The sequence below is a fragment of the Streptomyces tubbatahanensis genome (assembly GCF_022699385.1).
GTDB classification, from domain to species: domain Bacteria; phylum Actinomycetota; class Actinomycetes; order Streptomycetales; family Streptomycetaceae; genus Streptomyces; species Streptomyces diacarni.
The window spans coordinates 4,043,333-4,100,146 of sequence record NZ_CP093846.1; the positions used below are offsets into that span (position 1 = coordinate 4,043,333).

Genomic DNA, 56,814 nt, shown 5'->3' on the forward strand with positions numbered 1-56,814 from the left:
CTGATCGCGCAGGACCCCTGCGACACCTGCAAGGGCTCGGGGCGCGCCACCAGCTCGCGGACGATGCAGGTCCGCATCCCCGCGGGCGTCAGCGACGGGCAGCGCATCCGGCTGCGCGGCAAGGGCGCACCGGGCGAGCGGGGCGGTCCTGGCGGCGATCTGTACGTCGTCGTGCACGTGGACAAGCACCCGGTGTTCGGGCGCAAGGGAGACAACCTGACGGTCACCGTGCCGGTGACCTTCGCGGAGGCCGCGCTCGGCGGCGAGGTGAAGGTGCCCACGCTCGGCGGTCCGCCCGTCACCCTCAAGGTCCCGGCGGGCACCCCGTCGGGGCGCACGATGCGGGCGCGCGGCAAGGGCGCGGTCCGCAAGGACGGCACCCGGGGCGATCTGCTGGTGACGGTGGAGGTCACGGTGCCGACGGAGCTGGACGACAAGGCGCGGGACGCGCTGGAGACCTTCCAGGACGCCCTCGCGGACGAGGATCCGCGGGCGGCGTTGTTCAAGGCGGCGAAGGGAGACTGAGGTGGACGGCCGGGACGCACGCAGACGGACATTCGCCGCGGGCGGAGCGCGCGCCTCGCGTGCCGCGGCGTACGAGCTGACTGACGAAACCCCGGTCTACGTCATCTCGGTCGCCGCGCAGCTCTCCGGCCTGCACCCGCAGACCCTGCGGCAGTACGACCGTCTTGGCCTGGTCTCGCCCGACCGCACGGCCGGGCGGGGCCGCCGCTACTCGGCCCGCGACATCGAGCTGCTGCGCGAGGTGCAGCGGCTCAGTCAGGACGAGGGCATCAACCTCGCCGGGATCAAACGCATCATCGAGCTGGAGAACCAGGTCACGGCGCTCCAGTCGCGGGTCGCCGAGCTGTCGGCGGCGGTCGAGGGCGCGGCGGCCGCGATGCGGCAGCGGGAGGCGCAGGTGCACGCCTCCTACCGGCGCGACCTCGTGCCGTACGAGGACGTGCGGCAGTCCAGCGCGCTGGTGGTCTGGCGCCCCACGCCCCGCCAGTAGCCCGCCCCCGGGGTGCGGGGGCGGGCGGGGGGATTACTTGGCGAAGCCGTAGCTCAGCAGCTTCTTGGCGTCCTTGGTCCGGTTGGCGGACGAGGTGGAGGCCAGGACGGTACCGATCACGGTCTTGCCGTCGCGCTTCGCGGCGAAGACGAGGCAGTACTTGGCCTCGGGGCCCGAGCCGGTCTTGACGCCGAGCGCTCCGGAGTAGCCGCCCAGCAGCGGATTGGTGTTCGTCCAGTTCATGTAGCGGTAGCCGCCGGAGCGGGTGACCGTCTTCTGCTTGGTGGAGCGGGTCTTCACGATCGAGCGGAAGGTGGTGTTCTTCATGGCGTCCCTGGCGAGCTTCGTCAGGTCGCGCGGGGTCGAGTAGTTGCTGCCCTTGCCGATGCCGTCGAACGAGTCGAAGTGCGTGTTCTTCAGGCCCAGGCTCTTGGCCGAGGCGTTCATCTTGCCGATGAAGGACTTCACCCGGGCGGCGCGCGTGGAGCCGCTGCCGAAGGTGTCGGCCAGCGCGTAGGCGGCGTCGCAGCCGGACGGCAGCATCAGCCCGTACAGCAGCTGGCGGACGGTGACCTTGTCGCCGACGATCAACCGCGCCGAGGAGGCGGTGTTGCGGACGATGTAGTCGCTGTAGGCCTTCTGGATGGTGACCTTGCGGTTCAGGTTCAGGTTCTTCTGGGCCAGCACCACGCGGGCCGTCATGATCTTGGTGGTGGATCCGGTGGACCGCCGGGTGTCGGCGGCCTTGGTGTAGAGGCTCTTGCCCGTGCCGCTGTTCATCACGTAACCGCCCTTGGCGGTGACGGACGGTTTCTTCGCCGCGGCGGCCAGGGCCTGCGCCTGTGCCGGCGCGGCGGCGGTCGCCTGTGTGGGCGTCGTGGCCTGGGCGGGGGCGGTGAGGAGGCCGGTGGTCAGCACGGCCCCTGAGGTGAGGGCGACCGTGGCGACACGACGGGTGCCGGCGATGCCGAGTTTCACTGTCAGCTCCATGTGCCGCCACAGGGCGGCTGGTTGGGCGGGATCCGCGGCCGGGAACGGCCGGGAACTAAGTCGGATAGTAGTCCGTTTGGCGGCTTGAGTGGAATAGACTCAACTTGTTGCATGCTGTAGATAGCAAGCGCCGGAGGCAGGGCGCCCGAGGCGGCACCGGAGGAGGAGCGCACGACAGTGGACGCGGAGCTGACGAACAAGAGCCGGGAAGCGATCAGCGCGGCCAACGACCGCGCGGTGGCCGGCGGCCACCCCGACATCACCCCTGCCCACCTGCTTCTCGCCCTGCTCACGGGCGAGGAGAACGAGAACATCCAGGACCTCATCGCCGCCGTCGAGGCGGACCAGGCGGCACTGCGTTCGGCCGCCGAGAGCCGGCTCGCGGCACTGCCCACCGTCCAGGGCTCGACGGTCAGCAGGCCGCAGGCCGACCGCGACCTGCTCGCCGTCATCTCCGACGCCGCCCAGCGCGCCAAGGAGCTGGGCGACAGCTACGTCTCCACCGAGCACCTGCTGATCGGCCTGGCCGCCAAGGGCGGAGCGACGGCCGGCCTGCTGGCTGAGCAGGGCGCCAGTGACAAGAAGCTGCTGGCCGCCTTCCAGGAGCAGCGCGGCAGCCGCCGGGTCACCAATCCCGACCCCGAGGGCACCTACAAGGCGCTGGAGAAGTTCGGCACCGACCTGACCGCCGCGGCCCGCGAGGGCAAGCTGGATCCGGTCATCGGCCGGGACCACGAGATCCGCCGCGTGGTGCAGGTGCTCTCGCGCCGCACCAAGAACAACCCCGTCCTGATCGGCGAGCCCGGCGTCGGCAAGACCGCCGTCGTCGAGGGCCTGGCCCAGCGTGTGATCAAGGGCGATGTGCCCGAGTCGCTGCGGAACAAGCGCCTCGTGGCGCTCGACCTGGGCGCCATGGTGGCCGGCGCGAAGTACCGCGGCGAGTTCGAGGAGCGCCTCAAGACCGTCCTCGCGGAGATCAAGGAGAGCGACGGGCAGATCATCACCTTCATCGACGAGCTGCACACCGTCGTCGGCGCGGGCGCGGGCGGCGACTCGGCGATGGACGCGGGCAACATGCTCAAGCCGATGCTGGCCCGCGGCGAGCTGCGCATGGTGGGCGCCACCACGCTGGACGAGTACCGCGAGCGGATCGAGAAGGACCCGGCGCTGGAGCGGCGCTTCCAGCAGGTGCTGGTCGCCGAGCCGACGGTGGAGGACTCCATCGCCATCCTGCGCGGCCTCAAGGGGCGCTACGAGGCGCACCACAAGGTGCAGATCTCCGACAGCGCGCTGGTCGCCGCCGCCTCCCTCTCGGACCGCTACATCACCTCGCGCTTCCTGCCCGACAAGGCCATCGACCTGGTCGACGAGGCGGCCTCCCGGCTCCGCATGGAGATCGACTCCTCGCCCGTCGAGATCGACGAGCTCCAGCGCTCCGTCGACCGGCTCAAGATGGAGGAGCTGGCCCTGGACAAGGAGACCGACCCCGCCTCCGTCGAGCGCCTGGAGCGGCTGCGCCGCGAGCTGGCCGACAAGGAGGAGGAGCTGCGCGGTCTCACGGCGCGCTGGGAGAAGGAGAAGCAGGGCCTCAACCGGGTCGGCGAGCTGAAGGAGAAGCTGGACGAGCTGCGCGGCCAGGCCGAGCGCGCCCAGCGCGACGGCGACTTCGACGCGGCCTCCAAGCTGCTGTACGGCGAGATCCCCGCGACCGAGCGGGAGCTGGCGGCCGCCACCGAGGAAGAGGAGGAGGCCAAGAAGGCCGAGCAGGAAGCCGCGGCCGGGCCGGGCGACAAGCGGGACAAGATGGTCAAGGAAGAGGTCGGCTCGGACGACATCGCCGACGTCGTCGCCTCCTGGACCGGCATCCCCGCGGGACGCCTGCTGGAGGGCGAGACGCAGAAGCTGCTGCGCATGGAGGAGGAGCTGGGCAAGCGGCTGATCGGCCAGACCGAGGCGGTGCGCGCCGTCTCCGACGCCGTGCGCCGCACCCGCGCCGGCATCGCCGACCCCAACCGCCCCGCGGGCTCCTTCCTCTTCCTCGGCCCCACGGGCGTCGGCAAGACGGAGCTGGCCAAGGCGCTCGCCGACTTCCTCTTCGACGACGAGCGGGCCATGGTCCGCATCGACATGAGCGAGTACGGCGAGAAGCACTCGGTGGCCCGCCTCGTCGGCGCGCCCCCCGGCTACGTCGGCTACGAGGAGGGCGGCCAGCTCACCGAGGCGGTACGGCGGCGCCCGTACAGCGTCGTGCTGCTGGACGAGGTCGAGAAGGCGCACCACGACGTCTTCGACGTGCTGCTCCAGGTGCTCGACGACGGGCGGCTCACCGACGGCCAGGGCCGCACGGTCGACTTCCGCAACACGATCCTCATCCTCACCTCCAACCTGGGCAGCCAGCACCTGATCGACCCCCTGGAGAAGGAGGAGGAGAAGCGGGAACAGGTGCTCGCCGCCGTGCGGGCCGCCTTCCGCCCCGAGTTCCTCAACCGCCTTGACGACCTCGTCGTCTTCTCCGCCCTCGCCGGGGACGAGCTGCGGCGCATCGCCCAGCTCCAGGTCGACGCGTTGCAGGCCCGGCTGGCCGAGCGCCGCCTGACGCTGGACGTCACCCCCGCGGCGCTCGACTGGCTGGCGCGGGAGGGCAACGATCCGGCGTACGGGGCCCGGCCCCTGCGCCGCCTCGTCCAGACCGCCATCGGCGACCAGCTCGCGAGGGAGATCCTCGCGGGGGACGTCCGCGACGGTGACGTGGTCCGGGTGGACCACGTCGAGGGGTGGGACGGCCTGGTGGTGGGCTCCGCCGGTTAGTCCCCTGCCCCTTCCCTTCCCGAAACTCCTCAAACGCCGGAGGGGCTGGAATCAGCCCCTCCGGCGTTTGAGGAGCGGGGTCCCAGGGGCGGAGCCCCTGGAAGAAATGGTGAAGGGGTGGGACCGGGGCCAAACAGGGGCTCAACCTTCCAGGGTTGTCATCGCAGGGGGCCCGTGCGGGAGGATGGCCGAAGCCGTATGAAGGGAAACACCCACGTGAGCATCGACCCGTCCTCGATTCCGAACTTCGGGGGCCAGCCCGAGGAGCCGGAGGGATCCGGTCCCACCGGTCCGATCCTCCCCGACCAGGACCTCGTCAAGCAGCTCCTGGACCAGATGGAGCTGAAGTACGTCGTCGACGACGAGGGAGACCTCGCGGCGCCGTGGGAGGAGTTCCGCACCTATTTCATGTTCCGCGGTGAGGCGGAGCAGCAGGTGTTCTCGGTCCGTACGTTCTACGACCGGCAGCACTCCATCGAGGACAAGCCCAAGCTCCTCGAGGCGATCGACGACTGGAACCGGCGCACGCTGTGGCCGAAGGTCTACAGCCACACCCACGACGACGGCAGTGTCCGCCTGATCGGCGAGGCACAGATGCTGATCGGCACGGGTGTCTCGCTGGAGCACTTCGTCTCCAGCACCGTCAGCTGGGTGCGGGCCTCCATCGAGTTCGACAAGTGGCTGGTGGAGCAGTTCGGCCTGGAGAAGGAGATCGACTCCTCCGAGGGCGACGGCGAGGGCGAGGGCTCCTAGCTCGAGCGCCGTCCCACCACGGCCGCGGTACGAGGGCCGGGGCGCACGCCCGCACGGCGCGCGCCCCGGCCCTCGTGCGGCTGTGGGTGCCCTCGCCGGCCGGCGCCACCCCTGACACCTGTCAGGTACCGGGTGCCCGCCGTTGTGGGGAGACTCGTCGTCATCAGCGCGGCGACCACCGCGCACACGGGGGAAGACGGCCGGGTCACGGGGGACCGGCCGACGGGGGAGGGCGGCCGGCCGACGGGGGACGGCCGCCCCTCCCCGTCCTCGCCTGCCGCCCCGTCCCGCTCAGTTCCCGGAGCCTCCGGAGCGCCCAGAGAGCCCTTGGAGCCGCCTGACCGCTTCCGTCAGGACGTCCTCCCTCTTGCAGAAGGCGAAGCGCACGTAGGGCGCGCCGGCGGGTTCGTGGTCGTAGAAGACCTGGGTGGGCACCGCGACCACGCCCACCCGCTCGGGGAGGGACAGGCAGAAGTCGATGCCGTCGGTGGCGCCGAGGGGGCGGATGTCGGTGGTGATGAAGTAGGTGCCCGCCGGGGCGAAGACGCCGAATCCGGCTTCGCGCAGCCCGGCGGCGAGCAGGTCGCGGCGGGCGCGCAGGCCGTCCCGCAGGCCGGTGTAGTAGTCGTCAGGGAGGGCCAGGGCCTCGGCGACGGCGTACTGGAAGGGCCCGGCGGACACGTACGTCAGGTACTGCTTGGCCGAGCGCACGGCGGTCACCAGAGCGGGGGTGCCGGTGACCCAGCCCACCTTCCACCCCGTCAGTGCGAACGTCTTCCCGCTCGAGGAGATCGTCACCGTGCGCTCGCGCATGCCGGGGAAGCCCGCGAGCGGGTGGTGGGCGCCGTCGAAGACGAGGTGTTCGTAGACCTCGTCGGTGACGGCGAGCAGGTCGCGTTCGACGCACAGCTCGGCGACGGCGGCCAGCTCGTCGCGGGTCAGGACGGTGCCGGTGGGGTTGTGCGGGGTGTTGAGGAGGATGAGGCGGGTGCGTTCGGTGACCGCGTCGCGCAGCTCGTCCAGGTCGAGGCGGTACGTTCCCGAGGCGGCGTCGGGGCGCAGGGTGACCGGCACCCGGGTACCGCCCGCCATGGCGATGGAGGCGGCGTAGGAGTCGTAGTACGGCTCCAGCGCGATCACCTCGTCACCGGGTTCGACGAGGGCGAGCAGCGAGGCCGCGATGGCCTCCGTCGCCCCCGCGGTGACCAGCACCTCGGTGTCGGGGTCGTGGCGCAGCCCGTAGAAGCGGTGCTGGTGTGCGGCCACGGCCCGGCGCAGCTCGGGGATGCCGGGCCCCGGCGGGTACTGGTTGCCCCGCCCGTCCCGTACGGCGCGCACGGCGGCCTCCCGGACGGCTTCGGGGCCGTCGGTGTCGGGGAAGCCCTGGCCGAGGTTGATCGCGCCGGTCCGTACGGCGAGCGCGGACATCTCGGCGAAGATGGTCGTGCCGAACTCGGCGAGGCGGCGGTTGAGCAGCGGACGCCCGCCCGGGGCGCCAGCGTGGCCAGCAGTCATGGCCGTCATCCTCCGGCAAGCTCTGGTCTTCCTCAACTCCGCTTTGCCCGCGTTCCCCTTCGGGCAGGAGATGCCGTGCGTCCCAGAGGCGCACAAAGCGTGTGAGGTAAGGGGGATACGCGCATGGACATCGGCGACGAACTCTTCACCGTCGTCTTTCTCGTTCTGCTGCTCGTCGTGGGCCTCGGCGTGCTCGCCCGGTTCAACCGTGCCGCCGAGCGGCGCTGGCGCCGACGGACGGCGGCCCGCTCGTGGTGGGCCGGCGACCGGAGTGCGCACGATCCGCGGCGGGCGGCGGGTTCGAGCAGCTCCTGCGGTGCCGCGGCCGTGGGCGACGGCACGACGGACGGCGACGGCCCCTCGTGCGGCGGAAGTTCGTCGTGTGGCGGTGGCTCGTCGTGCGGCGGTGGGTCCTCCTGCGGTGGCGGAGGGGGTGGCTGCGGTGGCGGAGGGGGCGGCGGCTGACCGCCGACCGGGCAGGGGTTGATCCGTCGGCGGGGCAGGGGCCGAACCGCCGGCCGGGGCAAGAAGGGAACACCTGTCCTGTTCCATACCTATGGGATGGAAATCTGGAGAACATGGGTAAAAGCGCTGAGGACGCAGCGCATTCCGTGATTCGGTGAATCGTGAACTGTCGTCCCCGAACGCTTCCGGGCTGCCGTGCCCGGGGGTTTCGGGTGATCGAGGGGTGGGCCGGCCCACCCTCCCTGCGTGTTTGCGGAGCCGACGCATGCTCACCACTCTGAAGACCGCCTACACCGACACCCGCGCACACGAACTCGCCTGGGCGCTCGGCCGCGAGCCCCTGCCCGCGCTCGCCTGCATGGACGTCGAACTGAGCGGAGTCCACGTGCAGTTGAGGCTGCTCGGAGCCTCTCACCAGGTGCTGCTCGACGAGGAGTACGGCAGCTTTTCCGAGACGGTCGCCTGCCTGCCCGGCAGCACCGCCCCCCTCCCGCTGGGTGTCTCCAAGCACTTCGGTTCCTGGGAGTACGAGTTCGCGGCGCGGGTCGAACGGCTCTCGCCCGGCTCGTTCGCGGGGCGCGCGCAGGAGTTGCTCGCGCTGGTCGCCGAACACCCGCACGGGCTGGCGGGCACCTTCCCCGGCGATCCGTGCGCGTTCACCGCGCTGCTCGTCCAGCACCACGAGGGACAGATCCGCTGGCGGACCTGGCACGCCTATCCGCAGGAGGGGTCGCTGGTGGCCACCCGCACCCGTGTGGCCACCAGCGAGCTCGCCGGAAGAAGAGTGGGCTGTTCGGGATTGAACGCCGTACAAGCACCCATGTGAGTGACGGATGGTGTTCGACGTGTGACGTAACGTGCCCCCATGATCGACCGTTCCCCGCCCGGCGCCCGGACCACCGCGAGCAGTGCGCGGCTGCCCGTCGCCGCCGGGCTCGGACGCGGGTTCGTCCTCGCCTCGGTCTTCGTCTGCGCGGCCTGCGGACTCGTCTACGAACTCGAACTGGTCGCCGTGGCCTCCTCGCTCGTCGGGGACTCGGTCACCCAGGCCTCCGTCGTGCTGTCCGTCATGGTCTTCGCGATGGGGGTCGGCTCGCTGCTCGCCAAGCGGCTGCCCTGCCACGCCGCCGCCGGCTTCGGCTACGTGGAGGCGCTGCTCGCACTCGCCGGCGGCGGCTCGGCGATGGCGCTGTACGCCTGCTTCTCCTGGCTGGGCGAGGCCCGCATCGCGCTCGTCGCCATCTCCTTCGCCATCGGGGTGCTGATCGGCGCCGAGATGCCGCTGCTGATGACGCTCATCCAGCGCATCCGCCAACAGGATGCGGGCGGCGCGCTCGCCGACCTGTTCGCCGCCGACTACGTAGGGGCGCTCGTCGGCGGACTCACCTTCCCCTTCCTGCTGCTGCCGCTCTTCGGACAGTTGACCGGCGCGCTGCTCACCGGCGTCGTCAACGTGCTGGCCGGCGGCCTGGTCGTCCAGTGGCTCTTCCGCCACGACCTGCCCACCAGGGTGCGGTGGCGGCTGCTGGGCGCCAACGGCTGCGTCCTGGTGCTGCTGTTGTGCGGCACGGCGTTCGTCGCCCCCTTCGAACGCGCCGCGCGCCAGGCCGTCTACGGCGGTGACGTACGGGTCGCCGTCCGCTCCGGCGAACAGGAACTCGTGCTGACCGGCGGCGCCACTCGGGCCGCCTGGCCCGACGCGGGCGAACTGCGGCTCTTCCGGGACGGCCGGCTGGCCGTCCGCGGGCCACGCGCCCACGCACGCCATGAGGCGCTCGTGGGGCCCGCCATGGAGAGCGGGCCGCACGGGCGGGTGCTGGTCCTCGGCGGCGGCGACGGGCTCAGCGCGCGGGAGGTGCTGCACCGCCCTGGCGTGGGGCGGGTCACCGTCGTCGAGCCCGACTCCGCGCTCGTCCGGCTGGCCCGGCGCGATCCCGGGCTGCTGGCTCTCAACGACGGGGCGCTGGACGACCCACGGGTCCGCGTGGTGACCGCCGACGCCTTCGAGTGGCTGCGTGACCGCGCCGCCTCCGGCAGGCTCCGCTACGACGTGATCGTCGCCGCGCTGCCCGCCCCCTCCGACGCCGCCACCAGCAAGCTGTACTCGCAGGAGTTCTACGGGCTGGCCGCCCGCGCGCTGTCCGCCGAGGGCCGGCTCGCCGTCCGGGCCGGCTCGCCCGACGCGGACCCGCACGCGTTCTGGACCGTCGACGCCACGCTGCGCGCCGCGGGCCTGACGACGTGCCCGTACGCGCGCGAGGCCGAGGACCGCGGCTACCTGCTGGCCCGGCGGGCCGGGGGCGTGTCCGGGCCCGTGTCCGAAGCGTCCCCCCGGCGGTGCGGTCCGCCGGGGGGACGCCTCGCCGCCGGGGCGCGGCTCGCCGAGCGCGCCGACGGCGAAGAACTGCCGCCCTCCACGCTGATGCACCCCCGCTACCCGGGCTGACGCACCCGCGCCACCCGGGGTGAGCCGCGTGGCCAGGCGGTCCGAGGGGCGCGCCCGTGAGGCAGGAGAACCCCCGCGGAGGAGCGAACAGGGGAAAGATCCGGCGCAGTCATATGTGCGGCGGACCGAGGGGTAATAGGCTCCGCCCCATGGAGCACGAGGTGTACGTTCCGTTTTCCGTCGGCTCTGTACGGGCCGCACTCGCCGACAGCGCGCGCGTCGCCCGCTGCGTCCCCGGGTTGCAGCCGGAACGTCCGCAGGACGCCGGGTCGTCCCCGGACGGGGACGCCGGGTCGTCCGCGGGCGAGGGTGCCACCCAGCGGTTGGCGGGCCGGCTGAAGGTGCGGATCGGCGGCTCGACCATCACCTACCGCGGCTCCGCCTCGCTCACCCCGCACGCCCCCACCGGCACCGCCGCGGCGCTCGACGGGCTGGAGCGGCTGGAGGTGGAGGGCAGCGGCAGCGAGGCGCGGGGCGAGGGCACCGTCGAACTCGCGCTGAGCGTCGAACCCCGCGCGGCCGACGACGGCGAGGGCACGGCGCTGGTGTGCGTCGGCACCGTCACCGGCACCGGGCGGCTGGCCGGGATCGAGGAGAAGACCGCCTCGTCGGCGGGCGTCAGGATGCTGGATCGTTTCGCCGCGGCGCTCGGTGACAGCATCCGCGACGAGCCGCCACCGGGCAGCCACGAGGCCGAGTCCGCGGGCGGTGCGCCCGCCGGCGGCGCGGTGCCGGGTGGGGGCGCGGAGGAGGACGTGCGTCCCGTCGCGGGCGGTATCGGGGCGCCCGACGACAACGAGCGCGCCATTCCCGGCATCCCGGAACCGGAGGCCGAGCCCGGCCGCGCGTCCGGTCGTACCGAGTCCGGTCGTACCGAGTCCGGTCGTGCCGAGTCCGGCCGTACCGAGTCCGACAGCGCCTCCGGCCGCGCCGAGCGCGAGGACGAGGCGGAGGCGACGCCGTTGTTCGAGACCGAGATTCCGCCGTCCTCCCTCGGGCGCGACGACGAGGACGAGGCCGCGCTGGCCCCGGGCGACGGCGCACCCTCCGATGCGGGCGCGCTCGGCGCCGAAGCGGCGCACGCCCGGCGCACGATGATCGGGCGCAGTGCGGAGGAGGTCGACCACGCCCCACCGCGCGGGCGGTACGCGCCCGTACCCTCTCCGGAGCCGAACTCCGCCACCGAGACCCTCCGCTGGGCGGCGCCCGCGGCCGCCGTCGCGGTCGCCGGCGCCGTGGTCATCGGCCGGGTCTTGCGGCGGCGCCGTTGAAACCGCCGTTATGGTCGCTGTTATGACTGATCTGCCCACCCCCGCAGAAGCCACGACCGTCGTGCTCAGCGCCCATGGGACCGAGGTGACGATCGAACCCCAGCACGGGTGCCGGCTCGCCTCCCTCCGGGTGGGCGGCACGGAACTCCTGCGCCAAGGGCCGAAATACGGCTCCTTCGTCATGGCGCCCTGGTGCGGACGTACCGCGCAGGGGCGTTTCCGCAACGGCGGGGAGATGTTCCAACTCCCGTTGAACAATGGCCCGCACGCCATCCACGGCACCGTGCGGGACGCCGCGTGGCAGCAGGCGCCGGGCGCCACCGGGACGAAGGCCGCCTTCACCTACGACCTCACCGACCCCTGGCCCTGGGAGGGCCGCGCCACCCAGGTCGTCGAGCTCAGTGACGACGGCGCCGCGCTCACGCTGAAACTCGCCGTCGAGACCTTCGACGTCTCCTTTCCCGCCCAGGCGGGATGGCACCCGTGGTTCCTGCGCAATCTCGGCCAGGGCGGCGAGGACGTGCGGCTCGACTTCTCGCCCGAGTGGCAGGAGGAGCGCGGCGAGGACCACATCCCCACCGGCAAGCGCGTCGAGCCGCGCCCCGGGCCGTGGGACGACTGCTTCGGGATGCCCGGCGGGGTCGATGTCCGGCTCACCTGGCCCGGTGAGCTGGAGCTGGGGATTTCCTCCCGGGCCGAGTACGTCGTTGTCTTCGACGAGCCCGATGACTACGTGTGCGTCGAGCCGCAGAGTGGGCCGCCCAATGGGTTGAACTCGCATCCTCGGCAGGTGACGCCGATCGATCCGTTGGAGCTCACCACTACGTGGTCCTTTACCCGGTTGTGATCCCCGCTCTGTCTCTGAGTGGGGCTGCGCCCCTGGCCCCCCATGGTCTTCCCCTTCTTTCGTGAGGGTGCCCTCGGCCGTGGTGGGGGCTCTGCCCCCATACCCCCGGGCCTCGCCGGCCGGGCGTTGGGGCGGCTCCGCCCCCCAACTGCCCCCCGCTACGGGGGCTCCGCCCCCCTAGGAGCCCCCGTGGGTAGGGAGGGCCTCTCTCTTGAGTGAGAGACGGCTCGGCGCTGGGGGCCCTCGGCGGGGCTGTCGTCGTGGTCGTTTCCGGTGAACATAGGCTGGGGTCTCATGGATGAGACGCGGGACGTGCTGCTGCGGCAGATCAAGGACAAGGCCGTGGTGCACGGCAGGGTGACGCTCTCCTCGGGCGCGGAGGCCGACTTCTACGTCGACCTGCGCCGCATCACCCTGGACGGCGAGTCCGCACCGCTGGCGGGTCAGGTGATGCTGGACGTGACGGCGGAGCTGGACTTCGACGCCGTGGGCGGTCTGACGCTGGGTGCCGACCCGGTCGCGTCGGCGATGATGCACGCGGCGGCGGCCCGCGGGCGGCGGCTGGACGCGTTCGTCGTCCGCAAGGCGGGCAAGCAGCACGGGCTTCAGCGCCGGATCGAGGGCCCGGACGTGGCGGGCCGGCGGGTGCTGATCGTCGAGGACACGTCGACGACGGGGAACTCGCCGCTGACCGCGGTCGAGGCGGCGCGCCAGGCGGGCGCGGAGGTGGTCGCGGTGGCGACCATCGTGGAGCGGGGCGCTGCCGCGGCCATGGAGCGCGCGGGGGTCCCGTACGTATACGCGTTCGATTTGCAGGATCTGGAGCTCGGCTGACGTCTCCGGATGTTTCACGTGGAACACCCGCCCGTCACCCTCTTGGCGCAACGGCTTAGTGAACTCGTGAACACCCGCGTCGGGAGCACCCGGGCCCGTCTGGGAGGATGGGCCCGACGATGAAGTCGCCGTTGACGTTCCGTTGATCCGCAGCCGGATACCACGCACACCCCGAGGAGCGGTCTGATGCCCATCGCAACCCCCGACGTCTACACCGAGATGCTCGATCGGGCGAAGGAAGGCACGTTCGCCTACCCCGCCATCAACGTCACCTCGACGCAGACGCTGCACGCCGCGCTGCGCGGCTTCGCCGAGGCGGAGAGCGACGGCATCGTGCAGATCTCGACGGGCGGGGCCGAGTTCCTGGGCGGCCAGTACAGCAAGGACATGGTCAGCGGCGCGGTGGCGCTCGCCGAGTTCGCCCACATCGTCGCGAAGAAGTACCCGGTCAACGTCGCCCTGCACACCGACCACTGCCCCAAGGACAAGCTCGACGGCTACGTCCGTCCGCTGATCGCGGTCTCCAGGGAGCGCGTCGAGCGCGGGGAGAACCCGCTGTTCCAGTCGCACATGTGGGACGGCTCGGCCGAGACGCTCAAGGACAACCTGGAGATCGGCCGGGAGCTGCTGGCCGAGGCCGCCGCCGCGAAGATCATCCTTGAGGTCGAGATCACCCCGACCGGTGGCGAGGAGGACGGCGTCACCCACGAGATCAACGACGAGCTGTACACCACGGTCGAGGACGCGGTGCGCACGGCCGAGGCGCTGGGTCTGGGCGAGAAGGGCCGCTACCTGCTGGCCGCCTCGTTCGGCAACGTGCACGGCGTCTACAAGCCGGGCAACGTGGTGCTCCGCCCCGAGCTGCTCAAGGACCTCCAGACGGGCGTCGCCGAGAAGTTCCAGAAGCCGGCGGGCAGCCAGCCGTTCGACTTCGTCTTCCACGGCGGCTCCGGCTCCACGGAGGAGGAGATCGCCACCGCGCTGGGGAACGGCGTCGTGAAGATGAACCTCGACACCGACACCCAGTACGCCTTCACCCGCCCCGTCGCCGCGCACATGTTCGCCAACTACGACGGCGTGCTGAAGGTGGACGGCGAGGTCGGCAACAAGAAGGTCTACGACCCGCGCAGCTGGGGCAAGGCCGCCGAGAAGGGGATGGCCGAGCGCGTGCAGACCGCCTGCGCCAACCTGCGCTCCACCGGCACCCGCCTGAAGTGACCCGACCCTGAGCGACCGCGTGCCGTGGTGCCGTGGTGTCGCAAGAGGGGCTCTCGGCCCGGGCCCGTCCCCCGCGAGGGGGCGGGCCCGGGCTTTTCGCTATGCATCCGTAACCCGCTGACCATTGTGTTCGCCCCTGTGCCGCCCCGCAGACTGGGCCGGTGGACAGCACATCATTGCGGAAGAGCAAGGCCGCCGCCTGGGAGTTCCTCCAGGGGCTCGGCAAGACGTTCATGCTGCCGGTCGCCCTGTTGGCGTTCTGCGGCATCATCCTCGGCGTCGGCTCGTCGCTCTCCAGCGACGCCGTCACCGACAACCTGACCTTCCTCAAGGGTGAGGGCTTCCATCTGGTCTTCACCTGGCTGGCCAACACGGGGCAGACGGCCTTCACGTTCCTGCCCGTGCTGTTCGCGATGGCCATTCCGCTCGGCCTGGCCCGCGAGGACAAGGGGGTCGCCGCGTTCTCCGGGTTCGTCGGGTACGTGGCGATGAACCTGGCGGTCAACTTCTTCCTCACCGCCAAGGGCGTCGACCTGGAGGACAAGGAGGCGATCGCGCACTACGGCATCGCCGACGTCCTGGGCATCCAGTCGATCGACACCGGGCTGCTGGGGGCCGTCGTGGTCGGCGTCGTCGTCGCGGTGCTGCACCGCCGTTTCCGGACCCAGCGGATGCCGGATGCGCTGGCGTTCTTCGGCGGGCTGCGCTTCGTGCCGATCGTCTCGACGCTGGTGCTGAGCGTGGCCGGGCTGCTCGTCCCGCTGGTGTGGCCGACGTTCAACGGGTGGATCAGGGACCTGGGCGAGGCCATCGGGCACACCGGGGTGTTCGGGCCGTTCTTCTTCGGCGCCGGCGAGGTGCTGCTGCGCCCGGTGGGGCTGCACCACATCCTGGTGGCGATGTTCCGCTTCACCGACGTGGGCGGCGCGGGCACGGTCTGCGGCGAGCACGTCAGCGGTGCGCTCAACCTCTTCTACGCGCAGCTGAACTGCGACGCCGCCGCGAACGGGGACGTGACCTCGGCGACCCACTTCCTCTCGCAGGGCAAGATGGCCGCCTACCTGGGCGGGCTGCCCGGTGCCGCGCTCGCCATGTACCACTGTGCGCGGCGCGCCATGCGCCCCGAGATCAAGGCGCTGCTGATCTCGGGTGTGGTGGCCTGCGTGGTCGGCGGGATCACCGAGCCGCTGGAGTTCCTGTTCCTGTTCATCGCGCCGTGGCTGTACCTCCTGCACGCCGTGCTGGTGGGGCTGGGCTTCCTGACGGCGGCCGTGCTGGGCGTCTTCATCGGCAACACCGACGGCAACGTCATCGACTGGTTCGTCTTCGGGGTGCTCCAGGGCACGACCACCCGGTGGTATCTGGTGCCGGTGATCGCGGCGGTGTGGTTCGCGGTGTACTACTTCCTCTTCCGCTGGGCGATCCGGCGGTTCGACCTCAAGACGCCGGGGCGGGAGGCCCCGGACGAGGGAGAGGGCGAGGAGGAGGGAGAGGCCGAGGGAGCGGACGAGGCCGCGGGTGTCCCGGAGAGGGCTGAGGGGGCGGAGCCGGTGGCGCCGAAGCTGGTCGCGGGCCGGTACGATCCCGCGGCGCTGCTGGACGCGATCGGCGGCCCCGGCAACATACGCACCCTCGACAACTGCATCACCCGGCTGCGGATGACCGTCGAGGACGCCGCACGGCTCGACGAGGCGCGGCTGAAGAAGCTCGGTGCCGTCGGCGTCGTCACCCTCGATCCGCACACCGTGCAGGTCGTCATCGGTCCGCAGGTCCAGTCGGTCAAGGACGCCATCGAGGGGCTGCTTCCCGGCGGGAGGAGCGCGTGAGCGGGGCCTACGACTTCGACCGGGTGGTCGAGCGGCACGGCACCTGGTGCACCCAGTGGGACTACGTGCAGGACCGCTTCGGGGTGCCGGGGCTGCTGCCGTTCACCATCTCCGACATGGACTTCGAGACGGCCCCCGAGGTGCTGGAGGCGCTGCGGCGGCGGCTCGACCACGGGGTGCTGGGCTACTCGCGCTGGCGCCAGTCGGACTTCCTGTCCGCCGTCACCGACTGGTACGCGCGGCGGTACGAGACCGACGTCGACCCGGACTGGGTGGTCTACGGGCCGTCGGTGGTCTACCAGGTCTCGCAGCTGCTGCGGCTGTGGTCCGGGCCCGGGGACGGCGTCGTCGTGCACACTCCCTACTACGACGCCTTCCCCAAGGTGCTGGCCGCGCACCAGCGGCGGTTGCGCGGCTGCCCCGTCGGGGACGCGGCGGAGCTGGAGCGGCTGCTGGCGCTGCCCGACACCCGGGTGCTGCTGCTGTGCTCCCCGCACAACCCCACGGGCCGGGTGTGGACGGAAGCGGAGCTGGCGCACATGGCGCAGCTGTGCGCCCGCTACGACGTGGCGGTGATCAGCGACGAGATCCACGCGGACCTCGCCCACCCGCCGCACCGCCACAGGCCCTGGGTCCGCCACGGCACGGGGCGCTGGGCGGTGCTGAACTCCGCCTCGAAGTCGTTCAACATCCCGGCGCTCACCGGCAGCTACGGCATCGTGCGGGACGAGGCGTCGCGGGAGGCGTACCTGCGGGCGCTCAAGGAGGCGGACGGGCTCTCCTCACCTGCCGTGCTCTCCCTCGTGGGGCACATCGCCGCCTACCGCGAGGGCGAGCGGTGGCTGGACCAGCTGCGGGACTACGTGCACGGCAACCTGCGCATGGTCGCCGAGCGGCTGGCGGCCGCCTTCCCCGGCCTGGACTGGGAGCCGCCCGAGGCCGGCTACCTGGCCTGGATCGACCTGCGCGGCCTGAGCACCGCGCCCTTCGACGACGAGGCGCTGCAACGGGAGCTGATCGAGACCGAGAAGGTGGCGATCATGCCGGGCACGGCGTACGGGGCGCCCGGTTTCGTGCGGCTGAACGTCGGCTGCCCCCGCTCCAAGGCCGAGGCGGGCGTCGACGCGTTGGTCGCGGCGCTGCGCCGGGTGTGCTGAGGGACGGCCGGGCCCGGGGGGCGGGGGAGCCCGCCCGGGAAGGGCCCCGGGTGGGGGACACTGGGGCTCATGGCCATTCACGAGAACCTGCTCGGGGGTCCGCCCCCGACCCATCTGCCCGACGATCCCGAGCCCCGCGAGCTGCTCGCCGCCGGGACGGCGCCCGCCGAGGTCGCCGCGCAGTACCCGACGTCGTCGCTGGCGTGGGCGCAGCTCGCCGACGACGCGTTCGAGGCGGGCAACGTCGTCGAGTCGTACGCGTACGCGCGCACCGGCTACCACCGGGGTCTGGACGCGCTGCGCCGCAACGGCTGGAAGGGGCACGGGCCCGTGCCGTTCGAGCACGAGCCGAACCGGGGCTTCCTGCGGGCGCTGCACGCCCTCGCGCGGGCCGCGCAGACGATCGGTGAGCAGGAGGAGTACGAGCGGTGCAGCTCCTTCCTGAAGGAGAGCTCCCCCACGGCGGCCTCCACCCTGGGCTGAGGGCGGCCGGTGCGGCGCGGCCCGTGGTGGGGCGCGCCTTGAGCTGGGCCGGTGTGCGGACGGCGGCGGTGACCTTGCCGCCGCCGTCGCCTCGCGCGCATGATGCGTGGTGGGCCGCGTGAGGCCCGAGGGGACCGGGGCTCCGACGTCTATCCGGAAGGGGCGGACCGCTACCCGGAAGCACAGCGAGTGGAGACAGCGATGTCACACGACCCCGATGCCCCGGCCCTTGAGTTCGGTGGCACCACGCCCTACGAGGACTACGTACAGGCGGACGTCCTCACCCACCTCCAGCACCCGCTCTCCGACGATCCGGGCGAGATGGCGTTCCTGGTCACCACGCAGGTGATGGAGCTGTGGTTCACCCTCCTGGTGCACGAGTGGCAGACGGCGGCCCGCAAGCTGCGGGAGGACGACCTGGAGGCCGCCGCGGCCGCCCTGACGCGCTCGACCTACGAGATGGCCTCGCTCAACGCCTCCTGGGAGCCGCTGGCACACCTGACCCCCGCCCAGTTCAACTCCTACCGCTCCGCGCTGGGGGACGGGTCGGGGTTCCAGTCCGCGATGTACCGGCGGGTGGAGTTCCTGCTGGGGGAGAAGTCCGCCTCCATGCTGGTGCCGCACCGCGGGTCGCCGCGGGTGCACGCCGAACTGGAGAAGGCCCTGCACGAACCGAGCCTCTACGACGAGGCGCTGCGGTTCCTCGCCCGCCGCGGCGAGGACGTCCCCGAAGCGGTGCTCCAGCGCGACCTCGCGCGCCGGTACGAGGCCGATCCGGGCGTCGAGGCCGTGTGGGTGCGCGTCTACCGGGAGGGCGCGGGGTCGCCCGCGCACCGGCTCGGCGAGGCCCTGACCGAGGTCGCCGAGCTGGTGTGGCGCTGGCGCAACGACCACCTCGTCGCCACGCGGCGGGCCATGGGGGCCAAGACGGGGACGGGCGGCTCGGCCGGTGTGGCCTGGCTGGAGAAGCGGGCCGCCAAACAGGTCTTCCCCGAGCTGTGGACGGCGCGCAGCCATGTCTGACCCCGCCGCCGGCGAAGCGCGGGACGCGACGCAGAACGAGGCGCGGAACGGGGTGGCCGCCTCCCTCGACGCCGCCGATCCCCTCGCGCCGCTGCGTGAGCTGTTCGTGCTCGACGACGGCACCGTCTACCTCGACGGCAACTCGCTCGGCGCCCTCCCGGCCCGGGTGCCGGGGCGGCTGGCCGAGGTGGTCTCCCGGGAGTGGGGGCAGCTGGGCATCAGGTCGTGGACGGAGTCGGGCTGGTGGGAGATGCCGCAGCGGGTGGGCGAGCTGATCGCCCCGCTGGTCGGCGCGGGACCCGGCCAGGTCGTCGTCGGCGACTCGACGAGCGTGAACGTGCTCAAGGCCGTGGTCGGTGCCGTACGGATCGCGCGGGAGCGGGATTCCGGACGGAAACCGGGGCGGGACGAACTCCTGGTCGACGAGGCGACGTTCCCGACGGACGGCTACATCGCCGCGTCCGCGGCGCGGCTGACGGGATGCGCGGTGCGTCCCGTCGCCGCCGCACAGGTGCCCGAGGCCGTGGGGACGCGGACCGCCGCCGTGCTGCTCAACCACGTCGACTACCGCACCGGCACCCTCAACGACCTGCCCGCGCTGACGGCGGCCGTCCGTAAGGCGGGCGCCGTCAGCGTGTGGGACCTGTGCCACAGCGCGGGCGCGCTGCCGGTGGGGCTGGACGCGCACGGGGTGGACCTCGCGGTGGGGTGCACCTACAAGTTCCTCAACGGAGGGCCGGGCGCCCCCGCGTTCTTGTACGTGCGCTCCGCGCTCCAGGAGCGGTTCGACACGCCGCTGCCAGGGTGGGCCTCGCACGCCGACCCGTTCGCCATGGACCCGGCGTACGCGCCGGCCGCGGGTGCGGCGCGCGGCCGGGTCGGCACGCCGGACATCCTGTCGATGGCCGCGCTGGAGGAGGCGCTGGCGGTCTGGGACGGGGTGCGGATCGAGGACGTGCGGGCCAAGTCGCTGGCGCTCACGGACTTCTTCCTGCGCTGCGTGGCGGCGTACACGGGCGCGGGCGACGAGGTCGCGGTGCGGTCGCTGACGCCCGCGGAGCACGCGCGGCGCGGCAGCCAGGTCGCGCTGCTGTGCGACCCGGCGGAGCGGGCCGAGGGGGTGATGGCCGAGCTGATCGGGCGCGGCGTCGTCGGTGACTTCCGGCGCCCCGGTGTCCTGCGCTTCGGGTTCACCCCGCTCTACACTGCGTTCCAGGACGTCGAGCGGGCCGCGCGCGTCCTGGGCGAGGTGATCGGGGGACCACGATGAGCCAGGACGAGCACGGCGAGCACGGCGAGCACGGCGAGCACGACGAAAACAAGGCGCTGCTGGCACTTGCGCCCGCGCCCCCCGAGCGCCAGGTGCGCTACGGGGAACACCCCTCCCAGGTCATCGACCTCTACGGGCAGGGCGCCTCGGGTCCTCGCGTCGTCCTGCTGCACGGCGGGTTCTGGCGCGAGGAGTGGGACCGCACCCACCTGTCGCCGTTCGCCGCCGCGCTGGCGGGACAGGGGATGTCGGTGGCCCTGGTGGAGTACCGCAGGGTCGGCGGGGGCGGCGGCTGGCCCGCCACGGCCGAGGACGTCGACGCGGCGCTCGATCACCTGGGGGCCCCGCCCAGTGTCCTGTTCGGGCACTCCGCGGGCGGCCAGTTGGCGCTGTGGGCCGCGGCGAGGCGGCAGCGGGCCGCGGGCCGGGTCGTCGTGGTCGCCCCGGTGGCCGACCTCGCGCGCGCCCACGAGCTGCGTCTCGACGACGGCGCGGTGGCGTCCTTCCTCGGCGGCCGGAACGCGGCGGACAGCGCGACCGTCAGCGCGCTGGACGACGCCGATCCGATGCGGCTGCTGCCGCGCGTCCCGGTGGAGGTGCTGCACGGCACCGCCGACGCGGAGGTGCCGATCGAGCTGTCGCGGCGGTATGCGAACAACTGGGGCGGGCGCCTGCACCTGATGCCCGGCGTCGGGCACTACGCGCCCGTCACTCCGCGCACCCCGGCGTTCGACGTGGTGGTGCGGTCGCTGCGCTAGCGCCGCCCGGTCGCCTCGCGGCCGCGCACGCCTTCGGCCCCGCCACAGGCGGGGCCGAAGGCGTGCGCGGCGGTCGGGTCGCGGCCCGAACGGTGCTCGGCGTCAGTCCAGCTCGAGCTCGCCGATCTTGGCGCCGGTGTTGAAGTTGTCGACCTCGTTGTCCGAGATGTTCGTGTACTTGAACTGCTTGACGACGTTGGTGTCGTTGTCGCTCTTGTTCTCGTACTTGCTCAGGACGTGGTCGCTGAAGTCGTAGGCGGCCGAGGTCCAGTTGTGGTGGTCGCCGGCGAAGGCGGTGCCCGCCGAGCCGAGGACGGCGGCGGTCGCCAGGACGGCGGCGGCGGTCGCGGTGCGGATGCGCATGAGTGCTCCTTGCGGTCGGGGCGCGCGGTCTCGCGCGGGATGTGCGCTGTGCGCGAGACCTCTTCCACACCCCGCAGCGGAACGATCATCATTAATCCGCACGTGCCGGTGGTGTACGCCGCACGGGCGCTTCCCGACGAGCCGGGCCGTAGGCTTCGGCGGGGGGCCATGTGAACCCCGCGGACCCTCCCGGCGTCCCTCCCGGCATGGACGATGAGCGGACCGGGACGGTCGGGGCGGGCGTCACCCTGGGGCTGTTCGCGGCGTGGGCGCTGCACGACGCGGAGGAGACGGCCATGATGCCGCGCTGGATCCGCACGCACGTTCCCGAGCTGCGGAAGGCGGCGCCGCGCGTGCCGGAGGCGGTGTGGACGCGGCTGGAGGCGACGGACGGGCGGCGGTTCGCGGCGGCCGTCGGCGTGATGGCCGTCCTCGTGGGAGCGGCCGCCGCGGAAGGGCACCGCACGGGCGGACGGAGCGCCGCCTACCAGACGGCGCTGGGCGCCTTCGGCGCACACGGCGTCGTGCACCTCGCGCAGGCCGCCGCCACCCGCAGCCTCACCCCGGGGGCGCTGACCTCACCGCTGGTGGTCATCCCCTTCACCGCCTGGGCCCGCGGAAGGCTGCGCGAGCAGGGGATCCTCCGGCCGACGAGGCCGCGCGACATCGCCGCCGGCGCCCTCGGGGCCGTCGCGGCGCTGGCGGTCTCCCACGGGGTCGCCCGGCTGCTCGTGCGGCGGCGCTGACGGCAGCGGGGACCCCCGGGAGCCGGCGCGCAGCCGGTCCCCCAGCGCGCAGCCGCCGACCGCCACGGCGAGGAACGCCGCCGCGCCCGCCAGCAGCGCCGTCTCGTAGTACCCGCCGCTCGCCACCCGCGCCGCCGCGTACCCGGCGGCCGCACCGCCCAGTACGGCACAGCACAGCACCGAGAGCAGAGGGCCCGCACCCGTGTCGCCCTCGGCCAGGGTGTCGCGCAGCGCGAGGCCGGCCGCCACCGAACCGAGGACCAGCCCCGCGGCGGCGGCCAGCGCCGGGGTGCCGAAGGTGACGCCGTAGCGGACGGCGAGCGCCGGAGCGAAGAAGAGGACGAGGAACCGGCGCAGGGCGTGGCCGAGGAAGACGACGGCAGGCCCGGGGCGCGCGCCTGCACCCGGCCCGGGGTCCGTGCTCGCCCCCGGCCTGTGGGCGGTGGGTGCCGCCCACCGCCGGTCGCCCAGGCGGCACGCGGCGAGCACCGCCGCGCAGGCGGCGGCGAGCGGCAGCCGGTCGTCCAGCCGGCCGAGGTTGTAGAGCAGCAGCGTGTCGTAGGCGAGCAGGACGAGCCCGCCGAAGGCGGCGAGAGAGCCGAGGAACAGCAACAGGCGCACCGCCGGCAGCGGGGTCGGCGGTGCCGCACCGGCGGGCCCCCAGCGGCGGGCCAGGGCCGCCAGCGCGGGCGGGGTCACCAGCGCGGAGGCGCAGCGCACGGCCAGGTCGTCGAAGGTGTAGGGGTTGCGCAGGTCCCATTCGACGGCGCAGAAGACGGCGGTGTAGGCGAGCGCGGCCACCACCAGCAGGGGCGAGCGCAGCACCCGGCGGCACAGCGGCGGGTCGAGCCAGCGCAGCACCACGGCGAACGCCAGCAGCACCAGCGGCAGTTCCAAGGCCGCCTGGACGCGCAGCACGCAGACGGCGAGGGCGTGCGGCCAGGGCCAGTGGGTGACGAGCCATCCCAACGGGCCGCCACCGTCCGGCAGGTCGAACCAGCCAGGGGGGAGATAGCGGGCCACGAAGGCGGGGTCGCCGCCCCGGACGCGCTCCACGTACACCACGACGGCCACCTGGTTGACCAGCACGAGACCGGTCACCACCCCCAGCCATGCGAGCGGCCCGGGCAGTCGGCGCCCCGCTGCCCCGGGGCCGCCCGGCGGCCCGAGCCGCCGGTCCCGGACCGCGAGGGTGAGCGCCAGTACGACGGATATCAGGACGGCGCCGTCCACGGTTGCCTGCATGGCGGCTCAGCGTACGTAGTTCTTCAAGACCTCGGTGTCCAGACGGATGCCGACGGGCTCGGGGAGGGCGACCTGTTCACCGAACGCGGCGGTGTGCAGATCGCGGTAGCGTCCGGCGTTCGGGTCGGGGTTCGTGTGCACGACGACCTCGCCCGCGCCCCGGTCGACCAGGAGGTAGACCGGGATGCCGACAGCGGCGTAGGCGGCCGGTTTCTCCTGCCGGTCGCGCTGGTTGGTGTCCGAGTCGTACGACGTGACCTCGACGGTCATCAGTACGCCGTCGGGGTCGGCCCATTCGCCCTGCCCGGCGAAGTGGGCGATGGGCGCGAGCGAGCCGTCCGGACGCACTCTTCCCTTGCGGTAGCCACCGGCCTTCAACCCTTGCGTGGGGTGCAGGTCGAGATCCGGGCGCGCCTGCATGCACTGCCTGAGCAGCCACATGGTGATCGTCTCGTGATCTCCGTCTGCCACGACCTTCTCCCCGATCCGTCCGCCGATGAACTCCAACGTGACGGTCTCGGGAGTGGTGGACGCGATCCGTTCGAAGTCCTCCACCGACATGTGAGACGTGCGCTCGGCCATAACCGTCATGCTGCCCCTCCTTCCAGGCGAAAGCCAGTGTCAGCCGTGAGGCGGCGGGGCGGCGGGGGTTTCCGGCGGATACACCCACACGGGTGAGGCCGGTCGCCCTGGTATGCGCGTAGCCGCACGGTCGGACTGACCGTGCGGCTACGGGCGGGCCGGGCCCGGGGAGGGCGGGGGCTCAGAGGAAGGAGTTGACCTGGATCGTCTCGTCGCGGCCCGGGCCGACGCCGATGGCGGAGATCGGGGCGCCCGACATCTCCTCCAGGGTCTTCACATACGCTTGCGCGTTCTTCGGCAGGTCGGCGAAGGTCTTGGCCTTGGTGATGTCCTCGCTCCAGCCGGGCAGGTACTCGTAGACCGGCTGGGCGTGGTGGAAGTCGCTCTGGTTGTAGGGCAGTTCCGTGGTGCGCTCGCCGTCGACGTCGTAGGCGACGCAGACGGGGATCTGCTCCCAGCCGGTGAGCACGTCGAGCTTGGTGAGGAAGAAGTCGGTGAGCCCGTTGACGCGGGTGGCGTAGCGGGCGATGACCGCGTCGAACCAGCCGCAGCGCCGGTTGCGGCCCGTGGTGACGCCGAACTCGCCGCCGATGGTGCGCAGCGCCTCGCCGTCGTCGTCGAACAGCTCGGTGGGGAAGGGGCCCGCGCCGACGCGGGTCGTGTACGCCTTGAGGATGCCGATGACCCGGTTGATCTTCGTCGGTCCGACGCCGGAACCGGTGCAGGCGCCGCCCGCCGTCGGGTTGGAGGAGGTGACGAACGGGTACGTGCCGTGGTCGACGTCCAGCAGGGTGCCCTGGCCGCCCTCGAAGAGAACGACCTTGCCCTCGTCGATCGCGTCGTTGAGGACCAGCGTGGTGTCGGCGACGAAGCCCTTGAGGTGCTCGGCGTAGCCCAGCAGCTCCTCGACGACCTGCTCGGCCGAGATCGCGCGGCGGTTGTAGAGCTTGGCCAGCACCTGGTTCTTGAAGTCGAGCGCCGCCTCGACCTTCTGCAGCAGGATCGACTCGTCGAACAGGTCCTGGACCCGGATGCCGACGCGGTTGATCTTGTCGGCGTAGCTCGGGCCGATGCCGCGCCCCGTGGTGCCGATGCGCCGCTTGCCCAGGAACCGCTCGGTCGTCTTGTCGAGCGTCTCGTGGTACGGCGTGATCAGGTGGGCGTTGCCGCTGACCAGCAGCTTGGAGGTGTCGACGCCGCGCTCGTTCAGTCCGCTCAGCTCGGAGAGCAGGACCGAGGGGTCGACGACGACGCCGTTGCCGATGACCGGGGTGCAGCCGGGAGAGAGGATCCCGGACGGGAGCAGGTGCAGCGCGTACTTCTGGTCGCCGACGACGACCGTGTGGCCGGCGTTGTTGCCGCCCTGGTAGCGCACCACGTAGTCCACGGAGCCGCCGAGCAGGTCGGTGGCCTTTCCCTTGCCCTCGTCACCCCACTGAGCACCGAGCAGCACAAGTGCGGGCACAGGCGTACACCCCTTTCGGGTGGGGCATGTCCCACGTGCGTGGCGCGTATCGCCATCGCGAGAGCCGCAGGTCGGTACCCCGGATAGAGGAAGCCCCTGGCGCAACAGCGACAGGGGCTCTTGCACCGAGAGATTACCGAACAATTCTCCCGGGTGACGAACAGGGGAGTGCACCGACTCGGACGGACGTACGAACGCGTACCACCTCAGCACACGCCGGCAGCTTCCGGGAACCGGGGTCGACCCCCCGGTCCCGGGCCCGGTCCTCCGGAGTCCCGGCCCCCCGGGGCCGGGCAGCACCGGTTCGGTTCAGGAACGCACGGACTCACCCGTACGCACGGAATCACGAGGAAGGATCGTGGTGTCGGCTCCAGATCCCGCGAGGCCTCCGGCGCACCCCTGCGCCCCGTCGCCGTCCCCCGCGCAACCCGCCCCAAGACCGCCCGGACGGCCCTCGGCACGCCCGCCCGCCCCCTCGGCGGAGCGTCGCCGGGCGAGAGGCCCGGCAACCAGCCCGGAGGCGGGGGACACGGGGACGAGCCCGACCGCAGGAGGCCCGACGCCGCGAGACCCGCAAGCCGACGGGCGCGCCGCCCCGCAGGCGGACTCGGCGGCGGCCGCTCCGCTGCTCGTGGTCGTCGACCCCGTCGCCCGCACCACGGACGGCGAGTCCGTACGGATCGCCCGCGACGTGCTGCGGGCCGGGAGCCCCGGCATGAAACTGAGCCTGCCCGAGGGGCCCGACGCGGTGGCGCGGGCCCTGGCCCGGCGCGGCGGGCGCAGACCCGTCCTCGTCGGCAACGACCGCGCCCTGCTGCGCGCCGTACGGCTTCTGCACCGCGAACGGGCGCTGGAGCGGACGGCGCTGTCGGTGGTGCCGGTCGGCAACGGCCCCTCGATCGCCCTGGCCCGGAGCCTGGGGCTGCCGCTCGACGCGGTCTCGGCCGCGCGGACGGTGCTGCGCGGGACCCCGCGGGCGCTGGACCTCCTGGTGGACGACGAGGGCGAGGTCGTTCTCGGAGGGCTGCGCCTCGAACGGGGCGCCGCACCCGCCGCGCCTGCCCCGCCCGCCGCCGCGGCCTCCCCGAGCGGGACGGCGCCGCTCCCGCCGCCCTGGCGGCGGCTGTGCCACTCCCTGGCGCGCACGGTCCTGGCCGGGGGTGCCCGCGCCGGTGGCGGGCCGCACCAGGCGGCGGACGAGCCGGGGGCCGCGCCCCTCCCCCACCGGCTGCGCGTGGTGGCCGACGAGACGTTGCTGACCGGCCCCGACCGGCCGGTGACGGAGCTGGCGGTGCGTACGGAGCAGGGCACCGGGTGGGCGGAGGTCGTCGTCCAGCCCGCCCACGCGGGGGTGCCCGCGCGGGCGCGGGCGCGCACCGTCACGGTGGCGGCGCCCGGCGGCGAGGGCTTCCGCTACCGCCCCGACACCCAGCCGCCGAGCGCGCCCGTCCCCGCCCGCACCTGGACGCTCAGCCCCGGCGCCTGGCACCTGGTCCTGCCGGCGGACTGACGGACTGCCGGACTGACGCGGACTGCCGGCGGACTGACGCGGACTGACGCGGACTGCCGGCGGACTGACGCGGACTGACGCGGACTGACGGGGGACCGCCGGCTTGAGCGGTCGCCGTCCGCCGCGGCGCGGGGAGCGTCAGTCCCGCTGCCGCTCGTGCCAGCGCTTGAGCATCTCCTCCAGCTCCCGCTGCATGAACCGGAGGAACTCGGCGCTCTCCGCCAGGCGGCGGCCGCCGGGGGAGTCGCCGCCGAGGGCGTCGGCGCCGGTGGTCAGGGTGGTCTGCCAGCGGTTGAGGAGGTTGTCGCGGCTGAGCAGGCTCGTGTACCAGACGTCCTGGTGCAGCAGGTAGCGCTCGCGCCGCGAGCCGGGGTCGCGCTGCCGGCTGACCATTCCGACCTGGGAGAGGTAGCGCACGGCGCCGGAGATGGCGGCCGGGCTGGCCTGGAGCCGCCGGCCCAGTTCGGCGGAGGTGAGGGCGCCCTCCTCGGAGGCGAGGAGGCAGGCGAAGGCGCGGGAGGCCATGCGCTGCATGCCCGCCTCGGTGAGGTCGGCGGCGAACCGTTCGACGAACGGGGAGGCCCGCTCCTCGTACTCCCGCAGCCGGGAGCCGGTCTCCTCGCCGCCGGCCTGCCGGGTGCCGGCCTTGCCGGCTTCCCGCGTGCCGTTCTCCCCGGTGCGGGCGCCGGTCTCTTCCCTCGCGTCGTCAGCCACGTCGGTCAGCTTCTCCCACCCTGCGTGCCCAGCTGCTTGTCCGCCCTGATCAGCGGTTTCTCCCGAAGACCCTAACGCTTCCTTAACTTCACAAATTTGTGAAGTGAGCGTAGTTTCCGAAACATGACCGCCGCTACCACCGTGACCGCGCCCGCCACCACGGCGCTTACCGTGTCCGGGCTCGTCAAGACCTTCGGCGCGACCCGCGCCCTCGACGGGCTCGACCTCCAGGTCGCCACCGGTGAGGTGCACGGCTTCCTCGGCCCGAACGGCGCGGGGAAGTCGACCACCCTGCGCATCCTGTTGGGCCTCCTGCGCGCCGACACCGGAACCGCCCGCCTGCTGGGCGCCGACCCCTGGGACGACGCCGTCGCCCTGCACCGGCGCCTCGCCTACGTCCCCGGCGACGTCGAACTGTGGCCGAACCTCACCGGCGGTGAGGCCATCGACCTGCTGGCGCGGCTGCGCGGCGGCATCGACGCGGCCAGGCGCGCCGAGTTGGTGGAGCGCTTCGACCTCGACCCGACCAAGAAGGGCCGCACCTACTCCAAGGGCAACCGCCAGAAGGTCGCCCTCGTCGCCGCGCTCGCTTCCGACGCGGAGCTGCTGTTGCTGGACGAGCCGACGGCGGGCCTCGATCCGCTGATGGAGGTCGTCTTCCAGGACCTCGTCCTCCGGGCCAGGAACGAGGGGCGCACCGTCCTGCTCTCCAGCCACATCCTGTCCCAGGTGGAGAGGGTGTGCGACCGGGTGAGCATCGTCAGGCTCGGCAGGGTCGTCCAGTCCGGGACGCTCGGCGAGATGCGGCATCTGACCCGTACGACCATCGAGGCCGAGATCGATCTGGCCCGGCACCCGGAAGGGGGCGCCCACCCGGCGTCCGGGCTGGCCCGCCTGCCCGGCGTCCACGAGCTGCGGACGGAGGGCGCCCACGTGCGCTTCTCCGTGGACGGCGCCCACCTGGAAGCGGCGGTGCGCCGGCTCGGCGACCTCGGCGTCCGCGGCCTCGTCAGCCATCCGCCGACGCTGGAGGAGCTGATGCTGCGCCACTACGGCGACGAACTGGCCGCCACAGGACACGGCACCACCACGGACGGGATCGCGGCCCCGGACACCTCCCGCACGGACGCTTCCGGGGACCTGGGCCGCACGGACGCCGGTACGGAGGGCGGCTCGCGATGAGTGCCGTGACCGACGCCGCCCCGCGCGACGGGGGGCTCCGCCGCCAGGGGACGGGCCGGGCGCCCGGCGGCAACGCGCTGGCGGGCACCGGCGTCCTCGTCCGCTTCGCGCTGCGCCGCGACCGGCTCCGCCTCCCCGCCTGGGTCCTGGCCGTCCTCCTCGTGACCCTGTCGGGCATCGGCAAGGCGGCCGATCTGGCGCCGGACCCCGCGGCCTTGGGGCACCAGGTGCCCCCGGAGGCCGCCGGCATGAGCGAGACGCTGCGCGGGCCCGCCATGCTCGCCATGACGGGGCCCGAGCACTATCTGACCCACTTCACCCCGGCCTCGGTGCTCAGCATGCTGATGATCGGCTACGGGGCGCTCCTCGTCGGGCTGATGAGCGTGCTCACCGTCGTGCGCCACACCCGCGCCGACGAGGAGAGGGGCATCGCCGAACTGCTGCGCTCCGGCGTCGTGGGACGGCACGCCACCCTCAGCGCGGCCCTCGCCGCCGCGGCCGTGGCCGACGTGGCGCTGGGCGCGCTGTTCGCCCTCGTGCTGCCCGCCGTCGGACCGGCCGGCGTCACCGGCGGCGGTGCGCTGCTGTACGGGGCCGCGCACGCGGCCGTGGGGCTGGTCTTCGCCGGGGTCGCCGCCGTCACCGTGCAGCTGTCCGCACACGCCAGGGCGGCGGGCGGCATGGCGCTCGCCGCCCTGGGTGCCGCGTACGCGCTGCGCGCGGCGGGGGACGTGGGCGCGGGACCCGCCTCGTGGCTGTCGCCGATCGGCTGGGCCCAGCGCACCTACCCGTTCGTCGACGACCGCTGGTGGCCGCTGCTGCCCGCCCTCGCGCTGGCCCTCGCCACGGCCGCCGCCGGATACGCGCTCTCCACCCGGCGCGACGTCGGGGCCGGCGTGCTGGCCGCCCGGCCGGGCCCGCCGACCGCCTCCGCCGCGCTCACCCGGCCCCTCGGCTTCGCCCTGCGGCTGCACCGCGGGCTGCTGGCCGGGTTCTGCGCCGCGCTGCTGCTGCTCGGCGCCATGTACGGCTCCCTGTTCGGCAGCGTCGACGACATGCTCAAGGACCTGGACGACGTCAGGGAGGCCATCGCCAGGGGGCTGGGGGAGGGCGGTTCCTTCGTCGAGTCCTTCGCGTCCACGATCATGCTGGTGGTCGCCGTCGCCGCCTCCCTGCACGTGGTGATGGCCGCGCTGCGGCCCCGCGCGGAGGAGACGGCGGGCCGTGCCGAGCCGCTGCTGGCCACCGGGCTGTCCCGTACCCGCTGGCTCGGCTCGCATCTGGCCCTCGCGCTCGGCGGCGGCACCGTGGTGCTGCTGGCCGGCTCTCTCGGACTCGGCCTGGCGGGGAGCGCCTCCGCGGGCGACAGCGGCCTGGTCTGGCGGCTGCTGGGCGCCGGGCTCGCCTACGCGCCCGCGCTGTGGGTCACCGGCGGTGTCGCCGCCCTCCTGTTCGGCTGGGCCCCGCGGGCGGCGGCGCTGGCCGGGGCCGTACCCGCCTACGGCTTCGTCGTCGGCTACCTCGGCAAGCTCCTCGACCTGCCCGGCTGGCTGAACGACCTCTCCCCCTTCGGGCACGTCCCCCAACTGCCGTCAGCCGACCTGCGCTGGACACCCGTCGTGCTGCTGACCCTGGTGGCCGCGGTCCTGGTCGCGGCGGGCCTGGCGGGCTTTCGCCGCCGCGACCTCGACACGAAGTAGCCCACCGCACCGCACCGCCGGGACCGGGCGTACCGCCCGCCCGGCGGCGCCGGGCGGGCGGGCCGGTCAGCCCTGCCGTACGTAACGCATGATCACGCCTTGGGGGAACTCGCGGAGCAGGGAGCCGCCCTCGACGCGCAGGGTGGAGGAGTCGCCGACCTCGCAGGCGCCGCGCGACGCGGAGCGGTCCACGTCGGGGGGTCCGATGCGGGTCGGCCCCCGCTCGTCGCCCACGGCGAAGAGGTCCACTCGCGCCTCGCAGTGCTCCGCGCCCTCGGAGACCATGCTCAGGCCGCGGTCCTCGGAGTCGTCGGCGCTGATGGTCAGCGTCTGGGTGCCGCCGTCGGACAGCGGCCTGCCCCACTTGCCGATCAGGTCCTCGGGGACCCGCTCGGGGGTGGCGACCTTGTGCAGCGTCGCGGTACGGCCCGCGGCCCGCCACCGCAGCGTGCCGTCCGAGGCGGCCTTCAGCGTGTGGACGCCGATCGCCGAACAGCGCCCCTCGGGAACGCTCTTGACCACCTTGGTGTCCAGCCGGATGCCCGCCTCGTCACCGCCGTCGGCGCCGCCCTGCGCGGAGGCCGCCTTGGCGAGTTTGCCGTCGCTCTTGCACTCGTAGTCGGTGCCCAGGCTGGTGCTGTTGGCGACGACCTCGCCCTCCTTGCCCCTGGTGATGTGGAAGCGGCGGTGCTGGCCGTTGGGCTTCCCGTCCCGTTCGACGGCGCCGACCCAGGTGCCCAGGTAGGCGTCGGGAACCTCGAAGGCCGCCCGGTCGCCGCCGCCCCGGCCGCCGCTGTCGGACGATCCGAGCCCGGCGCTCGCGGCGGCGATCCCCGCCCCCGCCAGGACGAGTGCCGCGGCGGCGCCGACCAGCACGCGGCGCCCGCGCCGCACGCGACGGGGCGGCGCGCCCCCGCCCGTGCGACCCGCCTGCGGCAGTACGGACGTCTCCGGCTCAGCGGCCTGCGGCCCGCTGCGGCGGGCCGCGCCACCGCGCCTGTGCCGGCGACCTGCTCCGTGCCGGCGACCTGCTCCGTGCCGGTGACCGGCTCCGGGCCGGTGACCGGGTCCGTGCCCGTGGGGACCGCACCCCGGCCCTCCGGGCCCGACGGCGGCTCCGGCGCCGCTGCCGGGTCCGGCGCGCCGCCGCCGTGCACGCCCGAGCCGGTCGGCGGCGTGTCCGTGTCCAGCAACCGCACGGCCTCCCGGCCCAGTTCGGCCAGCAGCCCGGCGGGCAGCCACGGCGGCGCCGAGGCGCCGACCGCCACCGGCTGCACCCGGGAGACGATCTCCTCGGGGGCCGGCCGGGCGGCAGGGTCCTTGGCGAGGCAGTCGGCGATCAGCTCCCTGAGCCGCGCGCCGTCACCCGCCGGACCCTCACCCGGGCCGCCGCCCTGGCCCAGGCCCGCCAGGTCGGGCTCCTCGGAGGCGATACGGAACATCACCGCGTGCACCCCGCCCGCACCGCCGCTCGCGCCGAAGGGCGGGCGTCCCGTCGCCGCGTAGGCCAGGACGGCGCCCAGGCAGAACACGTCGCTGGCCGGGCTGAGCCGGCCGCCGGTGATCTGCTCGGGCGACATGAAGCTGGGGGAGCCGACGACCATGCCCGTGCTGGTCAGGGTCGACTCGGGCACCTCGTCCAGGGCGCGCGCGATCCCGAAGTCGATCACCCGGGGGCCGTCGATCGTCAGCAGGACGTTCGAGGGTTTCAGGTCGCGGTGGACGATGCCCACACCGTGGATGTCGAGCAGCGCGGAGGCCAGCCCGTAGGCCAGGACGCGGACGGACCCGTGCGGCAGCGGCCCGTGCCCCTGCCGGGCCGGTTCCGGCGAGCCCTCCTGCGCTCCGGCGGAGACCACCTGGTCGAGGCCGGGCCCGGCGATGTAGCCGGTCGCCACCCAGGGGGTGTCCGCCTCGGTGTCGGCGTCCAGCACGGGCGCCGTCCACCGGGCGCCGACCCGCCGCGCGGCCTCGACCTCCAGGCGGAACCTGGCGCGGAAGGAGGGGTCGGCCGCCAGTTCGGACTTCACCAGCTTGACGGCCACGGTGCGGCCTCCGGACGAGCGCCCCAGGTACACCCGGCCCATGCCGCCCGCACCCAGTCTTCTCAACAGCCGGTAGCCGCCGATGCCGACCGGGTCCTGTGGCAACAGGTCCGCCATACGCCGCCCGCCCCCTGTAACTGATAGGTCGTCGTGACCGATGGGTCGCCGTGACCAACGGCCGTCCGTCTGTGGCTGGTCGTCTCCGACTTCACTCTCGCCCACGAAGGTCACGGCCGGGCTGCCGATGGGCTTCGCTTTGATGTGGCGGGCCACGCGCGGGCTCGCGTCGAGCCCTGCGGGGCTCACCGTCTCACAGGGAGGGCTTCCATCGCCTCCGAGAGCCGCCGCAGCGCCTCGGCGACGCGGGCGAACTCGGCCTCGCCGCCGAGTGCCTCGCACAGGCCTTCGGCCAGCTCCCGGTGTCCGTGCGCGGTGCGGGCGACGGCGGCGCGGCCCTCCGCCGTGGGGGTGAGGAGCTTGGCGCGGCGGTGGGCCGGGTTGGGTTCGTAGGCGGCGAGCCGGCGCTCGACCAGGAGGTCGGCGACGCGTTGGACGCTCTGCCGGGTGAGGCCCATGGCCCGGGCTATGGAGGAGACGGGGAGCGGTTCACGCAGGACGGCGCCGAGGACCTGCCACCACGCCGCGGTCAGCCCCGCCGGGCGGGCGATCACTTCGGAGACGGCGAGGAACTGGCCGTTGAGCCGGAAGACGGCCGGCGCGGTGTCGCTCAGCAACTCCACCGCGGTCCTGCCCGGCGGCTCCGCCTCACGGGGGGTCGCGCTCACGCCTTCGGCCTCGCCGCCGTCGCCCGCGCCTTCGCCGTCGCCCGCACCCCGGCCGCCGCTCACGCCTGCGCCGCCGCTCACGCCTGCGCCGCCGCTCACGCCTGCGCCGCCGCGAAGACGGCGTACGCCTCGGGGTCCGAGTGCTGGTACAGCCGGAAGAAGGCGTCCACGACGGGCGCGTCGAAGGTGCCCAGGCGGGTGAGGATCTCCCGGGCGAAGGCGACGGGTTCGGTCGGTCCCGCGGTGATCAGGTCGCCGTCGGTGACGGCGTCGGCGTCGCGGTAGTGGGCCGCGCCCCGGTAGCCGTTGGCCGCCTGGAGGAACTCGGGTGCCGCGCTGGTGTGCGCCCGTTCGTCGAGCAGTCCCTCGTCGGCGAGTCCGAGGACCGCTCCGCAGATCGCGGCGACGGGCACGCCCTCGTGCAGGAACTCCCGTGCCGTGTAGGCGAAGTCGGCCAGCTCGCCGCCGCTCCAGCCGTCGGCCCCGGGCAGGATCAGCAGCCTGCTGTCGGCCGGGCGGAGGGTGTCGAGGGTCATGTCGGGCTGCACGCGCAGCCCGCCCCTGGTCACCACGGGAGCGCTGCTGAGGGCGACGGTGCGCACCTCGCCCGGGAGGTGGGCGACGGCGTGGCCGTACTCCCAGTCGGCGAGGGTGTCGTACACGGCGAGGTGGACGGTCATGGCGGCCTCCGCGGGCGCTCCGTAGGGATGACAGCATGCTGTCGTCATGTCAGCATGCTGTCAAGAATCCGCTGTGGTGGGCGGACCCCTGATCCTTAACGTCGCGAGGAAGCCGTTTTAACCCACCCGTCCGTACGTTCACCGGCATGGATTCGCTCAGCCAGTTCCTCGGCCACCTCGCGCTCGATCTCGCGGCGGTGGCCGTGCTGACGTTCGCGGTGTACTTCCCCAGGCACCGGCGGCGCGACCTGCTCCCCGCCTACCTCGCGCTCAACGTCGCCCTCTTCGCCGTCGTCGCGGCGCTCGCCCGGGTCGGCGGCGACGGCGGCATGGCGCTGGGCTTCGGGCTCTTCGGCGTGCTGTCGATGATCCGGCTGCGCTCGGAGTCCATCCGGCACGAGGAGGTGGCCTACTACTTCACCACGCTCGTCATCGGCCTCGTCGCGGGCCTGCCCCACCTGCCGTTCGGCCTCGCCGTCGTCCTGTGCCTGCTGCCGGTTGCCGTCCTGTACGCCGTCGACCACCCGCGGCTGTTCGCCCGTACGCGGCGCACCGTCGTCACGCTCGACGCGGCCGTCACCGACCCCGACGGCGTCCGCGCCCACGTCCGCGCACGGCTGGGCGAACCGCTGGCGTGGAAGGTCAGCGAGGTCGACTACGTGCGCGACCTGACCGTCCTGGACGTGCGGTACCGCGAGGTTGCCGTCCCGGCGGGACGGGAACGGGAACGAACGACGGCCCCCGCTCGTCACCGCGACAGCGCCTCCGGTGAGGCCGGCCCGCGTGGCCACCACGCGAGCGTCGCACCGCCCGGAGCCGTCGGCGACAGCGACACCCCTGCGACGTTCCCGCACCCGCCTGCCACTGCCGCTCACCCGAGGGAGACCGCCTGATGTCCGCGCTCACCACCCCCGCAGGACCCCACGCGCCCCACGCCGCCGCCCCGGCCTGCTCGGGCCGCGCCCGCGTCGCCCCGTCCGTCCGCGCGCTCGCCCGCGCCGCGCTGGCCGCGCACCCCATAGGCCTCGACGCCGTCAACGAGCGCGCCCGGCTGCTGGACAGGTACGACCGCTGCTACCTGGTGCGGGCCGCCACCTTCCAGGACATCGCGGCGCACCTGACCGACCCGCACCGCGACGAGCCCTTCCGCGCCCTGTCCATCGGCGGCCGGCGCTGGTTCCGCTACCACTCGGTCTACTACGACACGCCCGGTCTGCGGGCCTACCACGACCACCGGCGGGGCCACCGCAGGCGCTGCAAGATCCGCGAGCGGCTGTACCAGGACACCGGCGAGCGGCAGTTCGAGATCAAGGTCAAGGGCGGGCGCGGCCAGACGCTCAAGTACCGCCGCCGCCTCGCCGAGCGCGCCCCCGCGCTGGAGGACGCCTCCCGCGCCTTCCTCGCCCGTACGCTCCAGGACGCCTACGGCTCCGACTTCGAGATCCCGGGGGACCTGACGCCCAGCCTGGTCACCGACTACACCCGCGCCACCTTCGTGGCCGAGGGGCAGCGCATCACCGCCGACGCGGCCATGGTCTGCCGCGACGCCGACGGCAACGAGGTGCACGGCGCCCGCGACCTCCTCCTCGTCGAGACCAAGTCGCACGGCCACCTCACGGAGGCCGACCTCCTCCTGCACGAGCATGGCCTGCGCGCCGCGGACTTCACCAAGTACGCCTCCCTGGCGGCCCTCGACCCGGCCCTCCCGGCGAATCGGTGGCTGCGGTCGCTGAAGGAGACGTTCCCGGGGGAGACGTTCCCGACGGGGACGTTCCGGGGGGAGACGCTTCCGGCGGCAGGGGCCGCCCCGGCCGTGCCGTGAGGCAGGGAAGCTCTCAGGCGGGCAGCGGGCGTGCGTGGACGACGTGTTTCATCACGAGGGTCGAGCTCAGGCGCTGGACGCCGGGGAGCGTGGCGAGTCTCTCGTCGTAGAGGCGCTGGAAGGCGGCGAGGTCGGCGGTGACGACGCGCAGCAGGTAGTCGGGGTCGCCGAAGAGGCGCTGGGCCTGGATGACCTGGGGGAGGTCGGAGAGGGCCTGTTCGAAGGCGGAGATGGTGGTGCGGTCCTCCTGGCGCATCGTGACGAAGACGAGGGCGTCGAAGGTGAGGCCGACGGCCGCGGCGTCGACCACGGCCCGGTAGCCGCGGATCGCTCCGCCGCGCTCCAGTTCGCGCAGCCTGCGGTGGCACGGGGAGAGGCTCAGCCCGACCCGTGCCGCCAGCTCCGTCACGGTCAGACGGCCGTCGGCCTGTAGCTCGGCAAGAATCTGCCGGTCCATGTCGTCCATGGGGAAGATTCTTCCACTGAGCGGCGGCTGAGCGACTCGGTGAGGGAACACCTTTGGGGCATTTCTTCGTATTCTTTCTCTCCGCACCCGTTCGAGAGGAAGAACCGTCCCCATGGCCGCCAGCTCCATAGCCGCCTTCGCCGCCGTCTCCTTCCTCCTGGTCCTCGTTCCGGGAGCGGACTGGGCGTACGCGATCACCTCAGGCCTGCGCGACCGGTCCGTGGTCCCCGCGGTCGGCGGACTGATGCTCGGATACGTGGGACTCACGGCCGTCGTCGTGGCGGGGGTGGCCGCGGTGGTGGCGCAGACCCCCGGCGTGCTGACCGCGCTGACCGTGCTGGGCGCCGGCTACCTCGTCTGGCTCGGGGTGACGACGCTGATCGGGGCGAAGGACGCCGGGGCCCCGGGCGCGGGTGACGGCGCAGCGGACGCCGGCGTTCCCAGCGGACCCCTGGCGCGCTCGCGCGTGCTCAAGGGCGCCGGAGTCAGCGGCCTCAACCCCAAGGCGCTGCTGCTGTACGTGGCGCTCCTGCCCCAGTTCGCCGACCAGCACGGCAACTGGCCGCTCGCGTTGCAGATCGGGCTGCTGGGGCTGCTGCACATGTGCACGGCCGGGGCCGTCTACCTCGGCGTCGGCTCGCTCGCCCGTACGGTGCTGCGGGCCCGGCCGACGGCGGCTCGGCTGATCACCCGGCTCTCCGGGGCCGCGATGATCGTGCTCGGCGGCGTGCTGCTGGTGGAGCAGATCCCGCACTGAGCCGGAATCCGGTGCGGAACCCGCACCGGATTCGGCGTGGGGCCACACTCCGCGCTGGGCCACGTCCCGTGCGGGGCCACGTCCCGTGCGGGGGCCAACGTCTGGTGCCGAGCCGGTTCACGGGCGGGTCGCGGCGCCGAAGCGGCAGGTCACCGACGCGCCGCCGTGGTCGGGTGAGGTTCCCAGCGTGACGCCGCCGCCCGAGTCCTCCGCCGTCGTGCGGGCGATGTCGAGGCCCAGGCCCGTCGAGCCCGCCCCGCTCGTCCCGCGCGCGCCCACGTCCGCGGCGTCCTCGCCGCCGGCGGCGAACCCCGGGCCGTCGTCCTCGACAGTGAGAACGCCGAAGGCGCCGTCGGCCCCGGCCGCGACCGTGAGCCACAGTCCGGTGCCCTCGGGCGTGTGGTCGAGGACGTTGCCGATCAGCGTGTCCAGGACGGCGGTCAGATCCTCCGCCGACACCCGCACGAGAGCGGGGCGGGGCGCGAGGACGGTGACCGCGCGCCCCTGGTCCTCGGCGAGCGGCACCCAGAACGCGGCGCGCTCCCGCACGAGTTCGGCCAGGTCGCACCGCCGGCTGCCGGGAGCGGCACCGGCCCGCCTTGCCGTGCGGATGACGCTGTCGACGCTGCGCTCCAGTGCGGCGACCGAGTCGCCGATCCGGGCGGCCTCGTCCGGATCGCGCAGCCCTTCCGCGTCGAGCCGCAGCGCGGCGACGGGCGTGCGCAGGCGGTGCGCGAGGTCGGCGCCGCGTTCGCGTTCGGCGGTGACCAGACCGTCGATGCGCTCGCCCAACTCGTTGAGACGCCCGGCGAGCTGGCGCAGTTCGCGAGGGCCCACAGGTTCGGCGCGGGCGGTCAGCTCACCGGCGGCCAGCCGGTCGGAGACGGTCGCGAGCTGCCGGGTGGCGCGGACGATGCGTGCGGCCAGCCGGTCCGCGAAGGCGAGCCCGAGGAGCATCAGCGCCACGCCGAGCCCGAAGACGGCGAGCCACGAGGGCAGGACGCCCGCGTGCAGCCGGTCCTCGCCGACGGAGACCTGGACGACGGTCGCGGAGCGGCCACCGGCGTCCGCCCCCTTGCCCGCGCCGGATGACGCGCCCGCGCCCCCGCCCTGGGCGCCGAGCACCGGCACCAGCACGACCCGGCCGCCCCCTCGCGCCTGCCCGGGCGCGTAGGTGAAGGCACGGCCGTGCCGGGCGAGCGCCAGCGCGTCGTCGCTGACCCCGACGGGGCGCGGCCCGAGCACCGTGTCGTCCGCGAGGACGACACTGGTGCGCGGCTGTTCCTCGCCGTTGAGCCCGTCGAGCACCCCGGCGACGACCTCGCGCCCGCTGCGGCCCCCTCTGCCCAGCGAGCCTCCGACCACCGCCGCCACGGACTGCGCCCGCTCGGTCGCGTCCGTCATGGCCCGGTCCTCGGCGTGGCTGCGGACGAGCAGGGCGAGGGGCACGAGCAGGACGGCGAGGACGACGGCCGTGGTCGTGCCGATGAGCGCGAGGAGCTGGCGGCGCATCAGCCGCGGTCGCCGGCGTCGGCGTCGGCGTCGGCGTCGTTCGGGTCCTGGAGGCCGTGCGGGCTCGCGGCGCCTTCGGCGGTTTCCGCGCGTTCGGCGGTTTCCGCGCCTTCGGGGGCGGCGAGCTTCACCCCCACCGTTCGTACGGTGTGCAGGTAGCGGGGTCTGTGGGCGGTCTCGCCCAGCTTCCTGCGCAGCCAGGACAGGTGGACGTCCACCGTCTTGTCGGCTCCGCCCAGCGGCTGCTGCCACACCTCGGCCAGCAGCTCGCGCCGCGATATCACCTGGCCCTGCCGCCGTGCCAGGTAGCACAGCAGGTCGAACTCGCGCGGTGTCAGCTCCAGCGGTTCGCCGTCCAGCGTCACCTCGCGGGCGGACGGCGCGACCCGCAGCCCGCCGACCTCGACGGGCGGCTCGGGCTCGTCGGGGTCGCCGCTGCCGAGCCGCCGCAGCACGGCCTTGATGCGGGCGTCCAGCTGCCCGGAGCCGAACGGTTTGACGAGGTAGTCGTCGGCGCCGTCCTCCAGCGCCGCGACGATCTCGGGTTCGTCGTCGCGCGCCGTGGCGACGATGACCGGCACGTCACTGACGGAGCGCAGCATCCGCAGGACCTGGCCGCCGTCGACGTCCGGCAGCCCCAGGTCCAGCACGACCAGGTCGGGCCGGTGTGTGACGGCCGCGTCGAGCCCGGCCATGCCGGAAGAGGCCGTCGCGACGGCGTGCCCGCGGTCGCGCAGCGCCCTGACGAGGGCCGCGCGGAGCTGGGGGTCGTCCTCGACGACAAGTAGATGCGCCATACACGAACATTAGCCACCGGGATCGGGACGGCCCCGGCGGGGGCCGGTGCCCGTACGGCTTGTACTGGCCCGCAGCCGGATTGTCCATTCCTTAACGCGGCGTTAGGAAAGGGAACGGCAGACTGCGAGGGTGAACGACGAGGCGGACGACGAGCAGCAGCGGGATCCGGCCGCGGCCCCGGCCCTGACCCGCACGCCCACCGACACCCGGAGCGAGAGGCGTCGCCGCCGCCTGGCCGCGGCCGGATGGCTGTGCGCGGTCGCCGCGGCCTTCCTGCTCGGTGCGTGGTCCTTCTCGCATGCCGACCCCGGTGGCCAGTACAGCCGCCCGGAACCGCTCTCCGACGACGGCGTGCGGCACGAGTTGACCCAGGCCCGGCAGCGGGCCGGCTCCGCCACCCCGGACCCCGGCGCCTCGTCCTCGCACTCCACGCCTTCCTCCGCCCCGCCCTCGCAGCCCCACCGGGGCCCGACCGCGTCGCCCTCCCGCTCCGCGTCCCCCGTCACCCGCACCGTGCGCTTCCCCGAAGGACTGGGCACCGCGCTCGCCCAGTGCCGCACCGACGCGCGCACCGTCAAGCTGCTGAGCTGGACCCCCGCGGAGGGCTACAGCGCCGACGACGTCGAGCCGGGACCGGCCAGGACGGCCACCGTCGAGCTCGAACCCGCCGACGACGACGCGAGCGATCTCCTCGTCAGCCTCCGCTGCGCCGACGGGAGACCCCACGCCACGGTCGGGAAGGAAGCGGACGACGGGGACGACGGGAACGACGCGGACGACGACTGACGCCGTCCCCGCGCCGGGCGCGGGGCGCCGGGCGCCGGGCGCGGGGCGCCGTCCGGCCGTCCACCCGTCCTCTCAGGTCCGCGCCCTCGCGCACGCAGGTGAGGCGGGCGACACTACGCTGGCTGTCACCCTCATGGGGGGTCCTCCCGCAACACGCGAGCGAACCGAGGTACCGATCGTGACGACGCACCACTCCTCCTCCCAAGCCACCTCCGGCGGCGCCGCCGTCCCCGCACCGCCCGACCCGGCGGCAGGCCGGGCCGTGCACGCCACCGACCGGGCGCACGTGTTCCACTCCTGGTCGGCCCAGGGGCAGATCGACCCGCCGGCGATCGCGGGCGCGGAGGGCTCCTCCTTCTGGGACTACGAGGGGAAGCGGTACCTCGACTTCACCAGCGGGCTCGTCTTCACCAACATCGGCTACGCGCACCCCAAGGTCGTCGCGGCGATCCAGGAGCAGGCGGCGAAGATGTGCACCTTCGCACCGGCCTTCGCGATCGAGGCCCGCTCGGAGGCGGCCCGGCTGATCGCCGAGCGGACGCCCGGCGACCTCGACAAGATCTTCTTCACCAACGGCGGCGCCGACGCCGTCGAGCACGCGATCCGCATGGCCCGCGTCCACACCGGCAGGCCCAAGGTGCTGTCCGCCTACCGCTCGTACCACGGCGGCACCGAGCAGGCGATCAACCTCACAGGTGACCCGCGCCGCTGGGCGTCCGACACCGGCACCGCCGGGGTCGTCCACTTCCACGCGCCGCACCTGTACCGCACGCAGTTCTACGCTCAGACCGAGGAACAGGAGTGCGAGCGCGCGCTGGCCCACCTGGAGCAGACGCTCGTCTACGAGGGCCCGCACACCGTCGCCGCCGTCATCCTGGAGACCATCCCCGGCACCGCCGGGATCATGATGCCGCCGCCCGGCTACCTGGCCGGTGTCCGCGCGCTCTGCGACAAGTACGGCCTCGTCTTCGTCCTCGACGAGGTGATGGCCGGATTCGGCCGCACCGGCACCTGGTTCGCCGCCGACCTCTACGACGCCGTACCGGACCTGATGACCTTCGCCAAGGGCGTCAACTCCGGCTACGTGCCGCTCGGCGGCGTCGCCATCTCCGAGAAGATCGCCGCGACGTTCGAGAACCGGCCCTACCCCGGTGGCCTCACCTACTCGGGACACCCGCTCGCCTGCGGCGCCGCCGTCGCCACCCTGCAGGTGATGGCCGAGGAGGGCATCGTCGAGCACGCCGCCCACCTCGGCGAGAACGTCATCGGCCCCGCACTGCGCGACATGGCCGCGCGCCACCCCTCCATCGGCGAGGTGCGCGGCACCGGCGTGTTCTGGGCGCTCGACCTGGTGCGCGACCAGGAGACCCGCGAACCGCTCGTCCCCTACAACGCCACCGGGGCGGACAACGCCCCCATGGCCGACTTCGCCGCCGCCGCCAAGCGCGGCGGCCTGTGGCCCTTCGTCAACATGAACCGCACCCACGTGGTGCCGCCGTGCACCATCACCGAGGCCGAACTCAAGGAGGGTCTCCAGGTGCTGGACGAGGCCCTGACCGCGGCCGACGCCCACACCACCGCCGCCTCCGGGGGCACGGGCGCGTGATACGACGCAGCACCCTGCGCTCGCAGATCGCCGCCGCGCTGCGCGACGAGATCCTGGCCGGACGGCTCGCCACGGGCCGCGACTTCACGGTCAAGGAGATCGCCGAGCAGTACGGCGTCTCCGCGACACCCGTACGCGAGGCGCTGGTCGATCTCGCGGCGCAGGGGCTGCTCGACGTCGAACAGCACCGCGGCTTCCGCGTCCACGAGTTCACGCTCGCCGACTACCGGGCGATGTGCGAGGCACGGCAACTGGTCGTGGACGGCCTCTTCCACCGCGCCCCCACCGCCCAGCCGCCGCCCGGCCCGCGCCCCGGCGACACGGATGCCGGCGCCGAGACCGACGCCGACGCAGACCCTGACGACGGCGCCGACGCTGACTCCGACGCTGACGCTGACGCTGACTCCGACGACGGCGCCGAAGCTGGCTCCGACGATGGCGCCGACGCAGGACCGGCGAGCCCCGAGGCCGGGGCCACCGGGGGGCGTCCGGTCACCGCGGGCCGTCCGGCCACCGCGGGGTCCGCGGCGGCCCGCCGCGCGCTGGGCGGGCTGCGGCCCGAGGTCCTCGCGTCCGTACGCCGCCGCGCGGACGCCGCGGAACGCGCCGCACGTGCCGGGGACCTGGACGTGCTCATCGCCTACGACCTGCGCTTCTGGCGCGAGCTGAGCGGCCTGCTGGGCAACCCCTACGTCTGCGACTTCCTCGAACGGCTCCGCGTCCAGTGCTGGGTCTTCGCCGTCCCCGTCCTGCGCGCGCAGGCCACCCTCCGCGGCCGCCTGTGGTCGGGCCACAACGCCCTGCTCGACGCCGTCGAGCGGGGCGACGCGCGCGCCGCCCGCGACGTCCTGGCCACCTACAACCAGCACGCGCTGGCACAGGTGGGCGTCACGGACGCGGAAGAACCGGCCTGAACCCGCCCCCTGCCCGCCCCTGTCCGACTGAGGCCGGCCCCGCGCGGGTATCCCGCCTCGGCAGAGGCAGGGCGCGGTGCTGCGGGGAGCACTACGCTGTGCGCACTGCAGGTCCCTGACGGTATAGGAGCGCCCCTTGGCCTGTGACCTCTGGCTGGTACCCCTCGTCGACGTGCTCTGCCACAGTCCCGACAACCCCTTCTCCGAAGAGATCGCCACCTACGACAGGGTGCTCACCGAAGCCGGACTGCCCACGGTCCCCGTCTTCGGCTACATGCCGGGGCTCTCCGGCGACGTCGCCCCCGCCGCCGGATTCGACTACGAGGCACTGCACTACCTGCGCCGCGCCTACCTGCTGCTGGCCGCCGGGTTGGAGGTCACGCCCGTGGGCGAGTTGGGCAGCGACTACGAGCAACTGCTGGAGATGTTCGAGCAGACGGCGCAGCAGTCGCACCTGGTGTGGCACTACGACCACGCCGGCACCTACATCCCGGTGGACTTCCCCGCCCCGCTGTGCGACGACGAACTGCTGGAGGGAGGCGGGCCGCTGGGGTCCAGCCACGGTCTGCTGCGCGAACTGCACCTGGTCGCACCGCACCTGGGCATCGACCCCGACAACCCGCCCCCGGCGCCCGCGGCACCGCTGCGCCCCACGGAACTGGACGAGCCGGCCGCCTCCGCCGCGATCGGCTACGAGGACGGCACCTCCTTCGGCCGGGAGCGCCACGTGTGGCTCGGCCTGCACGCCGCCGCGACCCGCAGCCTCGCCCAGGGCTCCATGATCGTCTTCGGCTGACCCCGACCCCTGCCGGATCGGCCGGCCGGTCACCCGGCCGGTGGCCGCTGGCGCGGCATGGTGGCCCAGCCGCCTCCCCCGGGTCCCGCCGGGGGAAGGCGGCGCGGCGGCGTGCGCCAGGGGCCCGGGGAGCCGCCGGAGGCGTTCATGGCCAGCGGTGCTCCCGCGGTGCGGAAGGCGACCATCCAGTCGGTCGTCTCGGCGCGCAGCGTCTCGTTGACGTCGTCCGAGAAGCGGCGGAGGACGGCCAAGGAGCGCTCGGCGGCCTCGCCCGCCGTCCCCTCGGCGGGGCCGAGGACCTCCCGCACGTTCTCCGCCGCCCACTCGTAGCGCAGCGTCTCCAGCCTGCGGTGCACGGCCAGCGCGGCGGCCACGTCCCGCATCCACCCCGAGGTCATGCCCAGCCACCGGTCGGCGAGGGCGCACCCCGCGGCGCACAGCAGCGCCACGTAACCCAGGTATCCGGCGCTCGCATGCGGTAAAGGCAGCCCCGCCAGGTCGGCGAGCGGCAGCAGCGCCCCGAGCCCCGTGCCGACCACCACTCCGCCCCGCAGCGCCCGCGCCCACCTGCGCTTGCGTGTCCGGTCCGCGAGGTACCAGTCGACGACGCGCATCGCCTCCTGCTCCACCCACCGGTAGAGCTCCTCCAGGCGTTCCGCGGGCTCGTCCCAGTCCCCGGACGGGAACCCCCTCCCCAGCAGATCCGGCTGCTTCACCCGCTTCACGCGCACTCCCTCGGCTGCCTTGTCGGCGTCTCCGGCGACCCCGCTTTCCCGAGGCCCGGTGCGCTCTTCCTACCGCCAGAAGTGGGACCACGCCGACGATCCGCGCCGAAATCCCCCCAGAAGTGGCGCACGGTCGGGTATAAGACACCGGCCCGTCACCCGTACGGACCGCACGGCCGGGGCCCCTCCACAGCTGTGGTGCGGGCGAACGGGGCGCTTCCACGGCCGTGGCGGGTGCCGTCGGTGCTGCCGTTAGGGTGGCGGCGTGAGGATTCTGGTCATTGGCGGCGGTGCCCGCGAACACGCAATCTGTCGCTCGCTCTCCCTCGACCCCGAGGTCGACGCCGTGCACTGCGCGCCGGGCAACGCCGGGATCGGCGAAGTGGCCACCCAGCACGCGGTGGACGTGCTGGACGGCGAGGCCGTCGCCGCGCTCGCCGCCTCCGAGCAGGTCGCCGCCGACCTCGTCGTCGTCGGTCCCGAGGCACCGCTGGTGGCCGGCGTCGCGGACGCGGTCCGCGCGCACGGTATCCCCGTCTTCGGCCCGTCGGCCCAAGCGGCCGTACTGGAGGGCTCCAAGGCGTTCGCCAAGGAGGTCATGGCGCACGCGGGCGTGCCGACGGCCCGCAGCTACGTGTGCACGACGCCCGAGGAGGCGGACTCCGCGCTGGCGGCGTTCGGCCCGCCGTACGTCGTCAAGGACGACGGCTTGGCCGCGGGCAAGGGCGTCGTGGTGACCGAGGACCTCGCGCAGGCGCGCGCCCACGCGCGGGCCTGCGGCGGCGCCGTCGTCATCGAGGAGTTCCTGGACGGCCCGGAGGTCTCCCTCTTCGCGGTGACCGACGGCCAGACCGTCGTCCCCCTGCAGCCCGCGCAGGACTTCAAGCGCGCCCTCGACGCCGACGAGGGCCCCAACACCGGTGGCATGGGCGCCTACTCGCCGCTGCCGTGGGCCGACCCGAAGCTCGTCGACGAGATCACCACGTCGGTCCTGGAGCCCACCGTCCGCGAACTGCACCGGCGCGGCACCCCCTTCTCCGGGCTCCTGTACGCGGGCCTGGCCCTCACCTCACGCGGGCTGCGCGTCATCGAGTTCAACGCCCGGTTCGGCGACCCGGAGACGCAGGCGGTTCTCGCGCGGCTCCGTACGCCGCTGGGCGGGCTGCTGTACGCGGCGGCCACCGGCACCCTCGCCGACTTCCCCGCGCTGCGCTGGAGCGACGGCGCCGCCGTCACCGTGGTGGTCGCGGCGCAGGGGTACCCCGCGGCACCCCGTAAGGGTGACGTCATCGAAGGCCTGGCCGAGGTCGCGCGCGAGGACGGCCCCGAGGCCTACGTCCTGCACGCGGGCACGCAGGCGGACGCCGAGGGCACCGTGCGCAGCGCGGGCGGCCGCGTCCTGTCGGTGACCGCGACGGGCGCGGACCTGAGCGAGGCGCGCGCCCGTGCCTACACGGCGGTCGGCCGCGTCCGGCTGGAGGGCTCGCACCACCGCTCGGACATCGCCGAGCGCGCCGCCGAGCGCGCCGCCGCCGGGGACTGACGGGCCCGCATATACCCCTGGGGCCTCCGGGGCAAGAGCTCTACCCAAAGCCATTCCATCGAGTGACGAGGGCCTTGTACGGCTGACGCCCGCCAGGGCCCCAACTAGGGTGCCGCACAAGTGCCGTGAGGCCGCCACCTGGCACCTCGCGGCCGCGGACGGGCGAGGTCCGTCGACTGGCTCAGCGCACATTGCGGTGTCAGAACGCGGTGACAGAGTGGGGAGAAGCCGGAGATTCCGGCTGCGGTCCCCAGCGGTCCCGAACGGAGCGGGGGTGAGACGTGAGCTCTTCCGGTGGTGCGAACCTCGCCGGTGGTTCCGGCCGGCGCGCCGTCGCGCGCTCGGCGCGCGACCATGCCCTCGCCGTGCTCCGGGTGCGCAGCACGGCGCTCGCCTTCGCCCTGCTCCCCGCGGCCGCCGCGGTGATCCTGTGGGTGGGGCGTTCGACAGGCCAGTTCGGCCTCGGTCCCTCACCCGGCTGGGACGCCGCGCGCTGGGCGGTGACGGCCCTGGCCGTGCTGGCGCTCGGCTGCGCCGCGGTCGCGGGGCTGGTGATCGCGCGGGGCCGCCCCGCCCACTCCCCCACGGTGCCACTCGACGAGCGCGCGGCGCCCGGCCTGCACGCCATGGTCCGGGATCTGGCCGAACGGCTCGAGGTCCCGGCACCCTCCGCGATCGCGCTGACCCCGGACTGCGACAGCTGGCTGGAGGACCGTACCCACGACGGGCCACCCGCCGGCACGCACAGCGCGGAGGGCGACGGCGCGCGAGGCGCACACGGCGGTACGCACGAGAGAGCGAACGGCCGTCCGCACGAGAGCGCGAGCCGCGGTACGCACGAGGGTGCGCATGCCGCGTTCGAGTGTGCGGACGGTGACGCGCGCCACGTTGCACGCGGTGACGCGCACCCGGGCGCACGCGGTGACGCACGCCACGGCGCGGACGTCGCCGGGTCGGTCCGCGGTGCGGCGAGAAGCGGCTCCGGCGCGTCCGGCGGCTCGGGGCGCGGCACCGGCACCAGCACCGCCCCGGTCCTGGTCATCGGCTCCCCCTTCCTGTGGTGGATGCGGGTGGCCGAACTGCGCGCCCTGCTGGCCCCCGTCGTCGCCGGCACGGGTCCCTCCGCGCATCCGGACATAGCCGCCGCCCGCCGCTTCGTCCGCGGCCTGGACGCCGCGGTCGCCGGAAGCGAGCACGCACCGCTGCCCGGCCTCGCGGGGGAGTGGGGGCCCGGCCACGCGGGCGACGGAGGCCCTGGCCCGCCCGGCCGCGGCACCGGGGCGCCGGTGCCCGCCGTGCTGCGCCGGATCGTGCACCGCCTGGTCGCGCGCCTCGCACGCCGGCTGCTGCGCTCGGTGGGCCCGCACGCCGCCGAGATGGAGCGCGGGGTCGCCGCCGCGGCGGCCGAGCGGGCGCACGCTGTCGACTACGGGCTGCGGGTGGCCGCGCAGGAGCAGGTCGGTCTCGCGTACGCCGGATGGGACCGGCTGCTCACCCGGGTCGCGCTGCCGGCCTGGCGGCTGGGGCTGTGGCCCACCCGGCTGGACGCGGGCGTGGTCTCCGCGCTCACGGAGCTCTCCCGCCGCGACCGGCTCGCCGAAGGCTTCACCTCCCGCCTGGGGGAGCGCCCGGCGTGCGATCTGCTGGTGGAGCCGGGCAGCGTGGACGGCGCCGTCTCCCTCCTCGCGGCCCGCCTCTTCCTGGGGCCGCACCCCCTCCTGCCCCCTGGCGGTGAGCCCGCCACCGGTACCGGTTCCGGTGCCCGTTCGGGGCGCGGCGGGGGCGGCCAAGGTGGCGGCGCGGTCGACGCCGCGGACGAGGGTCCGAACGTGCCGGAGTGGACGCCGGTGGAGTGGTCGGCCTACCCCGAGGAGGTCGTCGACCGCATCTGGCGGGCTGAGGCGTCCAGCCTCTTCGACGCGCTCGACGCGCTCGACGCGCTCGGCCCCGCGGCGCCGGCCGAGGACGGAAGGACGGAGGGCGCGCCCCCGCCGTACGCCCCCGTCGCGCAGCCCGCGGGAACGGCCTCGCCCGGGCAGCGTCCGGTGGCCGTCAGCCCGGCTGCGGTGGCCCCGAGCGGACCCGGTGGGCCGGAGCACGAGCCCGAGGGGAGACCGGAGGGCCCCGCGAGCCCTCAGCTGGCGGTGCCGACGCTCGCGCGGGTGCTGGACCGCTTCACGGCGCCCGGGGAGACGGACGCGCTGGCCGCGCGTCTGACCGCTCAGGTGGCGCGCGCGGAGGCTGCCCGCGCTCCCGGGGGCGTCGGTGCGAGCCCCGGCGCGGAGCTGTCGGCCGGCGCCGGGGATCCGCGTCCCGCGCCCCCGGTGCCGCCGGCGCCCATGGGCCTGCCCCTCCAGCCGCCGCGCAGCGGCAGGGAGTTGCTGGCCGACCACGTCACGGCGGCCGTCTGCTGCGCCGCGGTCGACACGGCGGGGGCCGCTCCGGGGCTGGACTGGCTCGACGGACCCGCGCTGATCGTGGACGGCGAGCGCGCGGGTGAGCTCGCCGGGCTGGTGCTGGCGCTCGTCGAGGACGGGGAGGCGGAGGGGCTGCGGGACTGGCTGTCGAGGGTCGGGGTGCGCCCTGAGAAGCCCGTGCGACTCGTCTGAAGATCATCTCCAGCCATTGAGCGACGAAGGGTGACCACACCCTTGCGTAATGTGATGTGCTGTTCGCCGTCATCCACGCGGCACAGCGGCACAGCGGAGGCGGAGCGAGGCGACGGGGAGGGAGCAGCACATGGGGATCGAGCAGGTCGAGCGGACCGGACCGAGCGAGCACCCCGCGGACGCGGCCGGGCCGCAGCAGCTGAGGCGGTGGGAGTCGGGAGCGCTCGCCCACGCGGTGACCGACCCCTTCGGCCAGGGGCCACTGCCCTGGCTGAGGGTGAGTGAGAACTACTTCGAGAACGGCCGCCTCGTCCCCTGGTACATCGACTGCGTCGACCAGGCACCCGGCCAGACCTCCCGCACCCCCGAACTGGTCCGCGAGTTGGCGGGCGGTGGGCAGACCGTCCCCAAGCCCCGAACGCGCGGCCTGTCCAGCAGCGCCCCGCCCACCGCGGACGACGTGCGCTGCCAGATCAAGGGGTTCGCCTCCGTGGCGGGCGGCACGCCGCCGGGGGAGTCCCTCGACTTCCGCATCACCGTCAACCCGCCGCAGGACTTCAGCGTCGACATCTACCGCATCGGCCACTACGGCGGTGCGGGCGCCACCAAGATCACGACGAGTCCGCGGCTGTCCGGCATCATGCAGCCCGCGCCGATGGCCGCCGACCGCACCGTCTCCTGCCACCACTGGTGGCTCTCCTGGCGGTTGCAGATCCCCGACTACTGGTCCACCGGTGCCTACGTCGCCGTCCTGACCACCGCGGACGGGCACCGCTCCCACATCCCCTTCACCGTCCGCGACCGCGACCCGGGGGACCTGCTGCTCCTGATGCCGGACGTGACGTGGCAGGCCTACAACCTCTTCCCCGAGGACGGCCACACCGGCGCCAGCCTGTACCACGCGTGGGACGACGACGGGCGGCTGCTGGGCGAGGGCGAGGCGGCGATGACCGTCTCGTTCGACCGCCCCTACGCGGGCTCAGGCCTCCCGCTGCACGTCGGCCACGCGTACGACTTCATCCGCTGGGCCGAGCGGTACGGCTACGACCTGGCCTACGCCGACACCCGCGACCTGCACGCGGGGCGCATCGACCCCACGCGCTACCGGGGCCTGGTCTTCCCCGGACACGACGAGTACTGGACGGTGCCGATGCGCCGCGCCGCCGAACAGGCCCGCGACAGCGGCACCGCGCTGGTCTTCCTCTCCGCCAACACCATGTACTGGCAGGTCGAACTCGACGCGCTGCCCTCCGGGGCCCCCGACCGCCTGCTGACCTGCCGCAAACGGCGCGGCCCCGGGCGTCCCGCGCTCTGGCGCGAGCAGGGCGACCCCGAGCAGGCGCTGCTGGGCATCCAGTACGCGGGCCAGGTCGCCGAGCCCTACCCGCTCGTCGTCCGCAACGCCGAGCACTGGCTGTGGGAGTCCACCGGCGCGCTGGAGGGCGACGAACTGCCCGGTCTGGTCGCCGGGGAGGCCGACCGCTACTTCCCGCGCACCGTGCTGCCCGAGCACACCGACCGCATCCTCCTCGCCCACTCCCCCTACCGCGACCGCGCCGAAACCCCCCGCCACCAGGAGACCTCCCTCTACCGCGCCCCCTCCGGCGCCCTCGTCTTCTCCTCCGGCACCTTCGCCTGGTCGCCCGCTCTGGACCGGCCCGGCTACGTGGACACACGCGTCCAACGCGCCACCAGCAACCTGCTCGACCGCATCTGCAAACGGGACTGACCCGTCCAGGCCCGCGGCGCTGCTCCGTGGCAGCACCGGCCCCTGGGGTCCGCGGCAGTACCCGGGGTGCTGTGGCAGTGCCTGTGGGCCCGCGGCAGCGTCTGTGGGCCCACGGCAGTGCCTGTGGGCCCGCGGCAGTGTCTGGGGGTCTGCCCCGGCGACGGCGCAGGGCCGACCACGGTGCCTGGGCCGGCGTCACCCCCTGAACCGGTGACGCCGCCTCGACCGGTGACACCGCCCGGGTCGGCCCGACAGGCACGCCGTCCGGGTGGCAGGGGAGAATCGGGGCACTCGCCGTGTCGTGTCGGCTGCCCCCAGGGAGGAAAGAACGTGACGGGATTCGTCGAAAAACCCGAGGCCGCCCAGGTCCCCGGCCTGGTGCACCTGCACACGGGCAAGGTGCGCGACCTCTACCGGAACGCGGACGGCGCTCTGGTGATGGTCGCCAGCGACCGGATCTCCGCGTTCGACTGGGTGCTGCCCACCGCGATCCCCGACAAGGGCCGCGTCCTCACCCGGCTCTCCCTGTGGTGGTTCGAACAGCTCGAAGAGCTGCCCAACCACGTACTCAGCACGGACGTACCCGCCGGCGCCCCCGCCGACTGGGAGGGCCGCACGATGGTGTGCCGCCCGCTGCGCATGATCCCCGTCGAGTGCGTGGCCCGCGGCTACCTGGCAGGCTCCGGACTGGCCGAGTACGAGAAGGACCAGACCGTCTGCGGCCTCGCCCTGCCGCCCGGTCTGGAGAACGGCTCCGAGCTGCCCGGCTCCGTCTTCACCCCCGCCACCAAGGCCGAGGTGGGGGAGCACGACGAGAACGTCAGCTACGAGGAGATGGCCCGCCAGGTCGGCCCCGAGACCGCGACGACACTGCGCCAGCGCACCCTCGCCGCCTACGACCGCGCCCGCGACATCGCCCGCGAACGCGGCATCATCCTGGCCGACACCAAGTTCGAGTTCGGCTGGGACGAGACGGGCGAGGCCGGCAGCGAGCCCGTGCTCACCCTCGCGGACGAGGTGCTCACCCCCGACTCCTCCCGCTTCTGGCCCGCCGACACCTGGCAGCCGGGCCGCTCGCAGCCGTCCTTCGACAAGCAGTACGTCCGCGACTGGCTCACCTCGCCCGCCTCCGGCTGGGACCGCAACGGCGAGCAGCCCCCGCCCGCCCTCCCCGACGAGGTCGTCGAGGCCACCCGCGCCCGCTACATCGAGGCCTACGAACGGCTCACCGGCGTGCCCTGGAGCTGACCCGCGCAGCGCGGTGGACACACGAGGAAGGCCCCGGTCGAGACGACCGGGGCCTTCCTCCCGTTACTCCGCGCCGCTCACGGCACTCTCTGCGCTGAGCGGACGACGAGGCTCGAACTCGCGACCTCAACCTTGGCAAGGTTGCGCTCTACCAACTGAGCTACGTCCGCGTGCCCCACCCTCGGCCCGGCCCGGGCCTGAGTGGTGCGCGGCCCAGTATAGCCGTACTTTTCCGGGCCCGCGGCCTCCGCTCGGCCGCTCGGCTGCTTGGCCGCTCCTCCGCTCGGCCGCTCAGATCCACCCCCGCTCGCGGGCCATGCGGACCGCCGCGTGCCGGTTCTCCGCGCCCAGCTTCGCCGCGGCCGCCGACAGGTAGTTACGGACGGTGCCCTGGGTCAGCGACGCCCGGGTCGCGATGTCCGCCACCGGCGCACCGTCCGCGGCCAGCTCCAGCAGCTCGGCCTCCCGCGCCGACAGCGGAGAGTCCCCCGCGCTGATGGCGTCCGCCGCCAGCTGCGGATCCACGTAGCGGTTGCCGCCGTGGACGGTACGGATGATCTCCGCGAGCTGTTCGGCCGACGCGGTCTTCGGCACGAAGCCGCGTACGCCCGCGGCCAGCGCCCGTTTGAGGTGCCCCGGCCTGCCGTGACTCGTCACGATCATCGTCCGGCACCCGGGCACCGACTCGCGCAGCGTCGTCGCGACCCGCACCCCGTCCGCACCCGGCATCTGCAGGTCGAGCACCGCCACATCCGGGCGGTGCGCGGTGGCCATGGCCGTCGCCTCCGTCCCCGAAGCCGCCTCCGCGACGATCGTCAGGTCGTCCTCCAACGCCAGCAGCGCCGCCAGCGCCCCACGGATCAGGTGCTCGTCATCCGCGAGCAGCACTCGGATGGCGCCGCCCTCCGGTGCTTCGGCCTCCTCAGCCACGCGGTCCTCCTCCGGACGTCACGCCGCCGCGGGCCAGCACACGCCGCAGCAACCCACCCGGTCTGTCCACCTGCACCTGCCCCAGTCCTGGTCCCTGTCCCTGTCCCTGTTCCTGTTCCTGTTCCTGTCTTCGCCCCTCGCCAGGGGTCGGGCGGTGACTGTCCGGGCTCGCGCCCTGGCTCGTGTTTGTGTCCGTGTCCGGGCCCGCCGCCGCGCCCGACGCCTCACCATCCCCGCGCGCGGAACCGGAGTCGTCGTCCGCGTGCGCGGGGCCGGACACGTCGCCCTCGGAGGCCTCCCCGGGATCCTCGGCGTGCAGGGGGACCTCGGCGTGCAGTCGGAAGACCCCCTCGGCGTCCGCCCCGGCCCGCACCAGGGTGCCGCCGAGGACGGCGAGGCGCTCGGCGAGGCCGGTGAGGCCCGAACCGCGGTCGGCGGCGCCCGGCTCGGCGCCGTCGTTCTCCATCAGCAGGACCACCGTGCCCGGGCCGCCCGTCGTCAGCCTGATCAGGCAGCGGGCGGCGTCCGCGTGCCGCAGGACGTTGGTGGCTCCTTCCCGGACGACCCAGCCCAGCGCGGACTGCACGCTGCGGTCCATGTCCGGTGCCGTGGACTCGACATGGCAGTCCACCCCGGCGGCCCGCAGGACCCCGCGCGCACCGGCGAGTTCGGTCTCCAGCCCGGCCTCGCGGTAGCCGCGCACGACCTCCCGGACCTCGGTCTGCGACTCCCTGGCCAGCCGCTGCACCTGAAGCATCTGCTCGATGGCCGAGTCGGCGCCCCGCCGCGCGAGCTGGGTGGCCAACTCGCTCTTGAGCGCGATGACCGACAGGTTGCGGCCCATCACGTCGTGCAGGTCGCGACTGAAACGCAGCCGCTCCTCCGCGACCGCGAGCCGCGACTGCGCCTCCTTGGCCTCGTCGAGCTCCCGCATCACGGCCAGGTACCAGGCGGTGCCACGCAGCGAGAACGCCCCGCACAAGCTGCCGAAGACCAGTACGAGGAAAGTGCCCAGGAGGCTCGGCCACGCCATGCCCGCCAGCGCGAAGGCGGCCAGCACCAGGGCGCTGACCACCAACGGGACGACCACCGCACGCCGCCGCGACACCGTCAGCGCGTACAGCCCCGAAAGGCTCGGCACGACCGCGAACAGCGCCAACGCAGGCGCGGCCGCATTCCCCGCCCAACCGCGGACGAGCATCACGACGAGGACAGCCGTCTCGAGGGCGAAGACCACCAGCACTGCGCCCAGCAGACGGCGCGGCGCCTCGGCACCGCCCAGATAGCAGTCCATGGCCACCCGCAGCCCGCGTACGCTCAGACCGCCCTGCACGAGCGCCAGCACGGCCACCGTGGCGCCGAGCGACATCGGCAGCCGGTCCTGGGAGATGTCGGCGAAGAACCCGGGCATGCCCCCCAAGTAGTAGATGGCCGGCGTCAGCAGCAGCAGCCAGCGCGTCGACATCTCGACCTGCGCCAGTCTGCTGCGCTTCTCCCAGTCGTGCCGCTTCTGCCGGCCCCAGCGGATCATCGACGACCGCCTCCTGTCCCCGTTCCGCCTCGCCTACGGTCCTCACACGGTACGTGCCGCCACGGGGCCAGGAGCTCCGTGGCGGCACGGGCTCCCCGCCCGCTGCCGGCCCTCCCCGTCCGCCGTCGGCGCCCGGAGCCGTGACCCTGCGGGCTCCGGGCGCCACGGAGGTCACCACCCAAGCCACCAGGCCCAGCGGGCTCAGCGCCGTGGCTCCCAGCGGAAGCGCTTGCGCAGCGCATAGGCGCCGAGCACCGTCCAGCCGACGGCGACCGCCAGCGCCCGCAGCGTCTCCATGCCGCTCAGCTGCTCCGTCCAGGCGCCCCGCAGCAGATCCGTCACCGGGGTCATCGGAAGCCAGCGGCAGATCTCCGCGAGCGTGTCGGGAAAGACCTCGAGCGGCACGAAGAGCCCCGAGCCGGCGAACGTCGCCAGCATCAGCGGCATCGGCGTGAGCTGGGCCAGCTCCGCGCTGCGGGTGACGGCGGCCGAAGCGGCGGCCAGCGCCACCATCATCAGCGTGCCCAGGAGCAGGCCGGCCACCAGCAGGTCGGGGCGGGAGGGCGCCCCCACCTCAAGCAGCAGCGCGCCGCCGATCAGCAGCACGGCCGACTGTATGAGCCCGATGGCGACGGAGGGCAGCGCCGCAGCGCCGAGGATCTCCATGTCGTTGGCCTCACCCGTGCGCAGCCGCTTGAGCACCAACTCCTCACGACGGGCGACATACACGCCCACGAGATTGCTGTAGACGGCGAACAGCAGCACCATCCCCACGGAGCCCGGCAGCACGGCCGTCCCCACCGAGAGCCCCGTGCCGGACAGGTCGGCCTGCTCGGCGGCCGTCTTGGTGGAGAACGTCAGAACGACCGGCAGCAGCAGTGCCACGAAGAGCGACGCCCTGTTGCGCACCAGCAGCGTCAGCTCAGCGCGCGCCAGCGCCCGTATACGACGCGGCGAAAGCGTGCTCGCCCGGCCGCCACCGGCCGGCTTCAGCGGACTGGTCGTCGTCGCGCTCGTCGTACTCATGCCCATACCCCCGTCACCGTGTCCGTGCTCATGTGTGCGCTCGTGTCCCCGTCGTCCTCCGGCCGGTGGCCCGCCTGGGCTATCTCCAAGAACGCCTCCTCCAGCGACGCGGACCGTGCCTGCAGGCTTTCCAGGCGTACGCCCGCCTCCCGTGCCCACAGCAGCAACTCCGTCAGCACCGGCTGGAGCTCGTGCGTACGTATCGAGACCCTGCGTCCGTCCACGGCCGCCGGAACACTCAGCGGAAGCTCCCTCGCGTGCACGTCGGCCGGCATCCGGAACGAGATCCGCGACGGCCGCTCCGCCACCACCTGCTCCGTCGTCCCCGCCGCCACGACCCGCCCGGCCTGCATGATCGCCAGCCGGTCGGCCAACTGCTCGGCCTCTTCCAGGTAGTGCGTCGTCAACAGCACCGTTGTGCCCTCGGCGCGCAACTCGCGCACCAACGCGGCCATGTCCCGGCGCCCCTCGGGGTCCATGCCGGTCGTCGGCTCGTCCAGGAAGAGCACCTCGGGCCGCCCGATCAGCGCCAACGCCAGGTCCAGGCGCCGCCGTTCACCGCCCGACAACTGCTTGACGCGGACGTCGCACCGCGTGCCCAGCCCGACCAGTTCGAGCACCTCGCGCGGCGGCCGCGCCTCACTGGTGACCCCCGCCCACATCGTCGCCGTCTCGACGACCGACAGCTCCGAGGGGAAGCCGCCCTCCTGCAACATGACGCCGGTGCGCGGCCGCACGTACGCACGCTGCGTGAACGGGTCGAAGCCCAGCACCCGCACCGTGCCCGCCGTCGGCCTCGCCAGCCCCTCCAGCACCTCCACCGTGGAGGTCTTGCCCGCACCGTTGGTGCCCAGCAGCGCGAATATCTCCCCCTCGCGTACAGAGAACGACACGCCGCGCACAGCCTCGAACCCGCTGCCCGACGTGCCCCCGCCCGCCGCCTCGTAGCGGCGCCTCAACCCTTCGACCTCTATCGCGTCCATATCCTCAGACTCCCGCCGGGACAGGACGGAATCGAGTGCGGACCGTCATGGGTGCTGATGACGAATGTCATCCGGAGCCGAGGCCATGCGGTGTGCGAGCCATGCGCAGGCGTTGCCACGTGAGGCATCGCCACGCGAGGTGCTGCCATGCGGGGCGTCGTGATGCGAGGTGTTGCCATGCGAGGTGTTGCCATGCGAAAGGGCCCCGGTCCGAAGACCGGGGCCCTTTCTGCGCTGAGCGGACGACGAGGCTCGAACTCGCGACCTCAACCTTGGCAAGGTTGCGCTCTACCAACTGAGCTACGTCCGCATGCCTCCACCCGGCTTTCACCGAGCGGCGCGACCACTACTCTACCTGATCGTTTCCGACCGGCAGTCCGTAACGGAGAGCGGGTGACAGGGATCGCACACTGCGCCTCCCTCTTGGAAAGAGGGCGCTCTACTACTGAGCTACACCCGCACGCTTGCCGGTTCCCCCCTTTCGGGGTTCCCCTCGCGGCGTGCCTTGACTCTATCCGATCACCCGCCCCCTCTGGCAAGTCGCCCACTCCACCCGCCACCTGACCGCCGTTCCGTCCCGGACGGAACGGTCGGGACCAGAGGCGAGGGGCCGCGCGGGAAGGGAGCCGCCACGCGTACGGCACCGAGCACGCCGGGAAGCCCCGCAACGGCTCGGAGCACCCCGCCCCGACGGCCCTCCCCCGAGCCGCTGCGTCGCCTCCACGCAGAGAGACCCCTCTGAGCCTCGCCCCGGCTGCCTCCACGAGCGACCCCTTCCGGGGTGGGCGGGGCCGGTCACGTGAGGGGAATGGTTCCGTGCCGGGCCGGCAGCCCGCCCAGCGCGGTCACACAGGGTGTGGCCTCGCACACGGAACGGGACTCCTGTGCGCCGCATCGGACACTTACCGGGTATGGCGCCGGGCGCGGACCTATCCGTCAGGCGAGGCGTGGCCCCAAGCGTCGGATCCGCTGCCCCGAGGGTGCGACCTCGGGCGCGGGAAGTGTGCCGGTACGCCGAGGTGCGGCGCCTCCCCCGCGAGGAGGGGCCCGACGCTCGGCTCGGCCGCCTCACAGGAACCCCGGCGCCGGGAGGGGCGGGGAGGGGAGGGGCACCGAGGCGCCGCTCCGGAAACGCGTAAGGGTCGACCGTCCCCAGACGACCGACCCACGACGTGCACCGCCGACGACCCGTATCCACACGCCCCGCCAGCACACGGCGCCGAACCGCACGGGCATGGGCATGGGCGCGGGCCCAGTCACCGCACGGGCCCGCAACCCCAAGGCCCCGTCCACACGGCCCCGCCACCCCACCGGGCTCCGTCACCGGACCGGTACGA

49 protein-coding genes, 3 tRNA genes and 1 pseudogene (1 of these 53 running past the window's edge) are annotated in these 56,814 nt (G+C 73.6%); 32 read left to right on the forward strand and 21 right to left on the reverse strand.

What is annotated here, in order from left to right:
• Both dnaJ and MMF93_RS17385 read left to right on the forward strand, forming a co-directional pair.
• Window positions 1-525, forward strand: the final stretch of a protein-coding gene (gene dnaJ, locus MMF93_RS17380) for a molecular chaperone DnaJ (RefSeq protein ID WP_242752666.1). Its footprint begins 672 nt before the window's first position; 525 of the gene's 1,197 nt are visible here — the last part of the coding sequence; its start codon lies off the left edge, out of view; the stop codon is at window positions 523-525.
• 1 nt (window position 526) lies between these two features.
• The gene (locus MMF93_RS17385) at window positions 527-1,015 is read left to right on the forward strand and encodes a heat shock protein transcriptional repressor HspR (protein ID WP_423835459.1); all 489 of its coding nucleotides are present in this window, start codon (window positions 527-529) and stop codon (window positions 1,013-1,015) included.
• Between the two features lie 33 nt (window positions 1,016-1,048).
• Here MMF93_RS17385 and MMF93_RS17390 read toward each other — a convergent pair whose 3' ends face one another.
• Window positions 1,049-2,005 (reverse strand): D-alanyl-D-alanine carboxypeptidase family protein, encoded by a 957-nt coding sequence (locus MMF93_RS17390; protein ID WP_242752668.1) that lies wholly within the window; start codon window positions 2,003-2,005, stop codon window positions 1,049-1,051.
• Between the two features lie 177 nt (window positions 2,006-2,182).
• On the opposite strand from MMF93_RS17390, the gene clpB reads away from it, so the two are divergent.
• Window positions 2,183-4,813: an ATP-dependent chaperone ClpB gene (gene clpB / locus MMF93_RS17395; RefSeq protein WP_242752670.1), complete on the forward strand. Its 2,631-nt coding sequence runs from the start codon at window positions 2,183-2,185 to the stop codon at window positions 4,811-4,813.
• Window positions 4,814-5,029: 216 nt separating this feature from the next.
• Window positions 5,030-5,566: a type III secretion system chaperone family protein gene (locus tag MMF93_RS17400; RefSeq protein WP_114022268.1), complete on the forward strand. Its 537-nt coding sequence runs from the start codon at window positions 5,030-5,032 to the stop codon at window positions 5,564-5,566.
• Window positions 5,567-5,857: 291 nt separating this feature from the next.
• Here the strand turns inward: MMF93_RS17400 and MMF93_RS17405 are convergent, their stop codons facing one another.
• The gene (locus MMF93_RS17405; RefSeq protein ID WP_242752672.1) at window positions 5,858-7,081 is read right to left on the reverse strand and encodes a pyridoxal phosphate-dependent aminotransferase; all 1,224 of its coding nucleotides are present in this window, start codon (window positions 7,079-7,081) and stop codon (window positions 5,858-5,860) included.
• A gap of 123 nt (window positions 7,082-7,204) precedes the next feature.
• On the opposite strand from MMF93_RS17405, the gene MMF93_RS17410 reads away from it, so the two are divergent.
• From MMF93_RS17410 to MMF93_RS17470, 13 genes are all read left to right on the forward strand, one after another.
• Window positions 7,205-7,546 carry a hypothetical protein gene (locus MMF93_RS17410; protein WP_242752674.1) on the forward strand — a complete coding sequence of 114 codons (342 nt, stop codon included), beginning with the start codon at window positions 7,205-7,207 and terminating at the stop codon, window positions 7,544-7,546.
• A gap of 265 nt (window positions 7,547-7,811) precedes the next feature.
• Window positions 7,812-8,372 carry a DUF2617 family protein gene (locus tag MMF93_RS17415; RefSeq protein ID WP_242752676.1) on the forward strand — a complete coding sequence of 187 codons (561 nt, stop codon included), beginning with the start codon at window positions 7,812-7,814 and terminating at the stop codon, window positions 8,370-8,372.
• Window positions 8,373-8,411: 39 nt separating this feature from the next.
• Window positions 8,412-9,992 (forward strand): polyamine aminopropyltransferase, encoded by a 1,581-nt coding sequence (locus MMF93_RS17420; protein WP_242752678.1) that lies wholly within the window; start codon window positions 8,412-8,414, stop codon window positions 9,990-9,992.
• 149 nt (window positions 9,993-10,141) lie between these two features.
• Window positions 10,142-11,263, forward strand: a complete 1,122-nt coding sequence (locus MMF93_RS17425) for an SRPBCC family protein (protein ID WP_242752680.1) — start codon at window positions 10,142-10,144, stop codon at window positions 11,261-11,263.
• Window positions 11,264-11,285: 22 nt separating this feature from the next.
• The gene (locus tag MMF93_RS17430) at window positions 11,286-12,110 is read left to right on the forward strand and encodes an aldose epimerase family protein (protein ID WP_242752682.1); all 825 of its coding nucleotides are present in this window, start codon (window positions 11,286-11,288) and stop codon (window positions 12,108-12,110) included.
• Window positions 12,111-12,404: 294 nt separating this feature from the next.
• Window positions 12,405-12,944 carry an orotate phosphoribosyltransferase gene (gene pyrE, locus MMF93_RS17435; RefSeq protein ID WP_114022199.1) on the forward strand — a complete coding sequence of 180 codons (540 nt, stop codon included), beginning with the start codon at window positions 12,405-12,407 and terminating at the stop codon, window positions 12,942-12,944.
• 186 nt (window positions 12,945-13,130) lie between these two features.
• Window positions 13,131-14,162, forward strand: coding sequence for a class II fructose-bisphosphate aldolase (gene fbaA, locus MMF93_RS17440; RefSeq protein ID WP_242752684.1), 1,032 nt, complete (start codon window positions 13,131-13,133; stop codon window positions 14,160-14,162).
• A gap of 161 nt (window positions 14,163-14,323) precedes the next feature.
• The gene (malX, locus tag MMF93_RS17445; protein WP_274709474.1) at window positions 14,324-15,988 is read left to right on the forward strand and encodes a maltose/glucose-specific PTS transporter subunit IIBC; all 1,665 of its coding nucleotides are present in this window, start codon (window positions 14,324-14,326) and stop codon (window positions 15,986-15,988) included.
• Window positions 15,985-17,145, forward strand: coding sequence for a MalY/PatB family protein (locus tag MMF93_RS17450; RefSeq protein WP_242752686.1), 1,161 nt, complete (start codon window positions 15,985-15,987; stop codon window positions 17,143-17,145). Before malX ends, MMF93_RS17450 begins: the two co-directional genes overlap by 4 nt.
• Window positions 17,146-17,214: 69 nt before the next feature.
• Complete coding sequence (locus MMF93_RS17455; RefSeq protein WP_114022195.1) at window positions 17,215-17,628, forward strand: DUF3151 domain-containing protein; 414 nt, start codon at window positions 17,215-17,217, stop codon at window positions 17,626-17,628.
• A gap of 201 nt (window positions 17,629-17,829) precedes the next feature.
• On the forward strand, window positions 17,830-18,651 hold the full coding sequence (locus tag MMF93_RS17460) for a tryptophan 2,3-dioxygenase family protein (protein WP_242752688.1): 822 nt from the start codon (window positions 17,830-17,832) through the stop codon (window positions 18,649-18,651).
• A complete protein-coding gene (gene kynU / locus MMF93_RS17465) occupies window positions 18,644-19,921 on the forward strand; it encodes a kynureninase (RefSeq protein ID WP_242752690.1) in 1,278 nt (425 codons plus the stop codon). Before MMF93_RS17460 ends, kynU begins: the two co-directional genes overlap by 8 nt.
• Window positions 19,918-20,679, forward strand: a complete 762-nt coding sequence (locus MMF93_RS17470) for an alpha/beta fold hydrolase (RefSeq protein WP_242752692.1) — start codon at window positions 19,918-19,920, stop codon at window positions 20,677-20,679. The genes kynU and MMF93_RS17470 overlap by 4 nt, the downstream gene beginning before the upstream one ends.
• A gap of 102 nt (window positions 20,680-20,781) precedes the next feature.
• Here the strand turns inward: MMF93_RS17470 and MMF93_RS17475 are convergent, their stop codons facing one another.
• Complete coding sequence (locus tag MMF93_RS17475; protein WP_242752694.1) at window positions 20,782-21,042, reverse strand: hypothetical protein; 261 nt, start codon at window positions 21,040-21,042, stop codon at window positions 20,782-20,784.
• 206 nt (window positions 21,043-21,248) lie between these two features.
• On the opposite strand from MMF93_RS17475, the gene MMF93_RS17480 reads away from it, so the two are divergent.
• Complete coding sequence (locus tag MMF93_RS17480) at window positions 21,249-21,788, forward strand: HXXEE domain-containing protein (RefSeq protein ID WP_242752695.1); 540 nt, start codon at window positions 21,249-21,251, stop codon at window positions 21,786-21,788.
• Between the two features lie 1,251 nt (window positions 21,789-23,039).
• Here the strand turns inward: MMF93_RS17480 and MMF93_RS17485 are convergent.
• Together MMF93_RS17485 and MMF93_RS17490 are read right to left on the reverse strand one after the other, a co-directional pair.
• A complete protein-coding gene (locus MMF93_RS17485) occupies window positions 23,040-23,624 on the reverse strand; it encodes a Uma2 family endonuclease (RefSeq protein WP_114022189.1) in 585 nt (194 codons plus the stop codon).
• A 172-nt stretch (window positions 23,625-23,796) separates the two neighbouring features.
• The gene (locus tag MMF93_RS17490) at window positions 23,797-25,080 is read right to left on the reverse strand and encodes an adenylosuccinate synthase (RefSeq protein WP_242752697.1); all 1,284 of its coding nucleotides are present in this window, start codon (window positions 25,078-25,080) and stop codon (window positions 23,797-23,799) included.
• A gap of 631 nt (window positions 25,081-25,711) precedes the next feature.
• Here MMF93_RS17490 and MMF93_RS17495 point away from each other — a divergent pair.
• The gene (locus tag MMF93_RS17495) at window positions 25,712-26,590 is read left to right on the forward strand and encodes a diacylglycerol kinase catalytic domain-containing protein (protein WP_242752698.1); all 879 of its coding nucleotides are present in this window, start codon (window positions 25,712-25,714) and stop codon (window positions 26,588-26,590) included.
• Window positions 26,591-26,728: 138 nt separating this feature from the next.
• Here the strand turns inward: MMF93_RS17495 and MMF93_RS17500 are convergent, their stop codons facing one another.
• Window positions 26,729-27,313, reverse strand: a complete 585-nt coding sequence (locus MMF93_RS17500; RefSeq protein ID WP_423835616.1) for a GbsR/MarR family transcriptional regulator — start codon at window positions 27,311-27,313, stop codon at window positions 26,729-26,731.
• Between the two features lie 114 nt (window positions 27,314-27,427).
• Here MMF93_RS17500 and MMF93_RS17505 point away from each other — a divergent pair, with 114 nt between their 5' ends.
• Window positions 27,428-28,486 carry an ABC transporter ATP-binding protein gene (locus MMF93_RS17505; protein ID WP_242752699.1) on the forward strand — a complete coding sequence of 353 codons (1,059 nt, stop codon included), beginning with the start codon at window positions 27,428-27,430 and terminating at the stop codon, window positions 28,484-28,486.
• Window positions 28,483-30,186: an ABC transporter permease gene (locus tag MMF93_RS17510; RefSeq protein ID WP_242752700.1), complete on the forward strand. Its 1,704-nt coding sequence runs from the start codon at window positions 28,483-28,485 to the stop codon at window positions 30,184-30,186. Before MMF93_RS17505 ends, MMF93_RS17510 begins: the two co-directional genes overlap by 4 nt.
• A gap of 66 nt (window positions 30,187-30,252) precedes the next feature.
• Here MMF93_RS17510 and MMF93_RS17515 read toward each other — a convergent pair whose 3' ends face one another.
• The 4 genes and pseudogenes from MMF93_RS17515 to MMF93_RS17530 form a co-directional block, all read right to left on the reverse strand.
• Window positions 30,253-31,080, reverse strand: a complete 828-nt coding sequence (locus tag MMF93_RS17515; RefSeq protein WP_242757894.1) for a hypothetical protein — start codon at window positions 31,078-31,080, stop codon at window positions 30,253-30,255.
• Between the two features lie 443 nt (window positions 31,081-31,523).
• Window positions 31,524-32,348: pseudogene (locus tag MMF93_RS17520) on the reverse strand (serine/threonine-protein kinase); the annotation flags it as partial.
• 185 nt (window positions 32,349-32,533) lie between these two features.
• Window positions 32,534-33,016: a MarR family winged helix-turn-helix transcriptional regulator gene (locus MMF93_RS17525; RefSeq protein ID WP_423835617.1), complete on the reverse strand. Its 483-nt coding sequence runs from the start codon at window positions 33,014-33,016 to the stop codon at window positions 32,534-32,536.
• A 95-nt stretch (window positions 33,017-33,111) separates the two neighbouring features.
• The gene (locus MMF93_RS17530; protein WP_242757628.1) at window positions 33,112-33,696 is read right to left on the reverse strand and encodes a DJ-1/PfpI family protein; all 585 of its coding nucleotides are present in this window, start codon (window positions 33,694-33,696) and stop codon (window positions 33,112-33,114) included.
• A 146-nt stretch (window positions 33,697-33,842) separates the two neighbouring features.
• Here MMF93_RS17530 and MMF93_RS17535 point away from each other — a divergent pair, with 146 nt between their 5' ends.
• Together MMF93_RS17535 and MMF93_RS17545 are read left to right on the forward strand one after the other, a co-directional pair.
• Window positions 33,843-34,589 (forward strand): DUF4956 domain-containing protein, encoded by a 747-nt coding sequence (locus tag MMF93_RS17535; protein ID WP_242752701.1) that lies wholly within the window; start codon window positions 33,843-33,845, stop codon window positions 34,587-34,589.
• On the forward strand, window positions 34,589-35,518 hold the full coding sequence (locus MMF93_RS17545) for a VTC domain-containing protein (RefSeq protein ID WP_274709475.1): 930 nt from the start codon (window positions 34,589-34,591) through the stop codon (window positions 35,516-35,518). Before MMF93_RS17535 ends, MMF93_RS17545 begins: the two co-directional genes overlap by 1 nt.
• A gap of 13 nt (window positions 35,519-35,531) precedes the next feature.
• Here the strand turns inward: MMF93_RS17545 and MMF93_RS17550 are convergent, their stop codons facing one another.
• Window positions 35,532-35,984, reverse strand: coding sequence for an Lrp/AsnC family transcriptional regulator (locus tag MMF93_RS17550; protein ID WP_242752702.1), 453 nt, complete (start codon window positions 35,982-35,984; stop codon window positions 35,532-35,534).
• A 112-nt stretch (window positions 35,985-36,096) separates the two neighbouring features.
• On the opposite strand from MMF93_RS17550, the gene MMF93_RS17555 reads away from it, so the two are divergent.
• Complete coding sequence (locus tag MMF93_RS17555) at window positions 36,097-36,741, forward strand: LysE family translocator (protein ID WP_242752704.1); 645 nt, start codon at window positions 36,097-36,099, stop codon at window positions 36,739-36,741.
• A gap of 117 nt (window positions 36,742-36,858) precedes the next feature.
• Here the strand turns inward: MMF93_RS17555 and MMF93_RS17560 are convergent, their stop codons facing one another.
• Both MMF93_RS17560 and MMF93_RS17565 read right to left on the reverse strand, forming a co-directional pair.
• Complete coding sequence (locus tag MMF93_RS17560; RefSeq protein ID WP_242752706.1) at window positions 36,859-38,253, reverse strand: sensor histidine kinase; 1,395 nt, start codon at window positions 38,251-38,253, stop codon at window positions 36,859-36,861.
• Window positions 38,253-39,050 (reverse strand): response regulator transcription factor, encoded by a 798-nt coding sequence (locus MMF93_RS17565; RefSeq protein ID WP_242752708.1) that lies wholly within the window; start codon window positions 39,048-39,050, stop codon window positions 38,253-38,255. The genes MMF93_RS17560 and MMF93_RS17565 overlap by 1 nt, the downstream gene beginning before the upstream one ends.
• A gap of 130 nt (window positions 39,051-39,180) precedes the next feature.
• On the opposite strand from MMF93_RS17565, the gene MMF93_RS17570 reads away from it, so the two are divergent.
• The 4 genes from MMF93_RS17570 to MMF93_RS17585 all read left to right on the forward strand — a co-directional run bounded on the left by MMF93_RS17570 (window position 39,181) and on the right by MMF93_RS17585 (window position 43,153).
• Window positions 39,181-39,837, forward strand: a complete 657-nt coding sequence (locus MMF93_RS17570; protein WP_242752710.1) for a hypothetical protein — start codon at window positions 39,181-39,183, stop codon at window positions 39,835-39,837.
• 178 nt (window positions 39,838-40,015) lie between these two features.
• Window positions 40,016-41,443: an aspartate aminotransferase family protein gene (locus MMF93_RS17575; protein ID WP_242752712.1), complete on the forward strand. Its 1,428-nt coding sequence runs from the start codon at window positions 40,016-40,018 to the stop codon at window positions 41,441-41,443.
• Complete coding sequence (locus MMF93_RS17580; RefSeq protein ID WP_242752714.1) at window positions 41,440-42,357, forward strand: GntR family transcriptional regulator; 918 nt, start codon at window positions 41,440-41,442, stop codon at window positions 42,355-42,357. Before MMF93_RS17575 ends, MMF93_RS17580 begins: the two co-directional genes overlap by 4 nt.
• A 136-nt stretch (window positions 42,358-42,493) precedes the next feature.
• Window positions 42,494-43,153 (forward strand): hypothetical protein, encoded by a 660-nt coding sequence (locus tag MMF93_RS17585; protein WP_114013900.1) that lies wholly within the window; start codon window positions 42,494-42,496, stop codon window positions 43,151-43,153.
• Between the two features lie 29 nt (window positions 43,154-43,182).
• On the opposite strand, the gene MMF93_RS17590 is transcribed toward MMF93_RS17585, so the two are convergent.
• Window positions 43,183-43,878 (reverse strand): SLATT domain-containing protein, encoded by a 696-nt coding sequence (locus MMF93_RS17590; protein ID WP_242752716.1) that lies wholly within the window; start codon window positions 43,876-43,878, stop codon window positions 43,183-43,185.
• A gap of 265 nt (window positions 43,879-44,143) precedes the next feature.
• Between MMF93_RS17590 and purD the strand changes: the two genes are divergently transcribed.
• The 4 genes from purD (at window position 44,144) to MMF93_RS17610 (ending at window position 51,007) form a co-directional block, all read left to right on the forward strand.
• A complete protein-coding gene (gene purD / locus MMF93_RS17595; RefSeq protein ID WP_242752718.1) occupies window positions 44,144-45,421 on the forward strand; it encodes a phosphoribosylamine--glycine ligase in 1,278 nt (425 codons plus the stop codon).
• A 281-nt stretch (window positions 45,422-45,702) separates the two neighbouring features.
• On the forward strand, window positions 45,703-48,030 hold the full coding sequence (locus MMF93_RS17600; RefSeq protein ID WP_423835460.1) for a hypothetical protein: 2,328 nt from the start codon (window positions 45,703-45,705) through the stop codon (window positions 48,028-48,030).
• 130 nt (window positions 48,031-48,160) lie between these two features.
• Entirely contained in the window at window positions 48,161-49,759 is a 1,599-nt protein-coding gene (locus MMF93_RS17605; protein WP_242752720.1) for a N,N-dimethylformamidase beta subunit family domain-containing protein, read from the forward strand.
• A gap of 330 nt (window positions 49,760-50,089) precedes the next feature.
• The gene (locus MMF93_RS17610) at window positions 50,090-51,007 is read left to right on the forward strand and encodes a phosphoribosylaminoimidazolesuccinocarboxamide synthase (RefSeq protein WP_242752722.1); all 918 of its coding nucleotides are present in this window, start codon (window positions 50,090-50,092) and stop codon (window positions 51,005-51,007) included.
• Between the two features lie 97 nt (window positions 51,008-51,104).
• Here the strand turns inward: MMF93_RS17610 and MMF93_RS17615 are convergent.
• From MMF93_RS17615 to MMF93_RS17645, 7 genes are all read right to left on the reverse strand, one after another.
• Window positions 51,105-51,177: transfer RNA gene (locus tag MMF93_RS17615), tRNA-Gly, on the reverse strand.
• Between the two features lie 121 nt (window positions 51,178-51,298).
• Window positions 51,299-51,937: a response regulator transcription factor gene (locus tag MMF93_RS17620; protein WP_242752724.1), complete on the reverse strand. Its 639-nt coding sequence runs from the start codon at window positions 51,935-51,937 to the stop codon at window positions 51,299-51,301.
• Window positions 51,930-53,468, reverse strand: coding sequence for a sensor histidine kinase (locus MMF93_RS17625; RefSeq protein WP_242752726.1), 1,539 nt, complete (start codon window positions 53,466-53,468; stop codon window positions 51,930-51,932). The genes MMF93_RS17620 and MMF93_RS17625 overlap by 8 nt, the downstream gene beginning before the upstream one ends.
• A 201-nt stretch (window positions 53,469-53,669) precedes the next feature.
• Window positions 53,670-54,500 (reverse strand): ABC transporter permease, encoded by an 831-nt coding sequence (locus tag MMF93_RS17630; protein WP_423835461.1) that lies wholly within the window; start codon window positions 54,498-54,500, stop codon window positions 53,670-53,672.
• Entirely contained in the window at window positions 54,491-55,477 is a 987-nt protein-coding gene (locus tag MMF93_RS17635; protein ID WP_242752729.1) for an ABC transporter ATP-binding protein, read from the reverse strand. The genes MMF93_RS17630 and MMF93_RS17635 overlap by 10 nt, the downstream gene beginning before the upstream one ends.
• A gap of 237 nt (window positions 55,478-55,714) precedes the next feature.
• Window positions 55,715-55,787, reverse strand: a tRNA-Gly gene (locus tag MMF93_RS17640).
• A 78-nt stretch (window positions 55,788-55,865) separates the two neighbouring features.
• Window positions 55,866-55,937 (reverse strand) — tRNA-Gly (locus MMF93_RS17645).
• Between the last annotated feature and the right edge of the window lie 877 nt (window positions 55,938-56,814).

Excerpts from the sequence above, each read along its gene's own strand:
- MMF93_RS17390 (WP_242752668.1), bottom strand. The coding sequence starts at position 2,005 with ATGGAGCTGACAGTGAAACTCGGCATCGCCGGCACCCGTCGTGTCGCC.
- MMF93_RS17405 (WP_242752672.1), bottom strand. The coding sequence starts at position 7,081 with ATGACTGCTGGCCACGCTGGCGCCCCGGGCGGGCGTCCGCTGCTCAAC.
- MMF93_RS17410 (WP_242752674.1), top strand. The coding sequence starts at position 7,205 with ATGGACATCGGCGACGAACTCTTCACCGTCGTCTTTCTCGTTCTGCTG.
- MMF93_RS17415 (WP_242752676.1), top strand. The coding sequence starts at position 7,812 with ATGCTCACCACTCTGAAGACCGCCTACACCGACACCCGCGCACACGAA.
- MMF93_RS17420 (WP_242752678.1), top strand. The coding sequence starts at position 8,412 with ATGATCGACCGTTCCCCGCCCGGCGCCCGGACCACCGCGAGCAGTGCG.
- MMF93_RS17425 (WP_242752680.1), top strand. The coding sequence starts at position 10,142 with ATGGAGCACGAGGTGTACGTTCCGTTTTCCGTCGGCTCTGTACGGGCC.
- MMF93_RS17430 (WP_242752682.1), top strand. The coding sequence starts at position 11,286 with ATGACTGATCTGCCCACCCCCGCAGAAGCCACGACCGTCGTGCTCAGC.
- pyrE (WP_114022199.1), top strand. The coding sequence starts at position 12,405 with ATGGATGAGACGCGGGACGTGCTGCTGCGGCAGATCAAGGACAAGGCC.
- fbaA (WP_242752684.1), top strand. The coding sequence starts at position 13,131 with ATGCCCATCGCAACCCCCGACGTCTACACCGAGATGCTCGATCGGGCG.
- MMF93_RS17455 (WP_114022195.1), top strand. The coding sequence starts at position 17,215 with ATGGCCATTCACGAGAACCTGCTCGGGGGTCCGCCCCCGACCCATCTG.
- MMF93_RS17460 (WP_242752688.1), top strand. The coding sequence starts at position 17,830 with ATGTCACACGACCCCGATGCCCCGGCCCTTGAGTTCGGTGGCACCACG.
- kynU (WP_242752690.1), top strand. The coding sequence starts at position 18,644 with ATGTCTGACCCCGCCGCCGGCGAAGCGCGGGACGCGACGCAGAACGAG.
- MMF93_RS17470 (WP_242752692.1), top strand. The coding sequence starts at position 19,918 with ATGAGCCAGGACGAGCACGGCGAGCACGGCGAGCACGGCGAGCACGAC.
- MMF93_RS17475 (WP_242752694.1), bottom strand. The coding sequence starts at position 21,042 with ATGCGCATCCGCACCGCGACCGCCGCCGCCGTCCTGGCGACCGCCGCC.
- MMF93_RS17480 (WP_242752695.1), top strand. The coding sequence starts at position 21,249 with ATGGACGATGAGCGGACCGGGACGGTCGGGGCGGGCGTCACCCTGGGG.
- MMF93_RS17485 (WP_114022189.1), bottom strand. The coding sequence starts at position 23,624 with ATGACGGTTATGGCCGAGCGCACGTCTCACATGTCGGTGGAGGACTTC.
- MMF93_RS17505 (WP_242752699.1), top strand. The coding sequence starts at position 27,428 with ATGACCGCCGCTACCACCGTGACCGCGCCCGCCACCACGGCGCTTACC.
- MMF93_RS17510 (WP_242752700.1), top strand. The coding sequence starts at position 28,483 with ATGAGTGCCGTGACCGACGCCGCCCCGCGCGACGGGGGGCTCCGCCGC.
- MMF93_RS17530 (WP_242757628.1), bottom strand. The coding sequence starts at position 33,696 with ATGACCGTCCACCTCGCCGTGTACGACACCCTCGCCGACTGGGAGTAC.
- MMF93_RS17535 (WP_242752701.1), top strand. The coding sequence starts at position 33,843 with ATGGATTCGCTCAGCCAGTTCCTCGGCCACCTCGCGCTCGATCTCGCG.
- MMF93_RS17545 (WP_274709475.1), top strand. The coding sequence starts at position 34,589 with ATGTCCGCGCTCACCACCCCCGCAGGACCCCACGCGCCCCACGCCGCC.
- MMF93_RS17550 (WP_242752702.1), bottom strand. The coding sequence starts at position 35,984 with ATGGACGACATGGACCGGCAGATTCTTGCCGAGCTACAGGCCGACGGC.
- MMF93_RS17555 (WP_242752704.1), top strand. The coding sequence starts at position 36,097 with ATGGCCGCCAGCTCCATAGCCGCCTTCGCCGCCGTCTCCTTCCTCCTG.
- MMF93_RS17560 (WP_242752706.1), bottom strand. The coding sequence starts at position 38,253 with ATGCGCCGCCAGCTCCTCGCGCTCATCGGCACGACCACGGCCGTCGTC.
- MMF93_RS17565 (WP_242752708.1), bottom strand. The coding sequence starts at position 39,050 with ATGGCGCATCTACTTGTCGTCGAGGACGACCCCCAGCTCCGCGCGGCC.
- MMF93_RS17605 (WP_242752720.1), top strand. The coding sequence starts at position 48,161 with ATGGGGATCGAGCAGGTCGAGCGGACCGGACCGAGCGAGCACCCCGCG.
- MMF93_RS17625 (WP_242752726.1), bottom strand. The coding sequence starts at position 53,468 with ATGATCCGCTGGGGCCGGCAGAAGCGGCACGACTGGGAGAAGCGCAGC.
- MMF93_RS17630 (WP_423835461.1), bottom strand. The coding sequence starts at position 54,500 with ATGGGCATGAGTACGACGAGCGCGACGACGACCAGTCCGCTGAAGCCG.
- MMF93_RS17635 (WP_242752729.1), bottom strand. The coding sequence starts at position 55,477 with ATGGACGCGATAGAGGTCGAAGGGTTGAGGCGCCGCTACGAGGCGGCG.